The following is a 57671-nucleotide window of genomic DNA, read 5'->3' on the forward strand; positions in this document are numbered from 1 at the left end:
AAGTAACTCATTTTTCAACATAAGCTTATAATAATGTCGTTATAACTTTGCCAGTTGCAGCGAAGTGGTAGTTCAGTTGGTTAGCTGTTGCCTTAGAGAAAGCGGCATGTCACGCCGGGGGCTGCGGCGGTTCGACGCTTCGATTCGAGTCCCGTCCACTGGGCCAGTTTGCATTTTTCTTCTAAGCAGGCTTCCTTGACCCAAATCAAAAAGCTCATTTACGTTAGTCCTTCCCTTGTCATCACTATCAAGTCACTCATTTTTCAACATAAGCTTATAATAATGTCGTTATAACTTTGCCAGTTGCAGCGAAGTGGTAGTTCAGTTGGTTAGCTGTTGCCTTAGAGAAAGCGGCATGTCACGCCGGGGGCTGCGGCGGTTCGACGCTTCGATTCGAGTCCCGTCCACTGGGCCAGTTTGCATTTTTCTTCTAAGCAGGCTTCCTTGACCCAAATCAAAAAGCTCATTTACGTTAGTCCTTCCCTTGTCATCACTATCAAGTCACTTATTTTTCAACATAAGCTTATAATAATGTCGATATAATTTTGCTTGTTGTGGCAAAGTGGTAGTTCAGTTGGTTAGCTGTTGCTTAAGTGGATAGCATTCAGCTAGGTCAAAAGGCAATTATCTACGCGCCACACTCATTGTTTTACGTCTCAGTTCTTGTCGCCTTTTATACAAATACACTTTGTAGATCTCATTTCTTCTAAGCAAAACACGATTAACTTAAAGCGCAAACTATGGTTATTTTTAACTCGCCTCTTTTCTAGCGATCTACTTGCGATCTGCCTTCATTTAAATATACTGTATATAAAAACAGTATTTGGTGATGTATGGCGAATTATATAGATCTTCTTGAGCGTAAAAACCTGCTTTGGCGTGGACGTGGACAGACCGTGCAGCATGATGTCGTCAGTACTCGCTTTGCTGCACTTGACGATTTGCTGTGCGGTGGTTGGCCGCAACAAGGTGTGATTGGTGTGAAAACTGCAATGGGAATAGGAGAGTTAAGGTTGATATTGCCCCATTTTGTGGATGATAACCGTTTGAAGGTATTAATTAATCCTCTAGGGCAAATACATGCCGCGGCATTGCATTATTTATCGTTAGACCTGAGTGAATTTATGATATTGCAGCCACCAAGTGAAAAAGAAGCACTGTGGGCTGCGGAACAATGTGTAAAAAGTGGTGCGTGTAGTGCGCTTGTACTTTGGCACGAAGCGCTTTCTATTGCTGCTGTAAAGCGTTTGCAGTTAGGTGCACAGGCGGGAGGTTGTAGGTTATTTGCTTTGTACCAAGCGCAGTACGCCCAGACTTTACCATTTACACTTTCAGTGGTTTTACAAGCACAGCACAGCGGCTTGGATGTGATAGTAAAGAAGCACAAGGGGCACTTTGCACATCGCAGTCTTAAACTAGAGAATCCCCACTATTGGCCAGAGCTTGAAAAGCCGAACCTACCTCATGTTAGCGATAATATAGTTGCGTTTTCAGGCTATGAGCGGCGCTTAACGAGCTAGTTATGTGGTTATATCTCTATTTTCCTATGCTGCAATTAGAGGGAATGACAAAGCAAACGGTTTCCGGTGATTTTGTTACACCCGTTATTATTATTGATGGCCGCAAAAACCAGATAGTGCAGCTAAATGATGCAGCGCAGCAGCGAGGTATAAAAATAGGAATGGGCCTTGGGACTGCTTGTGCATTGTGTACACAGCTTCATGTTTTGCCCTACGACGACTTTCTAGAAAGACAACAGCTATTAGACATTGCCAATATGCTTTATCAAGTGAGTGCAGATATTGTAATCGATGAACCTAATGGTCTTGTGCTTAAAGTCGATTCTATGCTGTCGCTCTATCATGATTTGCCAAGTTACTGGCAAGTAATATCTGGACAATTAGCGCAACTTGGCAAGAGTTATTATTACGGCATGGGTGAGTCCACAATAATGGCTAAGCTCTTGGCGCGAGAGCACTGCAATGTGCTTGTGTTAACGCCTTGCCAAAAGCGTCATTACTTGGGGAAAATAGGACTAACACGTACAAGTCTAGACAGTCGGGTGGTTGAACTGCTTGCTCGCACCGGAGTTAAAAACGTGGCGCAGTTAGAGCAGTTTGCACTCAGTGAGCTGGCTAAACGTTTTGATACTGCGCTCGTACATTATGTAGGCTGCTTGTTTGGAAAACTAAAAGAAACCCTTAACTATTTCCAACCTGCGGAAGCCTTTGAACTTAACGCGCCTTTACTTTACGAAGTCGAAGAGATGGCTTGGTTAGAAAAGCCAATTGAGCATTTGCTATCGCGTTTAGCATTATTCCTACAGCAACGTAACTTAGTAACTCGAACGCTTTATTTTACCTTAGCACTTCGAGATAAAGAGGCTTTAGAGATCACATTAAACAGCGCGGAGCCTGAATATAAGGTAGAAAATTGGCAGCGCCTGTTAAACCTCAAGCTAGAATCCATAACCTTAGATGCACCCGTACAAAGTGTTTCACTCAAAGCTGATGCACTAGAAACGCAGCATGCCACAATAAAAGATCTCTTCTCAACGCAGCAAAGTGCGATGTCTGCGCAAGGACTGCGGGCTATTCTATGTGCTAAGCTCGGTGAGCAGGCTGTGCAATATCTACAACTTACAGGCGATCCTCGTCCTGAAAAGGCCAGCACTTATAGCCACGAGCCACATTTCACGACACTCAAGAGTAAATTAAGACCTACCATTCTATTTCCGAAGCCACAGCCTTTATGTGAAAAAGTCAATATTATTTCTGGTCCAGAGCGTATCGCTTCAGGGTGGTGGGACGGTGAGCCGGTCCAGCGAGACTATTTTATTGTACAAAATGAACAAGCGCAGCGGTTATGGGTATTTCGAGAGCAAAATAACCATTGGTATATTCATGGAGTATTTAGCTGATGTCTTATGCCGAGCTTTTTTGCCAGAGCAATTTTTCATTTTTGACTGGCGCATCGCGACCAGAAGAGTTGGTCAAACAAGCAGATTTTTTAGGTTATAGCGCAATAGCCATTACTGACGAATGCTCTTTGGCTGGCATTGTCCGTGCTCATGCTTATATTCGTGATCATAAGCTCAAGATAAAACTCATAGTTGGGAGTTTGCTGAAGTACAACAATATTGAATTGGTTGCTCTTTGCCCTTGCCAGCTCGCTTATACAGAGTTATGTCGAGTGATTAGTAATGCTCGCCAGCGAACGGAGAAGGGACAATATCAGCTTAGTGAGTGGGATATTATGTCGCTTAAGCATGTTTTATTGTTGTGGTTGCCAAAGGGGAACAGTCAAGATGTTCAATCATTGCAATGGCTGTGTAAATACCACCAAAATAGAATATGGATTGGCTACCGACGTAACTTGAGTGCAGAAGATGTACATTACTTTACCCATTGTGTAAAGCTGTCAAAAGCGTACCAAATACCTATTTGCGCTGTTGGTGGGGTGCTTATGCACTGTTCGTCTAGACTTGCGCTACAGCACACACTGACCGCCATTCGACAGAATCATGTGATAAGCGAGATCCCTGAGAAAATGATTTGCAATAGCGAGTCGGCACTTAGATCTATCTCTAAGCTTAATAAGTTGTTTTCACCTACCTTTCTTGAAGAAAGTACCAATATCGCGAAGCGGTGCGTATTTAATTTAGACTCATTGCATTATCAATATCCTCAGGAGCTAGTGCCTAGGGGCTTTACTCCAATGGCTTATTTACGTGCGTTGGTCGAAAAGGGTAAACAAGTTCGCTTTTCTGATGGCGTGCCGCCAGATATAGAAGCCATTATTGATAAAGAGCTAGCGCTTATTGAAGCGCTTGATTATCCGTTTTTCTTTATCACTATTCATGACATTGTGATGTATGCAAAACAGCATCAAATCTTATACCAAGGGCGAGGCTCAGCCGCTAATTCCGTGGTCTGCTACTGCTTAGAGATAACCGCGGTTGACCCTCGACAAGTGGGCGTATTGTTCGAGCGTTTTATTAGTAAAGAGCGTAATGAGCCACCCGATATAGATGTAGATTTTGAACACCAACGTCGTGAAGAGGTGATCCAATATATCTACAAAAAATATGGCCGTAAACGCGCAGCATTAGCAGCAACGGTGATCACGTATCGTTTAAAAAGTGCCATGCGTGATGTTGGCAAAGCCTTGGGCATTGAAATGGCGCAAATAGAGTACTTTATTAAGCATCTCAACCGCCGTGATAAAGGACTTAACTGGCAGGCCCAATTAGTGGAGCTAGGGTTAGAGCCAAACTCATTAAAAGGTCAGCACTTTATTCAGTTGGTTAATGACATTATGGGGTTTCCAAGGCATTTATCGCAGCATGTTGGTGGTTTTGTTATCTCAGAAAGTCCATTACATGAATTAGTGCCCGTAGAAAATGCAGCTATGCCAGAGCGCACCATTATTCAATGGGATAAAGATGACCTTGAAACCCTTAAGTTACTCAAAGTCGATATCTTGGCCTTGGGTATGCTAAGCGCTATCCGTAAGTGCTTTGGTTATATTGCAGCGCATACGAAGCGAAACCTGGATCTTGCCCAGTTGACTCGTATGCAAGACGACCCTTTGGTCTATAAGATGTTGCAAAAAGGGGATAGTGTTGGCGTGTTTCAAGTAGAGTCTCGCGCACAAATGAGTATGTTGCCAAGGCTGAAACCCGCGAATTACTACGACTTAGTGATCCAAATAGCAATTGTACGTCCCGGCCCTATTCAAGGGGATATGGTGCATCCATTTTTAAAGCGACGGGATGGTGAAGAGCAAGTGACTTATCCATCCGAAGCGGTTAAATCGGTATTAGTGAGGACCATGGGGGTTCCCATTTTCCAAGAACAAGTGATAAAACTGGCGATGGTTGCAGCTGGGTTCACTGGGGGAGAAGCGGATAGCCTACGCCGAGCCATGGCATCATGGAAGAAAACCGGAGAGCTGATGCAGTTTAAAGAAAAGCTCATTCGAGGCATGCTAGAGCGGGGCTATGAAGCACAGTTTGCTGAGCGGATTTTTGAGCAGATCTGCGGTTTTGGTGAATATGGCTTTCCTGAAAGCCACTCAGCTTCTTTTGCTGTGCTGGCTTATGCCTCTGCGTGGTTGAAATACTACTACCCCGCAATGTTTTATACCGCTCTACTTAATAGTTTACCAATGGGGTTTTATTCGGCTTCACAGCTGTTGCAAGATGCATCAAGGCATAAGGTTAGCATTTTACCTATCTGTGTTAACCAGTCCGATTACGAACATCAAGTCGTACAAGAGCCAAGACAAACAACGTTTGCGATCCGTTTAGGACTTCGGCTTATAAAAGGGTTAAGTGAAGAAGAAGCACTGCAATTATTACAATGCAGACCTCAAGAGGGGTTTGGTAAAATCGTGCAGTTACAACAAGCTGGTATTACCAACAGTACTATTGAAAAGTTGATTTCCGCAGATGCTTTACATCACTTTGTGGATAGCCGTTATGCTGCTAGGTGGTCGCTTGCAGATCACAGTAAAACCTTGCCACTATTCAGTGATATTGAAGAGAAAGAGTCGCAATATAGTCACTTTAGCGCCACAGAGTTCGAAAACTTACAGGAAGATTATAATAGCACTAAGGTCTCTTTACGCACTCACCTAATCAAGCAACTTGAGCAAGCAAAGCTTATAGACCGAACGGTTAAGGCTAATGAACTGCTTTATCGACCGCATAAATCGTTAGTAACAGTGATAGGGCTGGTAACAGGAAAGCAAGCCCCAGGTACCGCAAAAGGCGTGACCTTTTTTACTTTGGAAGACGAAACAGGCAACATCAATGTAATTGTGTGGTCTGGTACTGCTCGAGCACAAAAGCAAGCCTATATGGGTGCTCAGCTATTAGAAATAAAAGGCATAGTAGAGAAGGAAGGGGAAGTGGTACATGTTATTGCTGGTAGGTTAATCGATAGAAGTGAGTTACTAGCAGCGATGACAATTAAGGCTCGCGCTTTTCATTAGTTGCTTTTTAGTGATTTTTTGTGGCTTAAAGCTGAGGAATGTTGTCTTCGTAAATGCGCTCTATATTTCTATAAAGTTAAAGCCCCAATAAAGAGGCATTTTTGTCATGTCTCCACTTTAGCCTTGGAGCAGTTTCATCATGGCTGCTATAAAGCCTTCTTGCTTGATTATTTGATATTTTTGGCAGGTGTCTGGGTTTTTCAAATCGTGGCATAGGTATAGTGTATTGCGCTCAAGCGCTGGCTTTGGATGTAAATTTGAGTCAAATAGCACAGGATCAATACCAGGAAGACCCGGCCAATATATACTACTAGCCACAAGTCCTAATTTCTCATAAGTAATCAGTTGTGGTTTTGGCAAGACAACAAATAGTATTCCAATGACTGCAAGTGCTATCCACTTACCTTTTCCCTTAGGTCTATCATTATCTGTAGCAGTTTGTGCTTGCTGTGCTTGTGCGGTTTGCTGAGCCTTCATCGCTGCAATTTGTTGTGGCGATGGTCGACGGTTTTTTGTTGTACTAGTGCGTTTCTTTTGGTTGGACTGTACTTGACCTAAAAGCGATTGTTTTTTTGATGGTTTTGCCATGCTTTAAGTAGCCTTTTAGTTGCAGGTCTCTATAATGCTTCTATGCTAAGTATAATAGCTTATTTTTACACTACAGCCTACGGGAAAGGACTATGGATCAAAATATCTCTATTTTAATCGTCGATGATGTAGGGACAGTTCGCAGCTTTTTACATCAAACCTTAATGCACTTAGGCATTGATCATGTAAGAGAAGCCTCCACTGCAACGCAGTGTGTAAAGTCATGTGAAGAGCAACATTTTGATATTGTCTTTTTAGATATTGAGCTGCCCGATGGTGATGGTAAAGAGTTAATTGCAACCCTAAATGAAATAAACCCGAATATTAATGTCGTTATGGTGTCGGCACACTCAACGGTAGACAATGTTAAAGATGCTATTGAGCGCGGTGCTAAAGGTTTTGTTGTTAAGCCATTTTCGCCAAAGAAAATCGCGGCTATGCTGAAGAAGTTTTACCCAGATTTAGAATTGGTTTAAAACTGCACTGATTTTATCTTTTGATACCAAAGTATATAAATTACAGGCATAAAAAAACCGACATAATGTCGGTTTTTTCAATCCAGCAACAAATTAAAGTGCTTTGATCTTAGCAACTAAACGGCTCTTATGACGAGCAGCTTTGTTTTTGTGGATTAGACCTTTAGTTGCGTAACGGTCTAGGATAGGTGCAGCAACAGCGAATGCTTGAGTTGCAGCTTCTTTATCACCAGCTTCAATTGCAGCGATTACTTTTTTGAAGTATGTACGCATCATTGAACGACGGCTTGCGTTGTGCTTACGACGCTTTTCGCTAGTGATAGCGCGTTTTTTTGCAGACTTGATGTTAGCCAAGGTTTGCTCCTAACAATCTTAAAATAAGCTTAATTTAAAGGCCGAGGAATATGCCTGTTTTAATCGCAAAAGTCAATATAAATTAACAAGCGCGGCCTAATGTTCAACACCCAAGACTCGACTTGGGCTATTCTCAATTCTTAACCTGTACAAATCAAAACGTTGCTATGCGACATTTTTACTTCTATAGCAGGCAAGTAAACCCGTAATATCCCAAGTTGCACTAATAATTTGCAAAGCGTAGCTTCACAAAGTGCCTTGAAAATCTCAGGTCTGAACCAAAGTAAACAGTCAAATTTCACAAGGTGAAACAGGCCTACCAAGGTTAATGGCGCGTATTGTATCAAAGCTGACAGGGCACGCCTAGTGCTAAATGCACAACGACTGTGGCATAATCTGCCGCGATTCACTGAATTTAGGAGTTAAGGTGGCAAAAGGGTTATTTAAATCGGGTATGATTGTCAGTGCCATGACTATGATTTCGCGGGTTCTGGGCCTCGTTCGAGATGCCGTCGTGGCAAACCTATTGGGCGCAGGATTGGCCGCCGATGTCTTTTTATTCGCCAACCGGATCCCTAATTTTTTGCGTAGGTTATTTGCAGAAGGCGCGTTTGCTCAGGCGTTTGTTCCTGTACTTTCAGAAATTAAAGAAAAGCATGGAGACGATAGAGTAAGGTTATTCGTTGCACAAGCCGCTGGGACACTCGGGACTGTATTGCTTATTGTTACTATTTTAGGGGTGATAGGCTCTCCTGTGATCGCCGCATTATTTGGCACAAGCTGGTTTCTAGACTGGTGGCAAGGTGGTGCAGATGCCGAAAAATTTGTGCTTGCAAGCGCACTATTAAAGCTCACCTTTCCTTACTTATTTTTTGTTTCATTAGTTGCACTTAGTGGGGCGGTACTGAATGTTTATAATCGCTTTGCCGCAGCGGCCTTTACGCCAGTTTTACTCAACGTGTCGATTATTGGCTGCGCTATTTTTCTCCATGATAAATTTGCACAAGGTGCGTACGCTCTAGCACTCGGTGTATTTATTGGTGGTATTGTTCAACTATTATTCCAGATCCCATTCTTGTTGCGCTTAAAAGTCTTGAGTCGCCCTCAATTTGCATGGCGGAGCCCTGAAATAACCAAAGTAAGAACTCTGATGATCCCTGCATTATTTGGTGTTTCTGTTAGCCAAATTAACTTACTACTGGATACCGTCATTGCCTCTTTTCTCGTGACGGGATCGATTGCTTGGCTTTATTATTCAGACAGATTAATTGAATTTCCACTCGGCCTATTTGGTATCGGTATTGCGACCGTGATACTGCCTGCGCTTTCTAAATTACACGCAGGAGAAAAAAGTGAAGACTTTCAGAAAACACTAGATTGGGGTGTCCGTTTTGTCATCTTCTTGGGATTACCTGCGATGCTAGGGTTGATGGTGACAAGCCCACTTATTATTTCAGTATTATTTGGCCATGGTGAGTTTGTTTCTCAAAATGCAGACAATATAAACAAGGTAAGCTTAGGGGTAGCCGCATATTCCGTTGGCTTATTAAGCTTTATGTTGATTAAAGTACTGGCACCGGGCTTTTACGCTAGACAAGATACTAAAACGCCTGTTCGAATTGGTATTATTACTATGGCACTCAATATGGTTTTCAATCTTATCTTAGCGCCTTTTATTGGTTATTTAGGCCTTGCATTGGCAACTTCATTATCAGCGTCTTGTAATGCGTTTTTACTTTATCGTCAGCTGTCACATCAAGGTGTGTATCAGCTAAGCGCATTTTCTCTTGGTTTTACTGCCAAATGCTTTGTTGCAGCGGTCGTGATGGCTGTATGTGTATACTTTCTCGGTGCACGTTTTGAATGGCTAGAGTGGGGACTGATGGAGCAGGTGCTATTACTTTGCGGATTATTAGTAACTGCGATGGTGAGCTATTTTAGTTTACTATTTATACTAGGGGTAAGATTGAGCACAATCCGAGATGCTTGATTCGCATTTTTAAGCAACTTGGGTATAATCGGGCTCTTTGATATTTGCTGCACAAAGGCACGGCACTATGCAACTAATCCGAGGGATCCATAATATTCGACCACATCATTTTGGTTGTGTGTTGACGATTGGAAACTTTGACGGGGTTCATCTTGGACATGTAGAGGTTTTGAAGGGGCTGATTAGCGACGCAAAACACTATCAACTTCCAAGCACAGTGATGTTATTTGAGCCGCAGCCCTTGGAGTTTTTTGCCAAAGATAAAGCACCGGCTAGGCTGACGCGATTACGTGATAAACTAGTCCTGTTGCAAGAGCTTGGTATAGAGCGAGTCATTTGCGTCAACTTTAATCGCAAATTTGCCTCGCAAGATGCAGAGCAATTTATCAAAGAAGTCCTAGTGACAAAGCTTGGAACCAAGGCGCTCACGGTCGGCGATGACTTTCGTTTTGGCCGTGAACGTGCTGGTGATTTTGCAATGCTAAAACGAGTGGGCGAACCGCTAGGTATGCAAGTAAAAGACACGGCAAGTTTTCGCAAGCAAGATTGTCGTGTAAGTAGCACGTTGATCCGCACGGCACTTGCGGCTGGTGATTTGCGTCAAGCACATGATATGTTGGGCCATACCTATGCCATTTCAGGCCGTGTTATTCACGGTTGGAAGAAAGGCAGAGAGCTTGGTTTCCATACTGCAAATATTGCGTTAAAGCGCCAAGTGAGCCCTGTACGCGGTGTGTATGCGGTCAAAGCGACTGTGAATCACAAAACACATTATGGCGTAGCGAATGTTGGCACTAAGCCAACCCTAAACGGAACGAAAGCCCTTTTAGAGGTGCATCTGTTTAATTTTAATGAGACCATCTACGGTCAGTTTATGAAAGTGGAGCTAATTGAAAAGCTTCGCGATGAGCAAAAATTCGAAACATTGTCGCAGTTAACAGAACAAATCAGTCGTGATGTTAGCAATGCAAAACAGTGTTTTTCTTTAACGTAGCCGATACGGAAAGTAGGATAAATGAGCGACTACAAACATACTTTAAATCTACCGGAAACTGAGTTTCCGATGCGTGGTAATTTGGCGCAACGCGAACCAAAGATGCTGAAAAAATGGTATGAAGAAGACCTATACGGTCAAATTCGCATTGCGAAAAAAGGTAAAAAGCCATTTATTTTGCATGACGGTCCTCCGTATGCAAATGGTGATATTCACCTTGGTCACTCAGTAAACAAAATCCTAAAAGATATTATTATTAAGTCAAAAACACTTTCTGATTTTGATGCGCCTTATGTACCTGGTTGGGACTGTCATGGTCTTCCAATTGAGCTACAAGTGGAAAAGAAAGTAGGCAAACCAGGTAAGAAAGTATCGGCTGCTGAATTCCGTGAAAAGTGCCGCGACTATGCTAAAAAGCAAGTTGATGGTCAAAAAACAGATTTCAAACGCCTTGGTGTGTTAGGTGACTGGGATAAGCCATACTTAACCATGAACTTTGATTTTGAAGCCAATGCTATTCGTGTGCTTGGTCGTATTATCAAAAATGGTCACCTGCACAAAGGTGCAAAGCCAGTTCACTGGTGTACGGATTGTGGTTCAGCACTTGCAGAAGCAGAAGTTGAATACCAAGACAAACAATCGCCAGCAATCGACGTAAAGTTTGTGTTTGCTGATCAAGCGGCAATCATTGATGCGTTTGGCTTGGCCGAAGGCCATGAAGGCAAAGGCGAAGTAAGTACCGCAATTTGGACTACAACGCCTTGGACATTGCCTGCAAACCGCGCCGTGGCAGTACACGGTGCGCTAGAGTATGCACTGGTACAAATTGAAGATGAAGGTCAAGAGCAGCGTATTGTGCTTGGTTCTGAATTAGTCAAAGACGCGGTTGATCGTTTTGGATTCAAGCACTTCCACGTACTAGGTTACGCGAAAGGCGCTGCGCTTGAGAATCTGCGCGTTGCACACCCATTCTTAGATTTCGATGTGCCTGTTATTTTAGGTGAGCACGTAACAACAGACTCAGGTACTGGTATCGTTCACACAGCACCTGGTCATGGTCAAGAAGACTTTGCAGCGGGTCAGGCTTACGGTCTAGAAGTTGCAAACCCGGTTGGTGCAAATGGTGTTTATCTACCAGATACGCCGATTTTTGCAGGTCAGCACGTATTTAAAGCAAATGACAGCATCATTGAGTTATTAACTGAGAAAGGTGTGTTGTTCCGCCATAAGGCATTAACGCATAGTTATCCGCATTGCTGGCGTCACAAAACTCCTATTATTTTCCGTGCGACGCCACAATGGTTCGTCAGCATGGATCAGGCTAACCTACGTGCTGATTCACTGAATGAAATCAAAAAGACAGAATGGTTACCAGAGTGGGGTGAAAGCCGCATCGCAAACATGGTTGAAGGTCGCCCTGATTGGTGTATTTCACGTCAGCGTACTTGGGGTGTACCAATCGCGTTATTTGTAGATAAAGACACCGGCAGCCTACATCCTGAAACGGAAGCCCTTATTGAAGCCGTTGCTAAACTAGTGGAAGAAAAGGGTATTCAGGCGTGGTACGACTTAGAGCTTAGCGCGCTATTAAGTGAAGCAGATGCCCAACAGTACGTAAAAGTACAAGATACACTAGACGTATGGTTTGACTCAGGTGTAACACATGCGTGTGTTGTTGATGCGCGTGAAGAATTAACAGGTCCTGCAGATCTTTACCTTGAAGGCTCGGATCAGCACCGTGGTTGGTTTATGTCATCAATGATGACTTCAGTTGCTATCAACGGTCATGCACCTTATAAGCAAGTGTTAACGCACGGCTTCACGGTCGATGAAAAAGGCCATAAGATGTCTAAGTCATTAGGCAATGTGATCTCGCCGCAAGACATCATGAACAAGCTAGGTGCAGACATTTTACGCCTATGGGTAGCTTCTACTGATTATACGGCTGAAATGACCGTGTCTGATGAAATCTTTAAGCGCTCAGCTGACCGTTATCGTCGTATTCGTAACACAAGTCGTTACCTACTTGCGAACCTAAGCGGCTTTGATCCAAAAACGGATTTAGTAGCAATTGAAGATATGGTTGAGCTAGATCGCTGGATTGTTGCGCGTGCTGCGCAGCTACAAACTGAGATCAAAACAGCGTACGACAAGTACCAAATGCTTCAAGTAACACAAAAGCTTATGAATTTCTGTACTGGTGAATTGGGCTCGTTCTATTTAGACGTGATCAAAGACCGTCAGTACACCGCGAAAAGTGATAGCCATGCCCGTCGTTCTTGTCAATCAGCGCTTTATCATATCGCGGAAGCGATGACACGTTGGATGGCACCTATCATGAGCTTTACCGCACAAGAAATCTGGGAAGTATTACCAGGTGAGCGTGGCCAGTTTGTATTCACGGATACTTGGTATGATGCAATTGAAGGGGCGACAGAAGGCTCGTTGAATAACGAGTACTGGCAGAACTTACTCGCGGTACGTGATGAAGTAAACCGTGTGCTTGAGAATGCACGTAAAGAAGAAGTGATCGGTGCAACGCTACAGGCTGAAGTAACGCTATATACAGGCGGTGACTTAGCTGAGCAGCTCAATGCCATTGGTGACGAATTACGCTTCGTATTACTGACTTCAAAAGCAACGGTAGAAGTAGTTAACAGCAAACCAGAAAATGCAATTTCATCAGAAATTGATGGTTTATACATTAGTGTTGCGGCAACATCGGCTAAAAAGTGTGATCGTTGTTGGCACTATACCGACGACGTAGGTACGGATGAGCAACATGCAGACATCTGTGGCCGTTGTATTAGTAACGTTGAAGGTGACGGCGAGCAACGTCAATTCGCCTAGGAGTAAAACGTGACACAAACTACACAGAAAAGTGGTCTGGTGTGGTTGTGGCTTAGTCTACTGCTTTTTGCAGTAGACTATTTCACTAAAGCACTGGTTATGGCTAAAATGGAACTCTATGAGTCCATTGATATTTTGCCTATTTTCAATCTCACCTATATGCATAACTATGGTGCGGCTTTTAGCTTCCTAAGTGAAGCTGGTGGCTGGCAGCGTTACTTTTTAAGTGGCATTGCCGTGGCGATTAGCACTTTACTGATTTTTTGGCTACGTAAATTGCCCGCATCAAATTGGAAGTTGGGATTGGCCTACGCGCTGGTATTAGGTGGTGCTGTAGGAAATTTATACGACCGCATTATTCATGGTTATGTGATTGACTTCCTTCATTTCTATTATCAAGACTGGCATTATCCAGCGTTTAATGTGGCAGATATGGCGATTGTCGGCGGTGCTGCACTATTAATTTTCGATGCCTTTACCAGTGGAGATAAACCACAGGAGAAAAATGCGTGAGTGAGCAACTAATTGGAGCAAAGTCTGAAGTCTTGTTCCATTTTTCAATCAAGTTATCAGACGGTTCAGCAGCAGATTCTACCAAAGTTCATAATAAACCCGCTAAGTTGTTTATGGGTGATGGCAGCCTGACGGAAAATTTTGAAAAGTGTTTGCTTGGATTAAAAGCGGGCGATGAGAAATCTTTTGAGCTAGAGCCAGAAGACGCGTTTGGACAACCAAATCCTGATAACATCTATTATGTTGATAGAAGCAAATTTGGCGCAGAAACCCCCGCTCAAGTAGGTAGCATCATTGCATTTACGCAACCTGATGGTACTGACTTACCTGGATTGATCCGAGAAGTAGCCGGCGACTCGGTAACTGTCGATTTCAATCACCCGCTTGCAGGCCAAAAAGTAACGTTTGAAGTTGAAATTCTTGAGGTAAATAACTAATGGATATCTTGCTGGCAAACCCGAGAGGATTCTGTGCAGGTGTAGATAGAGCGATCAGCATTGTTGAGCGTGCACTCGATATTTTCGAAGCGCCTATTTACGTTCGCCATGAAGTTGTTCATAACAAATATGTTGTTGATGGTCTGAAGTCTCGTGGTGCGGTATTCGTTGAAGAGCTAAATGAAGTGCCAGACGACAGTATTGTTATTTTCAGCGCGCATGGTGTTTCTCAGCAAGTACGTAATGAAGCGAAGCGCCGAGAGTTAAAAGTCTTTGATGCTACCTGCCCGTTGGTAACAAAAGTACATATGGAAGTGACGCGTGCTAGTCGCAGAGGTACTGAGTGTATTTTGATTGGGCATCACGGCCACCCTGAAGTTGAGGGTACTATGGGTCAGTATGACAATCCGAATGGTGGTATTTATCTTGTTGAAAAACCAGAGGATGTAGCAGCACTCAAAGTGAAAGATGCTGACAATGTGTTCTATTGCAGTCAAACGACGTTATCGGTAGATGACACTGCGGATGTAATTGACGCACTGCGTAGCAAGTTTCCGAACATCAGTGGTCCTCGAAAAGATGATATCTGTTATGCCACGCAAAACCGCCAAGATGCGGTTCGCGACTTAGCGGACAAAGTTGAGTTATTGCTTGTGGTGGGTGCGAAAAATAGTTCTAACTCTAACCGCTTAAGAGAACTTGCGGATAAAATGGGCACCAAGGCGTTTCTTATCGATGATGCCTCTTCCATCGAAGAAATTTGGTTCGATGGGGTTGCAAAAGTAGGTGTAACTGCCGGCGCATCTGCACCTGAAGTGCTGGTTCAACAGGTTATCTCTCGACTTAAAGAACTTGGTGGGGAAACGGTAGTTGAGAACCCTGGGCAAGAAGAAAATGTCGTGTTTGCCGTACCTGTAGAACTCAGATAAGAGAGTTAGCACGATGACACCGCGTATCAGGTTGTTGTCTGCACTATTGAGTGAGCGAGGTGTGCTAGCATTGCTAGTTGCCTCGCAAATCCTAGCCTTTTTATATACGCTGATTTCCGCGACTGCGTTTTGGCAATCCCTTGGGTTAACTAGCTTATTTATTCATTTCACTGCCTTTTTATCACTTGCCGTGATAGCGATTGTGTGCCACGCTGTTGAGAAGCGCTCAGATTTAGTTGAAGCTGGAATTCTCATTTCTGTCTTCGTGCTTTGTACTGCTGTCACCAGTACGGTTTTTCCCTATGGCTTTACATTGCTCGGTTGGATTGATGAGGCAAAAATTGAATTGAGCTTATGGCGTAACATCGCAATATGTCTTTGCATTATCACGCTTTTCGCGCATTTCTTAGCTATCTTTACCGATAATATTCGTAAGGTGAAAGCGCTATCTCAAGCGGAACTTGAAGCGTTACATGCGAGAATTCGGCCGCACTTTTTATATAACTCACTCAATACCGTGGCCGAATTGACTCATATCGATCCAACTGCAGCAGAAAAGTCAGCATTAGCCCTTGCCGATTTATCTCGCGCTGCGATGTCCACACAAAATATTGTTCCGCTGGAAAGTGAAATATCTTTATGCAAAGCGTATTTAGAACTTGAGCAGTGGCGCTTTGCAGAGCGTTTGAGGGTAGAGTGGGAGTTAGACAATGTCTTGGGAGATGTTTTGATCCCTGCGTTGATATTGCAGCCATTGGTGGAGAACGCGGTTAGCCATGGGGTAGAGCCAAACCCAAATGGAGCGGATATTCGTATTCATATTCACTGTAGTAAACGCACCTTATCGGTGGTAATTTTTAACAGCTATGATGCAAAATTAAAGCCGACGCACCAAGGGCATGGCATTGGGATAAGTAACATCAGACGCCGCTTGGCTTTACACTATAATCAGCCCATTGATTTTAAAACCGAAGCCCGTCAAGATAGCTATACCGTCAGTTTTTCGCTACCGCTATGAAAACAGTAATATCTTACCTTATTTTGGATGATGAGCCGTTGGCAAGAGCTCGCGTTAAACGATTAATGCAAAAGCACGTAGGCTTTCGTTGTATCGGTGAAGTTGATTGCGCTGACAGTGTGGAAGCGTTACTAAAGCAGGAGCCTGTGCAGCTAATTTTTCTTGATATTTCGATGCCGGGTCAGTCAGGTATTGAGCTTGCAAGCCAACTACGCCTGCAATTTCCGAGGATGAAAATCGTGTTTCTAACGGCGCATCCGGAATATGCGTTAGAAGCATTTGAGCTGCACGCCAATGGCTATCTAGTGAAGCCACTAGATAGTGATAAGCTAGATGCTTTATTGACTACTATCTTTCCGAGTATGGAGACGCTAAGCTATTACGTTGGCAGTGAGTTGCGTTACGTTCAGGTTTCGGATGTTATGGTTGCCGAGGCGGATGAAAAATATACGCGAGTAACCTTGAATTCCGGCCTACAAGCATTAATTGACATGTCACTCAAGTCACTGTTAGATAAGTTTCCAACACATTTTATTCAAATCCACCGCAGTACATTAGTTAAGCGAACAGAAATTTCTGCTTTAGAACTACATGAACAAAAGCACTATGTTTGTCTCAAGTCGCTGCCCAATCGCTATGAAGTTAGCCGTAGAGCTTACACCCAACTAAAAACATTATTTTAAGTGTTAAGCGGTGAATAAACCGTTTATCGCCTCAATAGACCTTTCATACTATCCCGTATTGAGTTTCAAAGACGACTAATTACACTGAAGCTAGGACAATTGAATTCTGGTTGAGATATGCATATTTCGCTAAAGCAACATGGCTTCACACTGTTAGAAGTGCTTATTGCGTTTATGATTTTAAGCTTTGGACTGCTTGGCGCTGTGGCATTACAAGCAAAAGCTAAACAAGCAAGTTTTGATTCTATGCAGCGAGCCGCTGCGGTAGAGCTTGCCAGTGACATCATGCACAGAATAAGAACAAATGATGCGGCAAATATAACCACACTTTACGATGTTGACTTTAATAGCACCGAAGACGTACAGGCAAACACCACGTGTTATACACAGCGCTGTAATGCAGAAACGCTTGCGAAAACAGATATTGCTAATTGGCGTCAAGCGATAAGAGCAAGGGAAAATACAGGTTCGTTGGATAACGCGATTGTGTGTATTAATCCAACCGCAGGTGCCACTCCATCTGGGGTAAATGTGCAGGTTATTGTCACTTGGCGAGGGCGTCAGGCAATGACCGCATTGGAAAATAATCCAGCAGCCGGGTGTGGTGTTGAAGACGATAGACGGCGTGCAGTCGTAATGGAAACTTTTGTCTTGTTAAGGAGTCAGCCGTGAACAAAATCCGAGGTTTTACATTGTTAGAACTCATGATCGCCATGTTTATCGGCGTATTGTTGTTAGGCGGCGTCATTGCTACTTATGTCGGTATGAAAGCGACGACCAACGACACCATGAGTATTGGAGAGCTACAAGAAAAAGGACGTTTAGCGCTTTCCATTATGCGGCGGGATATCGAGCAAGTTGGCTTTTGGGGGACTTTTTACGATCAAGGTTTCACGGATGATAATCAAGCCGCTCCAGCTAACCCAGGAAGTGACTGCTCTGGTGGGATAAACAATGGTAGTTTTCCGAACAATGAGCCTGCTAATTTCAGGCCTATTTGGGCAACATTCACAACAAATGCAACGGCAATGGGATGCATAACTAAAGCTCGACCACAATCAGAAGTGTTACAGGTGAAGTTTCTGGAAGGGAGTCCTGTAGAGGTAACAGGTCTTGTGCCAGACGCAGGTGCTATCCAATCAACTAGGTATTATTTTATTGCACAACAAGAGCAAGCCGAATTTATTGCAGGTGGCAATGTTGGCAACATGCCAAGCGTGAATGCGACACTTTGGCCATATAGTCACCATGTATATTATGTGAGTGAAGAGCAGCAGGTTATTAATAATCGTACTATTACTATCCCCGTTCTAAGAAGGCAAAGACTACATGTAAACGGTGGTATGAAGGATGAATTAGTGATCGAAGGCGTTGAACAAATTCGTTTTGTTTTTGGTTTAGATACCAATTTTGACGGTCGAGTGGATAGATATAGAAATACAACAAATATGTCCGATGCTGACTGGGGCGCTACAAGAGGTATCTTATCCCTACAGCTGTTTGTATTGGTAAGGGTGCTAGAACCGGATGTTGACTTTGGGGTACAGTCGCGATCTTACGTATTAGGGAATGATCCTGATAAAAGGACGTTGACTTATAACGATGCCATTAGACGTACCGTATTTTCAACCACAATATCAATGTACAACATGGGAGGCTCAGCATGGGAAATGTAAAGCAACGGGGTGTAGTACTGATCATGGCGATGGTCATGGTAGTCGCCATAATGGCGGTTGCAGTAACGTTAATGAGTACCAGTACGTTGGATATAAAAATGACCCATGCCGTCATGGAACGAGAAGAAGCTGAAAGCTTACTCTTTGGTGAAATGCAAAGATTAATTCAGCAAGAGCAGCCGCGTTCGGACAATATTTTTCTGCGTTCAAGGCAGCAGTTAGCAGACGAAGGCACAACAGTACAAACGCCTAATGGCCTACAAGCCACTGTGACTAACCTAAATAATGGTGAGCTAGAGCTGTTTTGTCCACGTCAATATGACTATACAGAGGGATTTGTGTGCAACATGACGGAAGTCGAAGCCACTGTGGAATATGGTGATAGGGGACGTCACAACGTCACCATAGTGATGGGAATTGGTCAGGAAATTGTGAGCGTTTCAAATTAACAGCCTTTTTCGAGTAACTGATATGAATAAGTTAATATACACGATAGTTGCATTAATGGCGCTATTACAAACCGCTCAAGCGGAAGACATTGAGCTTTATGTTAAACATAATGTTTCTACTCGCGAACAACCTCGGGTACTGATGTTGTTCGATACATCAGGCAGCATGGCGTGGGACTCACAAAATGGTAAGGCGTGTTATGAGCGTTACTCATATCGCGTGTGGACTGGCTGGCGTTATGAAACACGTTATGGCTACCGAGAAACAGAGTGCTTTAACGGTAGTAACTGTTATCAAGCAAATCAGTACAATCAAGCCGTTCAGGGCTGCGCGGATAGCCGTCTAAAAGTAGCACAAAATGCAATGCGCAGTTTAGTTAGTGATAATGATGATATTAGATTTGGCCTGTCTCGACTTTATTCTTCGAGTGGGGGTTATATTCTTAATGGGATTGGCAGTAGCCGCAGCGATATTGTTGATAAGATCAACGCATTACCAGCAAGTGGTTCTACGCCGCTGTCAGAAACGCTTTGGGAGTTATATAACTACCTTAAAGGTGGTGACGTATATTGGGGGACCAATGGCGGAAACGACAGGGATAAGGGGATAGAACGTGGTAACGACTATATTTCTGCGTTTACCCCCGTGCGTGGCGAAGAAGAGCGGTGTGATACGTCAATCAACTTAATTTTAATGACGGATGGCGACCCTACCAGCGATACTGACTCTAACACAAGTATCGTTAATGAATATTATTCAGTGTATGGCGCCTACCCTAATTATTTCGACATTAATGAAGGCTCTGGTGTTACCAAAAACTATTTACCAGCTTTAGCCAAAACAATGCGCGGTACGTCTCAAGTTAAAGTTGACTTATATCCTTCTACTCCAGATGAACATGACTTTGCGCGAGTCTTTACGATCGGTTTTGGTAACGGTATGTCTAATACAGGTAAAGAGTTGCTTGCGGAAACTGCTAAGGAAGGGGGAGGGCAATACCTGCACGCTAATACCGCAAATGAACTGTCGGATGTACTCAAAACCACGATTACCAATATCAGAAATGTGAGCGCAAGTTTTAGTTCACCAACGGTGTCCGCCAATGCTGAAGATCAAACCCAAACAGGTGATGCACTTTATTACACTCAGTTTAAACCAGAGACACATACTCGCTGGCGTGGCAACCTGAAAAAGCTTAAGTTTGTGGGCACAGAGATAGTAGGTCAGGAACTGACTAAAGCGATAAATGATAAAGGTGCGATTGATAGCAATATCACAACATATTGGTCGCAAGCGGAATCAAAAGATGGCAACAATATTGAAAAAGGAGGAGTTAACTATGCGCTTGAAAATCAGGTTACTAGAAAAGTACTGTCTGATTTTGGTGGCGGTGATTTAGTTGATTTCACCTATAATAACGCCGAAAGTGCCTATGGTAATTTAACTAAACTTGCCACAGCAATGGAGTTAAGCGGTGCGAGTAAAAGTGAGATACAAAGTATTTTTAATTGGGCGATAGGTCAAGACGTCGACGATGATGATGGTGACGGTTTGAGATCTGAAAGAAGGCCAGACATATTCGCCGATCCCTTACATTCAAAGCCTGCAACGGTCGACTATGGCAATGGCGATATTCGCGTGCTCATTGGCACCAACGCCGGCATGCTCCATATGTTTAAAGATCAAGGAAATAGCGTAACTGAAAGCTGGGCATTTATTCCAGGTTCTTTATTACCTATCCTGAATCCAGTCAAAACACGTAAAGCAGAAACGAAATTGTATGGCCTAGATGGACCTATTACTGTGTACTTTCACGATGTGAATAAAAATCGCAAGGTGGAAGCGGGTGATAAGGTTTGGGCCTTTGTGGGAATGCGCCGCGGCGGCAATAAATACTATGGCTTTGATATTACCAATCCAGATTCACCCAAACTATTGTGGGGTGGGCCTATTTCCGGTGATTCAAACAAGTTTAAAAACTTGGGACAAACGTGGTCCAAGCCCGTGGTGACTTTCATTGAAAAGCAAAAGGATAGACCGGTATTGGTTTTTGCAGCAGGATACAATACCAATAAAGACAATGTTTCACGTAGCGATGATAATGATAAAGGCGTAGGGATTTACATGGTTGATATCATGTCAAACAATGCTGATATTGTTTGGTCGCTCACTGGAGATGCGTTTAAAGGTAAGCACAGTATTGTTGCGGAGCCAACGTTAACGGACTCAGACTATGATGGCTATATTGACAGAATTTATTTAGCGGATACCGCAGGGAGTATCTGGAGAATTGATATACCGGGTCCAAACCCATCTGATAGTACTGAGCCTTGGACTCATTTTGAGTTGGCGCGTTTGGGGAGTAGCTTTGCTGATGAGGATAGACGCTTTTTTTATCGTCCAAATATTGCTCGTACTTTTTATAGTAAGGTAACAGAGACTAGATATAACGGGAATTTGATTAAAGAGCGCAGAGATACGCCGTTTGATGCCATTGTTATTGGTAGTGGTAATCGCTCTAAGCCGACAGATTCAAGTGTGACTGACTACCTTTTCATGATTAGGGACATACATACGAAGACTCAGTCATTTGTAAATGATATTCCAGAACCGATATTAATTTCTGATTTAATGGAAATGAAGAGCGATCCGTTTGGGAATGCTGTGGATAATATTGACGACTTTATTGAACTAGAAGTAGAGCTGGCTAAGTTTAATGGCTGGAAGTACCAATTATCAGGGGGCGAAAAGTCGCTCTCTGGAGCTACTGTTATTGGAGGAGTGGCATACTTTACTTCATTTACACCAGCAGATCAGACAACCCAACAATGCACATTAACAGGTGGTAAAGGGCAGCTTTACATGTTCCATTTACATTATGGTACAGGTAAAACTTATGTTACTTCACAGGATTTACCGGATACGCCGACTCTAGTTGTACGCAAAGATGAAAATGGCAAAAGAGTTCCTTATATCGCAGGCCCTGGGATTATAGCTGATGGCAGCAATCCATTTGTACCGCCGGGAATACCAGGGGAACCAGTGCCAGTTGTGGGAGATGACGACAAGGTTATTATCTTTAAAAATAAAACTTCGGGTATCAGAACAAGACAACTTTACATTTATAAGAGGGAAGATAGCGATGAGAAGAAATAGTACCCTAGACAAAGCAATATCAGGTTTTACCTTGATAGAAGTAATGATAGTGGTGGTGATCATCGGTATTCTCTCTGCGATTGCGTACCCTAATTACACTGAGTATGTGAGAAGGGGGGCAAGGGCTGATGCCATGACTTTGTTACTTGACGCCGCGAATAAGCAAGAGCAATTCTTTGTTGATAACAGAGCTTACAGCGATAATCTAGCGGCAATCGGTGTAGCGACTGCAACGGAAAATGGTTATTTCAATGTAACACTTGAAAACGTCACTGCAGATACTTTTAGAATCGTCGCAACAGCCGCAGCAGGGCCGGTTCAAGGCGATGAACAGTGCCCAGCTTTAACCATTGATGAACTTGGGGTTCGAGGTGTTACTGGGACAACGGATCAAGACGCTATAGATAGGTGTTGGGAACGTTAATTTTCGGGGGGAGTAGCTAACTCCCCTTTGTATTCATACTAACTATCCCCGAGCTTAGGTTATTTACTTTTGACACTCATCAGTATCTTTTAGAGTGCTTCTCCCAGTGTAGCTAACTGACAACGACAATCCCATGGTAGAACTTGCGTTACAATAGACAAAAGTACCGTTATAGAGTCCCGCGAGATGACCAAAGCGGCGAAATATAATGGCGTTTCTTGGGTAGGTGAGCTTGTCACCTGAGTCTACTGAGTCCACAACCGCTAATTTATAATCATTGCCTGAAAACTCACCTTGAGGGTGGTAGTCGATAAAAACCGTTAACTGAGTGTGCCATTCTTTGTCGTCGCAGCGATTGTTTTTCAGTGGGCATAAAGTAACGGTTGCACCACTTGCAACGGCCTGAATGCGAGCAAAATTAATGGCTCGTCGCAACGCTTCTAGTTTTATTTTTGGTTTATCAAACTGAAATAAAGTCGTAAGACTGGGAAGAGAAAATAAACTGACGATGGTGATAATCGCCAAACACACTAAAGATTCCAATAGGGAAAATCCCATATGACGATGCATATCCTTTGCCTCGTTTTATATTTTCTTTAAGCCTAGTCGTTTATATATTAAAGGCAAGATTGGAACTTAGAGATATTTTGCGCATCAGTACTTTTGTGGTTATCCACAGGTATCTGTTGTATTTCCTCGATATAATGCTGTGCCAGCGGTTGAAACACTCAACTGCTGATTGTTGTCGTCACTACCAGGACAATAGGTAAAATTTCCGGCGTTTGAACCACTTAATAACCCACTCGAATCAAACCTTAGACGATTGTCACCAGAAAATACCATAGTGTCGTTATCGTCTACGACCTCCATCGTTCTATGGATAGTATCACCATTACTAAATGTGCCATTTTTATCACTATCAACAAACACGCTAATTCTGTTCGTTGCCCAATTATCTTGGCAAGTAAATGCAGTCCTAGCTTGAATATTGGCTGGGGGAGCTGGGCAAAGAATGACAATGTCGTCTGCGGCGGTTGCTTTTACACGGGCAAAAGCGATGTTACGTTGTAATTCTTGTAAGAAGGACTCTGCTCGGTTACGTTGCAGCAGGTTGCCATCAAAGCTAAATGAAATGGCCAACACGATAGCCAATATAGCGATGGTTATCATCAGTTCTAGTAGATTGAATCCTGCTGATTGTTTCATTACCGCCTCACAACCAAAAAGTAATAATTTATGATTAATATTATTGCGTGAAATCACTTCAACTTTCAATGTCTTTGTTTGCCTTGGGCAAGCGGATTGTCTAAAATCGACGCTATACCAAAGGAATCGAGATAATCATGAAGAAAATAGAAGCAATAATTAAACCGTTTAAACTTGATGATGTCCGAGAAGCGCTTTCGGATGTGGGGATCACAGGTATGACGGTATGTGAAGTAAAAGGTTTTGGTCGTCAGAAAGGTCATACTGAGTTATATCGCGGTGCTGAATATATGGTAGATTTCTTGCCTAAAGTAAAGCTTGATATTGTTACCGCAGATGAAGACGTTGACAGAGCCATTGAAGTTATCCTAAAAACTGCGCAAACGGGCAAAATTGGTGACGGTAAAATCTTTGTGACCGATGTTGAGCGTGTGGTTCGGATCCGTACAGGTGAAGAGGACGAAGAAGCGATTTAATACGCTGTTAAGTCAAATGCTTACCTTTTAAGGCTGCTTCCCTTCTATTATGGGCAGCCTAATTCCTTCCTTATTACAACTACAATCAAATAAAACACGCTGACGGCTGATGTCTATGTACAGGAAACAAGTATTTTTTACTGCTGTAGAATGCTTGAAGGCGAGTACTGCTGGGAGAGAAGTCACGACATCGGTGATATCGTGACTTAGCACTCTATTTATTTGTTACGTGCGTTAACCGATTTGGCTTTTTTCACGTTATCTGCAAGGTCTGGCAGGCCGAGTTTGCGGTAGCTTTTTTCCATAATGTCAAAAGCTTGGGTCAGATAACTACTTTGAGAGTAGTGTTCTACTACATATTTGCCACGGTTTGCTGCGGCAAGATATGCTTCACGCTCGAAGTAATATTCAGCGACTCTCAGTTCGTAACGAGCCATTTTGTTTAGTAACCATACTAAGCGTTTTTTCGCCTCTGGTGCATATGGACTGTTTGGATAGTTTTTAACTAACGTGGTTAAATCCTGAAAAGCAACGCGGGTACGATTGGCATCGCGGTCGGCTCTGTCTACACCAAAATATTCTTGGAATGCGTTTTCGTCGGCTTTAATACTTACCAGGCCTCGCATGTAGTACATGTAGTCTAGGTCTTTATGATTTGGATTTAAGCGAATAAAACGATCAATAGTGGCAAGTGCTTGGTCAGTGTTACCTGTTTGATAATATGCATAGACTAAGTCCATTTGAACTTGTCTTGCATAAGGGCCAAACGGGTAACGAGCATTAATCGCACCCAATAATTCAATGGCGCGGGCATATAAACCGGAATCTAATGTTTGTTTAGCATCTTCATAAAGTGCTTGGGCGGATTTGTTTGGTACGCGTTCAATATCTTCTTGTTCTGGTGCGGATGAACAGGCTGCCAAACCCAAAACAGACGCGGCTAACGCCAGCCTAAAGGCGTGTGTCCTTAAGTTTTTAATCATTTTATTTTACTACCTTTGTTTTCTTCGGCTAGGCCAACTCGGCAAAACCGAGTAAACTATGCATTAATACGATTCTAACCCAGTCGAGCACGGCTTGCACTGGTAAATTAGGTAAAGTTTCAGATGTCAGAGCAAATTTCCCTCCAAGCGGAGGTTCCAGTCGAACTCGGTGGTAAACGTCTAGACCAAATATTGGCGCAATTGTTCCCGGATTTTTCTCGTTCAAGAATAAAAACTTGGATCCTTGAAGATAAAGTCACCGTAGATGGTGAAGTATTCAACACCCCTCGTGAAAAGTTACTTGGTGGTGAAAGTGTCGCTATCGAGACGGTTATCGAAGCACAACGTGAATACGAAGCGCAAGATATAGAGTTAGACATTGTTTATGAAGATGATGACATTCTTGTGATAAACAAGCCGATGGGGCTGGTGGTTCACCCCGGTGCCGGTAACCCAGATGGCACTGTGTTAAATGCTCTGCTGCACCATCACCCAGAAATCATTAACGTGCCTCGTGCTGGTATCGTACACCGTCTAGACAAAGACACGACTGGTCTAATGGTCGTGGCGAAAACTATTCAAGCACAAACGCACTTGGTGAAGAATCTACAAGCGCGTGAAAACTTCACACGTGAATATGAAGCTGTCTGTAATGGCACGATGACGGCAGGTGGCATGATTGAAAAGCCAATCGGTCGTCACGCAACCAAGCGTACACATATGGCAGTCCATGAGATGGGTAAGCCAGCTATCACTCATTACCGTGTTGCTGAAAAGTTTCGAGCACACACGCGCTTGCGCCTACGCCTAGAAACCGGTAGAACGCACCAAATTCGTGTACATATGGCGTATTTGAATCACCCACTAATTGGCGATCAGCTCTATGGCGGCCGTCCTCGTCCACCAAGAAATGCGACTCAAGGATTAACCGAGCAATTAAGAGAGTTTAAACGTCAGGCATTGCATGCTATAAAACTGAGTATCGCTCACCCGATTACTGGCGAGAAGATGACGTGGGAAGCGCCTGTGCCTGAAGATATGATTAAACTGGTGGCAGCGCTCAGAGAAGACACCAAAGAAAACCCGGATTTAACGTTATAAGATGCAACTTGCTCAGTGGCCATTAACCCAATTCGTTGGGACATTATCAACAACGCGCAAGGGCGGTGTTTCAGCACCGCCGTATGATAGCTTTAACCTAGCCTTTCATGTTGGTGATAATGCTGAACATGTAGCCGAAAACCGTCGAATTTTACACGGCTATGTGGCCAACCCGATTGTATGGCTTGAGCAAGTACATGGCGCAGAAGTGGTGGTGGTCGACGAGCAGTTTGAAATCGCGCAGGTCCATCAAGCCGATGCCTTATACACTCGCTTGCGTCAAACACCACTGGCTATCATGACAGCAGACTGCTTACCCATTCTGCTTGCATCAAAAGATGGTGAAGAGGTGGCCGCTATCCATGGTGGTTGGAAGCCTCTTGCAGCTGGAATTATCTCGCAAACACTGGCTAAGTTTAACTGTGCACCTGAAGAGATCTGCGTATGGTTTGGCCCTGCGATTGGACCTAGTGCATTCGAGGTAGGTGAAGACGTAGTACAAGCTTTTGAGACGCAACGAAATACGGCATTTGATGCCAAAAAAGACGGTAAGTATCTTGCGGATATTTTTGAGCTTGCACAGTCGTTATTACGCGAGCAAGGTGTAAAGGATTTTTACGGCGATAAACACTGTACAGTAACTATGCCCGAGCAGTATTTTTCCTATCGTAGAGACAAAACAACGGGCCGTATGGCAACTTTGATTTGGCGCAAATAATCAGGGTAAATTATTACTTTTACGCTTGATCTTCGTTCAGTTAATACCCATAAATAAGGTAATTCGATATTTTATATGGGTAAATAAATCATGCGTTTAGATAGATTTACAAGCAAATTCCAAGCTGCGCTTTCCGATGCGCAGTCATTAGCGCTTGGGCGCGATCACCAATTTATTGAACCTGTTCATTTAATGTACGCTTTGCTCCAGCAGAGCGGCTCAAGTGTGCGCGCATTATTAGCACAAGCAGGTGTGAGCGCCGACGAGCTTAATACTAAGTTGTCACAAGCCATTGAAAAGCTATTTAAAGTAGAAGGTGTAGGTGGTGATGTACAGCTTTCAAATAACCTTATTTCACTGATCAATCTATGTGATAAATATGCACAAAAGCGTAAAGATAAATATATCTCCAGCGAGTTATTTGTTTTTGCTGCGTGCGAAGATAAAGGCCCATTAGGCGAGATTTTCAAAGCGCTTAACATCACTCAGCCAAAGATTGAGCAAGCCATTAAGGCTATTCGAGGGGGTCAAAAAGTGGATGACCCTAATGCCGAAGACACTCGCCAAGCTCTTGAGAAATTTACTATCGATCTCACTGAGCGTGCCGAGCAAGGTAAGCTTGATCCGGTTATTGGCCGTGATGACGAAATTCGCCGCACTATTCAAGTGCTACAGCGCCGTACTAAAAACAACCCTGTACTTATCGGTGAACCGGGCGTTGGTAAAACCGCCATCGTTGAGGGGCTCGCGCAGCGTATTATCAACGGTGAAGTTCCTGAAGGCTTGAAAAGTAAGCGTGTACTATCGCTAGATATGGGAGCATTGGTGGCAGGAGCCAAATACCGTGGTGAGTTTGAAGAGCGCCTGAAGTCGGTATTAAATGAACTGGCTAAAGAAGAAGGCCAAGTTATTCTCTTTATTGATGAAATCCATACTATGGTGGGGGCGGGCAAAACCGACGGTGCAATGGATGCTGGCAACATGCTAAAACCCGCACTCGCACGTGGTGAGCTTCACTGTGTGGGGGCGACCACGCTTGATGAATATCGTCAGTATATTGAAAAGGACGCGGCACTTGAGCGTCGTTTCCAAAAAGTATTTGTTGCAGAGCCAACCGTAGAGGACACCATCGCGATCCTACGTGGCTTAAAAGAGCGTTACGAATTGCACCACTCGGTGGATATTACCGATCCTGCGATTGTCGCTGCGGCTAATTTATCACATCGTTATATCTCAGATCGGCAGCTTCCAGATAAAGCTATCGATTTGATAGACGAAGCAGGGTCTTCAATTCGGCTGCAAATTGACTCAAAGCCGGAGCAATTAGACAGACTAGAGCGCCGTATTATCCAACTAAAATTGGAAGATAACGCGCTGGCAAAAGAGAAAGATGAAGCGAGTCAAAAGCGTCGTACTGAGATGCAAACACTCATTAATGAATTAGAAGCTGAGTATCGAGAGCTTGATGAAGTGTGGAATGCCGAAAAAGCCTCACTACAAGGCACGCAAGTGATTAAGGCTGAGCTTGAGCAAGCGCGTTTAGATCTAGAAGTCGCGCGTCGAGCAAGTGACTTGCAACGTATGTCCGAACTACAATATGGTCGGATCCCTGAGCTTGAGCGAAAACTAGACCTTGCTTCTCAGGCTGAAATGCAGGAAATGAGTCTTTTAAAAAATCAGGTTGGTGAAGATGAAATTGCAGAAATTTTATCGCGCTGGACTGGGATCCCAGTCGCAAAAATGCTTCAAGGTGAGCGTGAAAAGTTACTGCAAATGGAAGACGAGCTTCACAAAAAAGTGATTGGTCAAGACGAAGCCGTTAATGCGGTTGCCAACGCTATCCGTCGCTCACGAGCCGGGCTTGCAGACCCAAATCGCCCAATTGGTTCGTTCTTGTTCTTAGGTCCAACAGGGGTTGGTAAAACGGAGCTGACCAAAGCGTTAGCCAACTTTATGTTTGATACGGAAGATGCCATGGTGCGCATTGATATGTCCGAGTTTATGGAAAAACACTCAGTTGCGCGCTTGGTTGGCGCACCTCCTGGTTATGTTGGCTACGAAGAAGGCGGCTATTTGACAGAAGCGGTAAGGCGTCGCCCTTATTCTGTGATTTTACTTGATGAAGTGGAAAAAGCGCATCCAGATGTATTTAACATCTTATTGCAGGTCTTGGACGATGGTCGCTTGACCGATGGTCAAGGTCGCACGGTTGATTTTAAAAATGCGGTGATCATCATGACCTCGAACTTAGGGTCGGATGTCATTCAAGAGCAAGCAGGAAATAACGACTACGCAACACTCAAGGAGCGTGTTATGGGCGTGCTCGCTAGTCAGTTTAGACCTGAATTTATTAACCGCATTGATGAAACTGTGGTGTTCCACCCGCTTATCAATGAACATATTAAAGAAATTGCGAGTATCCAATTAGACAGATTGAGTAAACGCTTAACTGAAAAAGGCTTTGCGCTTGAGCTCAGTGACGCTGCGCTTGATAAAATCGCTGCGAGCGGGTTTGATCCTGTATATGGTGCCCGTCCTCTAAAACGAGCAGTGCAACAATACATTGAAAACCCGTTGGCGCAGGACTTGTTACAAGGTAAGTTTGTGACTGGCGATACCATTAAAGTCGAGGTTGTCGACGACCAGATAGTGTTCAATCACTAATATAGCTAAACGCTCTTACAGTCATACTGTAAGAGCGTTTTTCCTTCCCATACTGTAAATTTCTTCAAACTCCTTACCCTTTCGCGTATTCTACAAAGATAACAAACTGTCTTCTAAGAACGCCGCATATGATAAATAACTCAACCACTTACGGTATCTACGAATTTGGTGATAGCAATCAGCTGTGTAGTACCACCATTTCTTTGCCAGCACTTAGTTCAGGCCTAGTGCGCATAAAAGTAAACAGTACCAGCATAAATCCTATTGAAGTGAAAACCAGACAAGGCCTTGGTTATGTTGCAGCGCAAAAAAGCGCAGATGCCTTTTTGCCGCTCGGATATGATCTGTATGGTGAGGTGGTTGAGGTTTATGGCTCAGATAATCAATTTAAAGTAGGCGACCTTGTCATCGGTATGATTGGGTTTGCGAGTAACCCCGGAACCTATAGTGATTATGTAGTGGCGCTTGAGTCAGAGCTCATCAAGGTTTCTTTGCAAGAAAATCCAGATATTGCAGGTCTTTGTCTTGCGGGTCTTACTGCAAAACAAGCGCTAGATAAATTTTCGAATCATAATCGTCCACTATATGTATTGGCACCAACTGGTGGCGTGGGGCATTTAGCAATTCAACTAGCACAGCTCCAAGGGCGAAAAGTCATTGCTGTCTCGACCCGCCCTGAGCACGAATTGTTGTCGAAGCTCAAGGTAACGGCAATAAGTTATGACGAATTTTATCAGCACCAAGTTGAATGCGATTTACTGGACTTAATTGGTGGCGATATTGCATTACAGTGTGTCGATTCGATGAAGTCGAATTCGCACCTAGTGACTATTCCCAGCGTCACCAAAGAAATGGTCTGTGAGCGAGCCACGACAAGGGGTGTAAAGGCTGAAGGTATGCTGGTTGCGAGTAATTTAGACGATCTTAAATATTTGTATCAGGCGTACCAAGCTGGCAAAATCAGCATAAATGTAAGTCATTACTTTGCGATGGCGGATATTGCGCAGGCTCATCACTGTATGGAAAGTGGTAAGCATGTTGGCAAAGTTATTATTAAGGCCTAAGTGTACTAAAAGTAGCCATATTTAAATTGATTGCTCGGTTTAAATCACTCATTTAATGAATACACTTGGTATAATTTGGTTTCGACCCCATAAACTTGAAATTGGCCTGTAGGTTCGAGGAAGAATTTTTGAAACAATTAGACTTAAACACTAAGCTGGACTTATTGTCTGACGGCGCGCATCGCGGCGTTTTCAAAGGTATCAAAAGAGGTATCGAACGTGAGGCATTACGGATCCAAGGGTCGGGAAAAATAGCGAAAACACCGCATCCAGAAAAGACGGGCCATGCATTGACCAATGGTCATATCACCACTGATTTTTCTGAGTCACTACTCGAATTTATCACTCCAGTGAGTGAGGACCCACAAGAGACATTAGCGCAACTTTCTGATCTACAGAAGTTTACTTTGGCTAGCATGGGTGATGAGTTACTGTGGCCTTTGTCGATGCCGTGTTTTATTGAGGACGAAGAAGATATTGTCCTAGCACAGTTTGGTACTTCTAATATCGGCAAAATGAAAACGCTATATCGTGAGGGGCTAAAAAACCGTTACGGCAGCATGATGCAGGCCATTGCGGGTGTGCACTTCAATATTTCGTTTCCAGAGACTGTATGGCAAAGCCTGCAAGTGATGTCTGAAGATGATAACCCTCAACAATCGTTTATCTCCCAGCAGTATTTAGGCCTTATTCGTAATTTCAAGCGTGAAATGTGGCTGATAAGCTACCTGTTTGGTGCATCTCCTGCGCTTTGTCCGTCATTTTTGCAAGGTAAAAAGAGCGACTTGCCATTTAGTAAGCTAGAAAATGGCTCCATCTACCTTGAATATGGCACGGCGCTTAGACTGGGTGATTTAGGTTATACCAATAGCGCACAAAGCTCGCTTAAGGTGATGTACAACGATCTGGATGAGTATATTGCGGGCTTGCGACAAGCCATTCGTTGTCGCTCCGACTTATATCATGAAATTCCAGACTATCGAGCAGCAGAGCCAAAACAGCTGAATCGCAATATTTTACAAATTGAAAATGAGTTCTACTCGCCAATTAGACCAAAGCGCAATGCCAAGTCTGGTGAAACGCCGACTCAGGCACTTGAACGTGGTGGTATCGAATATATCGAAATTCGTGCGCTGGATGTTAACCCATTCGAGCATACTGGTGTCAGTCTTGAGCAAATCCACTTCCTCGATGTGTTCTTAACCTATTGTTTGTTAAAGCCAAGCCCTGAGCTTTCGTTTGAAGCGCAGAAGCTCGCTGGTAAGAATTTACATCAGGTGGTTAATCAAGGTCGCTGCACAGCACTTGAACTGAGTAAAGCGGGTGAGCCTGTGAGTGTGAAGCAGTGGGGCACAGAGATTTTTACAGACTTACTCAAAGTCGCAAAAATGTTAGATGCGAGTACCGAAAAATCAGTTTATGTGGCAACAGTGGAAAAATTAATGTTGTCAATTGAAACACCTGCACTTACTTTTTCTGGGCAGTTGCTATCTCAACTGAAGAGTCGTACCTTAGAACAAGGCTCAATGGGCATTGAACTTGCGAAAAAATATAAGCAACTTCATCAAGATATCAAATACGGCTATTACGATGAAGATACACTGAAGTCATTTGCACGTCAGTCTTTCGAAGATGAGGCTGCGGTTAGAGCTGCTGATACGGTGGACTTCACAGCTTTCCTTGACGATTATTTTTCAAGGGCATAGTGCACAAGGCATAAAAAAGCGCAGCCATAAGGCTGCGCAAATAAATTTCAGGGATGAAACAATGCTAAACTGCTGCATTCATAAGTTCAGACCAATGCAAATTGTAAAAGTTCATTAGGTTTCGAAAAAAATGCAAAAAAAATTAATTTTAATTAGCCTCATCGCTGTTTTATCCGGATGTGCTACTGCACCACCTAAACAACCTCATGATATTTGTAAGATTTTTGAGGAAAAAGAAGATTGGTATTATGACGCTCGTGATGCTCAAGAAAAGTGGGGTTCACCAAAGCATGTACTGATGAGCATGATGTATCAAGAAAGTTCTTTTCGGCATGATGCGGCTCCTCCGATGGAGTATTTCCTGTGGTTTATTCCTGTTGGCAGAGTGAGCTCTGCTTATGGCTACTCTCAAGCCAAAACTCCGACCTGGTCTGATTATATTCGTGAAACTGGAAACTCAGGTGCAGATCGCGATGACTTTGAAGATGCCATCGACTTTATGGCTTGGTTCGTATACAAGACTCACAAGGTAAACGGCGTGTCTAAATGGGACGCTTACGCACAATATCTCAATTATCATGAAGGCTGGGGCGGTTATCGTCGTGGTACTTATAAAAATAAGAAATGGTTAATGCAAGTCGCAAATAAGGTAAAGCATCGTGCTGCGCGCTATGCCGTTCAACTTAAACGCTGTGAAGATGATTTAGATAAGAATTGGTTCGAGAGAATTTTTTCTTGAGTAAATTGCAGTGTTACTTTCAACACTGCAATTGAGTTTAGTTTTACTTGCTTAAGAGTTATACCAATTAGTCATAATACTTGCTCAATTTGAAGGATAAAATCTGACGCTAACTGCGTTAAAAATTTCTCATTTAGAACAACTAAATAGTAAAATTTTTGCCTTGTTATCGACAAGATTTTCTTGCCTCAAAATAGACCACTTAATTAAGCTAATTGGTATTATAAGAAATTTTCACCATCTTGATCATGTTTTCTTTGATCTCAATGACTTCCATCTTATAACCAGAAATCGTTAAACCAAGAGGCGCATCTGGAATATCTTCAAGGTGTTCAACAATCAGGCCGCTGAGTGTTTTAGGACCTTCGGTAGGTAAGTCCCAACTCATTTCTTTATTTAAGTCACGCACGTTTACACTGCCGTCAACCATAACTGAGCCATCACGCTGCATGTTTACGTCTTCGCTCGGCGCACGCGTCTGCGTGGTCGTAAAGTCACCTACGACTTCTTCAAGAATATCTTCAAGCGTAACCAGACCTTGAATGTCACCATACTCATCAACAACAAGACCAATACGCTCTTTGGCTTCTTGGAATTTGATCAGCTGTGTATTGAGCGAGGTATTCTCTGGTACATAGTAAATCTCTCTTACCGCACGCAGTAGTGACGGCTTATCAAACTGCTCTTTTGTCAGTAGGCGTAGCGCATCACGAGCGTGAATAAAACCAACCGCATCATCAATTTGGTCACGGTAAAGTAGCACTCGGGTGTGCTGTGCATTCGTGAGCTGGCGAGCAATATCTTTCCATTCGTCATTGATATCTATCGCATTGATTTCACTGCGTGGGATCATAATGTCTTCTACGGTCACGTGATCCAGGTCTAAGATAGAAGTGAGCATGTTTTGGTGGTTTGAGGGCAACATAGCGCTTGACTCATTTACCACGGTTTTTAATTCTTCTTTACTTAGGCTGTGCTCCTCAATCTCTTGTGGTGTGATCCCGACCAAACGTAACATACCATTGGTGATCCAGTTGGTCGCAACTACCAAAGGAAACAAGACCTTCAACAACACTTTTAGGATAACTGAGCTTGGAAACGCGACTTTCTCAGGGTACAAAGCTGCGAGAGTCTTAGGTGTAACTTCAGCGAAGATAAGGACCACGAGAGTGAGGCCAAAAGTAGCTACTGCGATACCCATATCGCCATACAGGCGTAATCCAATGATGGTAGCAACTTGTGCAGCGGCAATATTGACGAGGTTATTTCCGATCAGGATCAGACCAATCAGTCTGTCAGGACGGTTAAGGAGGTTACTTACACGCTTCGCACCACGGTGATTCTCTTTTTCAAGATGGCGTAGACGAATACGGTTGATTGACATGATACCGGTTTCTGAACTAGAAAAATAAGCCGACATCAAAATGAGCACGCCGAGTATGATAAACAAGGCGCTGGTCGATATGTCTTCCAACAGTGGATCCCTTTTTTACTTACGAAAGAGTATTAAGCGTTAGTGAGTTACGATAGTCAAGTTAAAGTTTAAAACCTGCCTAAAATCACTTCTTGTATAAAGCGACTACCAAAGTAACCTAAAGTTACGATGCCAGAAGCCGCTATGATTGAAATCACCACAGACTTACCGCGCCAGCCGAACTGCTTATGCCCAAAGGCGACGACGACATAAATAAGCCATGCAACGATAGATAAAATGGTTTTGTGAATAGTCTCTTTGGCGAACATACCGTCTAAAAAGTAAAAACCGGATGCCAATGCCAGCGTTAATAAACCTGTGCCTACAAATAACAGTTGATAAAGCTGCCTTTCCACTTGCATAAGTGGCGGTAGATGGCTGGTCATAATCGCCAAATCCCGCTGTTTTAGACGTTTATCAATAAACATAAATTGAATGGCGTAGAGCGTGGCGATGATAAGTACGCAGTAAGCCAACAAAGAAAGTGAAATATGCAAAACGAGGCCAACATCTATGTTTATCGTATGCATAATAATATGGTGTGGAATAAATAGGCTTGCTAATAACAAAATAGCCGCGAAGCCATACACCACGGGCAGCAATAATGTTGCAGGGAAGCGTAAAGATACGGTCGTTACAGAAACAACGATAACCCAACAGGTTAACAAGGCAACGTTGACGGTACTGAGATCTTGTCCTTGGTGCGTAAACACTGAATTCACCAACACTAGCATATGAGTTAAAATGGCGACTGTGCTTAATATTAAGGTTTTCTTTTGATCTGGACCTTGTTTGTCAAATAAGCGCGATAAAACATGGCTGGTGGCCATGATGTAAAAGAGACAGGCGATTAATGACAAGCTAATAATCAACATAAAAATAAGTGCCTAATTTTTGCTTTCCTTTTTTAGCTATTGTATTTAAAGCCTCTGCGCTTGCATAGGGTTTTATTTCAATCCGTTAACTTATTCTTATTTTCGTTCAACGAAAGCGTAAAAAGCAGAACAATCGGCTTGAATACTGTATTAGTGGCTCGCATATCAGTATAATGCCCGACAATCTCGAGATTTTGGAACCGATACATGTTTGAAAACCTCCAAGAGCGTTTAGGAAAAACGCTTAAAAACATCAGTGGCCGTGGCCGACTAACTGAAGACAATATTAAAGAAACACTCCGTGAAGTACGCATGGCATTGCTTGAGGCTGACGTTGCCTTGCCAGTTGTGCGCGACTTTGTAAAACAAGTAAAAGAACGCGCGGTTGGTGTAGAAGTCACAAAGAGTCTGAGCCCAGGCCAGGTTTTCATCAAGATTGTTCGTGAAGAACTTGAAAAGTCGATGGGTGAGGCCAACGAAGAGCTTAACCTAAACGCGCAGCCGCCAGCTGTCGTGATGATGGCAGGTCTTCAAGGTGCGGGTAAAACCACCAGTGTTGGTAAGCTGGCTAAATTCCTTAAAGAGCGCAAAAAGAAATCTGTGTTGGTGGTGAGTGCTGACGTTTATCGTCCAGCGGCTATCAAACAGCTTGAAACGTTAGCAGCAGAAGTTGACGTCGAGTTCTTCCCCAGTGATATTTCACAAAAGCCGGTAGATATCGCAACGGGTGCTATTTCTCACGCGAAGAAAAAGTTCATTGATGTGGTACTTGTGGATACCGCAGGTCGTTTGCACGTAGATGCAGACATGATGGACGAAATCAAAGATTTACACGCGGCGATTAATCCGATTGAAACCTTATTTGTTGTTGACTCAATGACAGGTCAGGATGCTGCAAATACAGCAAAAGCGTTTGATGAAGCGCTGCCACTCAGCGGTGTTATCTTAACCAAGACGGATGGTGATGCGCGTGGCGGTGCGGCGTTGTCTATTCGTCATATTACCGGTAAACCCATTAAATTTATCGGTGTGGGTGAAAGAACGGATGCCTTAGAGCCATTCCACCCTGACCGTGTTGCATCTCGAATTCTAGGTATGGGCGACGTACTGTCGCTTATTGAAGAAGTCGAAATGAAAGTCGATAAAGACAAAGCCCAAAAAGTGGCTGAGAAAGTCTTTAAAGGCGATGGTTTTACACTGGAAGATTTTGCTGAGCAGCTTCGCCAGATGAAAAACATGGGCGGTATGATGTCAATGATGGAAAAGCTGCCTGGTATGTCAAACTTGCCGGATGCAGTAAAAGGTCAAGTAAATGATAAGACCTTTAACCAAATGGAAGCCATCATAAGCTCAATGACGCCAAAAGAGCGTGCACGTCCTGAAATCATCAAAGGCTCGCGTAAAAAGCGTATCGCTGCGGGTTCTGGTACGCAAGTACAAGACATTAATAAGTTGCTGAAGCAATTTACCCAAATGCAGAAGATGATGAAGAAGATGAAAGGCAAAGGCGGCATGATGAAAATGATGAAGAACATGAAAGGCATGATGCCGCCGGGCATGTTCGGTGGCGGTGGGCCTAAGTTCTAACACCGTTTTATAGTTTTTATAACGTGAAGGCAAGCCATGGGGCTTGCCTTTTTGTTTACTTAGTTATTCTTAAAATTGGGCACTATTGGCCTAAAGTTTTCTGCTTTTTTAGGGTCGCCTGTACCAATGTACTGGGCTTCTTGTGGATAGGGGTAAACAGGGCGAGTGAAAAGAATATTACCCTGCGGATCTTCTTTTTGCGTCATAAGCGCATCCGGTGCTATGCCTGTATCAAGCCAATGCGCTAGCGCTGCGATAGCATCAAAGGTTTCAGCGCCAGGTCCCTCGATACCACAATGCACCAATCCTGGTGGCAAGAATAGCCGAGCAAAGTCGTAGGTGTTGTCTTTACCCATATAGTTGATAACTGACTCATACCAATCAATAGTTGCATATGCGGGTATTGCAGCGTCTGACCATCCATGTAATACAATCATTTTGCCACCGCTATTTTTAAATCCAGTGAGATCAGGGTGATCGGCGTCCATAAAGCTTGAGATAGGTGAAAGCTCTCCAGCCTCATTGTTATAAGAAAAGTCTCTCCAGTTGCCTTGATTGTATCTTTCTCGAGGAAAAGCCAAGTACTTTAAATACTCGGTTGCAGCATAATAGTGATAAGGCTTGATAAACGGTGCTTCAGGGAACAACCAACCTGTCCATTCAGGTTCAGAGCCATAGGGTAGGCCGCCATAAATAACGTTACCTTGTTGGTCGTAGGATGGTGCATATATGTCCTTAATTGCGTTAACTTGGCGAGGTGTCAGGCATTTACCTGTGGTGTTGTCGCTGCACAGGAGCGTTTGCGGGTCAAAATCACAGCGTCTTGGGTCGCTTATTAATCCATCAACTAAGCCATCTTTATGGTCGCAAGCTTGCATGACGGCCTGTGAAATGAAGTCAGTGTAGCTTGCATCGAGCAGTGCGTTATCGTTTTCATCCAAAATAGCTTTTGCGTTATCCATGCAGTTAATTAGGTTGACTTTGGTGTAATTAATCGTCGGTCCTCTGGCAATCACGCCATCAAAATCATTTGGGTAACGCTTTGCGGCCATTATCCCTGCATGACCTCCCTTCGAACAACCCGATATAAATGAGTACTTAAGTTGTTTACTATAAAAACGCTCAATAACCGCTTTTGCTGCAACAGCAACCACATGGTTCGCTCTATAGGCGAAGTCTTCTCTTAACGGCACATTGTTTTTAGCCCACAAACCATCGAATCCAGCAGCGGTATGGCCGCCATCATGAGACATGGTCGCGTAATTGCGCATAACGCCAGCCATCGTTGGGTAGTTGGATACTTCGCCACAAAAGCCCATACAGGCATTGAGTAAGAAACGTTGGTTCCAAACTTGATTCAATGGCAACCTAAGCTGAAAACGTATCGTCGGTGCGGCATAGCCTTCAACCAAACAGTGCTCAGGTAAAGAGTTTGTTCCTTTTGGTATAGGTGCACCTAATAGGCGACTATACTTATATGTCCAGAGTTCTGTGTCGTCATCTAGGGTTTGGCTTGGTACATATTCTGCGTTGGTGATACTCATTGCTGCATTACCTTGCTCTAGCTGCGAGAAGTCACCAAAACGTAACAGTTTACAAGCCGTTATTTCTTCATTGTTTGCTGCAAGTGTTGAAGTAGCAACGAGCGCAAAAGAAAAGAGTGGTATACCTAGAAGTAGATGTTTAATTGAACGTTTTGCTTTGCGCATTTGGTTCATATGTGTGCTTTCCTTATAAATGAAACAACAGGGATTTTCGACTTTTCAGCAGTGTTGAAAAAGTCAATTTTTTGTACCACTATTGGGACGAATGTGCCGTGCGAAACTTCAGCGGTAATTTTTGTAGCAGGGCTTAATAAAGCATCAACTTTGGAATTAACTTGCATTGCGCGTGAAAATGCGTAAAATGCCCGAGCTTCCCGTAATGGGAAGTACAAACTTATTAATGAAAACAGTCAATCTATGTAGAGGACGGTATGGTAACTATTCGTTTGCAACGTGGCGGCGCTAAAAAGCGTCCATTCTATCAAATCGTGGTTGCGGATAGCCGTTTCTCGCGTGACGGTCGTTTCATCGAGAAGGTAGGTTTCTTTAACCCTATCGCTGCAGGTCAGGAAGAAAAAGTACGTTTAGATTTATCTCGTGTTGATCACTGGGTAGGTCAAGGTGCAGCTCTTTCAGATCGTGTTGCGAAACTGGTTAAAGACGCTCGTAAAGCGGCTTAATAGGCGTAAGTGTAACCATGAGTCAAAGTAAAACCTCGACAATCGTTGTTGGTAAGCTTGGTGCTCCTTATGGCATCAAGGGTTGGCTTAAGGTGCATTCATTTACTGACGATCCCCAAGGGATCTTCGATTTCAGCCCATGGTTGATAGGGCAACAAGGTAAATGGCAAAACCTTGAAGTGAGCGACTGGCGTCGTCACAACAAGGGATATATCGCTAAATTTGCACAGGTAAATGACAGAGATGAAGCAGTGGCTTATACCAATGCTGAAATCGCTGTTTATGCTGAGCAGCTTCCTGAATTACCTGAAGGGGAGTTTTATTGGCGAGATCTCATCGGCATGTCAGTAGTAACCGATAAAGGCTACGACTTAGGCATAGTTGATGACTTGATGGAGACTGGTTCAAATGACGTTTTGGTTGTGAAAGCAAACAAAAAAGATGCATTTGGCCAATCGGAAAGATTAATTCCATTCTTAACAGACTCTGTTATTTCGGATATTAATCATGACGAGAGAAAGATTACGGTAGATTGGGATCCAGCGTTTTAATGAGCGATCAGCAAAAGCTATGGGTTGGAGTGGTTTCACTTTTTCCTGACATGTTTGATGCGATAACTCAGCAAGGCGTAACGGGTCGAGCTGTGAAAAACGGCTTGATTGAGTTTAATTGTTGGAACCCGAGAGACTACGCCACTGATAAACATAGAACCGTGGATGACCGCCCTTATGGTGGTGGCCCGGGAATGTTGATGATGGTTGAGCCTCTTAAAAAAGCTATTCTTGATGCCAAAGCGGCAGCAGGAGCAGGCGCTAAAGTAATTTATATGTCCCCTCAAGGGCGAAAGCTAGATCAACAAGGTGCGACCGAATTGGCGCAATCCGAAAAGTTGATTTTAGTAGCGGGTCGTTATGAAGGTATTGATGAGCGGATCATCGAGTCTTATATAGACGAAGAGTGGTCCATCGGCGATTTTATACTGAGTGGTGGTGAGTTACCGGCCATGACATTAATCGATGCAGTTGCACGATTAGTGCCTGGCGTACTAGGTCACAACCAATCAGCTGAACAAGATTCATTTTCGGATGGCTTGTTAGATTGTCCTCATTATACCCGGCCGGAAACATTGGATGATAAACAGGTGCCTGCTGTATTACTCAGCGGAAACCACCAAGAAATAGCCAAATGGCGCTTAAAGCAGTCTTTGGGTAGAACTTGGCAACGTCGTCCTGACTTGTTGCGTAACCTAGCTCTGACTGAGGAGCAGGCGGCATTACTTGCTGAATTTCAGCAAGAGAATGGCCAAGCTTGTGGCTAGAAGACAGTTACACCTAGGAATGTGAGAAATAAAATGGCAAAAGTAAACCAAAATATTATTAAAGAGCTTGAAGCTGAACAGCTTAAGCAAGACGTACCTGCGTTCGGCGCTGGTGATACAGTAGTTGTACAGGTACGCGTAAAAGAAGGTAACAAAGAGCGTCTACAGGCCTTTGAAGGTGTTGTAATCGCTAAGCGTAACCGTGGTCTACACTCATCTTTCACTGTTCGTAAGATTTCAAGCGGTGAAGGTGTTGAGCGTGTATTCCAAACGCACAGCCCTCTTATCAGCAGCGTAGCAGTTAAGCGTCGTGGTGCGGTTCGTCGCGCTAAGCTTTACTACCTACGTGAGCGTTCTGGTAAATCTGCACGTATTAAAGAGAAACTTAACTAATACGTCGCATTTATCAAATGCAGATAAAACAGGCCGCTTTATGCGGCCTGTTTTGGTTTTATCCCTCTCATTATTTCCATTCTGTGAATACTCACTGACATATCAGGCGTCTTGTCACGATATTTTCATGGTTGCTTACTTTTAAAGCGGCGCACTTCTTGTTAGACTCGGTGTATTATTTAATTTACTACTGTATATATAAGTTTACATCATGAATGGGGCTAACGATTTAGAAGCAATACGCGTTGCAATAGATGATTGCGATAGCGAGCTTGTCGCGCTACTTGCAAAGCGCAAAGCATTGACCGAACAAGTTGGAAAAATAAAACAGCAAAAGGGCGCACCGCTACACGTGCCGAAGCGCGAAGCTGAGTTGATCAAAGCCCGGCGTGCAGAAGCTGATGCCAAAGGGGTAAACCCTGATTTAGTCGAAGATATTCTGCGTCGTATGATGCGAGAAGCCTACGAAAACCAGCAAAGTGAACTCGCCTGTGCCGCACCAAAAATGTCTCCGGTTGTTATTGTCGGTGGTCAAGGCGCCATGGGTAAACTGTTTGCGAAACAGTTTAGGCGCTCAGGCTACGAGGTACGCATTTTAGACAAAGACAATCAATCACAGGCTACTGAGCTACTGAGTGATGCTAAGTTAGTATTGGTGAGCGTTCCTATCAATGCCTTTGAGCAGGTTGTTAATGCGCTACCAACGCTGCCTGATGACTGTATTCTTGCTGATATTACCTCTGTGAAGCAAGCCCCGCTCAAAGTACTAATGAACAAGCACAACGGCCCTGTGGTCGGTCTACACCCTATGTTTGGTCCAGATATATCTCATTGGGTTAAGCAAACTGTCGTGGTGTGCGAAGGACGTATGCCAAAGCAATGTGAAGGATTAATCAAGCAACTAAAGATCTGGGGCAGCCAGTTGGTACCCATGGACGCTAAAAAACACGACCAGTCCATGCAGATCATCCAGGTAATGCGCCACTTAACCACGTTTGTGTATGGGCAGTTTTTATCTAAGCAGTGCCATTCATTAAAAGAGCTAAGAAGCTGCTCATCGCCTATCTACCAATTAGAGCTGATGATGGTTGGGCGACTATTTGCGCAATCCCCTGAACTTTATTCAGATATTATGCTCGCGCAATTTAATGATGTAGAAGGGTTATTGGCAAGCTATCAAGATACCTTTGAGCAGACATTGACCAAGCTACAACAAGGCGATAAAGAAGGCCTAATGCAATCTTTCTCACAAGCCAAACATTATTTCTCAGAAAGCGCGAAACACTTCCTATCACAAAGCCGAGGCCTGCTTAACAAAGCCAATGACGCTAAAGTGTTGGATTATGAGGAAAGTATTTAGCGTCTAGATATACCTCCTACATCACAGCGTAAATAGTGTTGTGGGAGTGGCTTTACGCCACGATTTTATGTAGGTCGCCATTTATGGCGACAAATAACTTCGATGCTGATACAAAAGAAATTTGTTCTTAGCCCTAGCCTAACGAAGCGAAGTATCAGTAACAAGATTTCCAAATTTGAGGTGGGGGTCAGAGACTTCTTCGATTTTCAAGCTTGTGCCCAAACTACGTGAAAGCATTCCCTCTTAGTACAGACAACCTACACTTACTGATTAAAATCTATCCCATTGTCAGTCATCACAAAATATCGTTTAATAAGGGCATTCAGCCCCAATCATGATGTTTACGGGGTTAAGCAGTTTAAAAGGAATATTGATGTTAGAACAGAACCCCGAATTAACCCCAGAGACTCAAGCACTGATTGAAAAAGCTCAGAGAGGAGATGCAGATGCTCAGTGCAACCTGGGTCTTATGTATATAAATGGTTAAGGCGTAGCGCAAAGTGATGAGAAAGCGGTTGAGTATTACCAGTTGGCCGCAAAGCAGGGTAATGCGCGCGCTCAGTGCAACCTAGGTGTTATGTATGAGCAAGGAAAAGGCGTAGCGCAAAGTGATGAGAAAGCGGTTGAGTATTACCAGTTGGCTGCAGAGCAGGGAGATTCGCGCGGTCAGTGCTACTTGGGTCTCATGTATGAATATGGTCAAGGCGTAGCGCTAAGTGATGAGAAAGCGGTTAAGTATTACCAGTTGGCGACGGAGCAGGGAGATGCGCGCGGTCAGTGCAACTTGGGTGTTATGTATGATCAAGGAAAAGGCGTAGCGCAAAGTGATGAGAAAGCGATTAAGTATTACCAGTTGGCATCGGAGCAGGGTAATGCGCACGCTCAGTGCAACCTAGGTGTTATGTATGAGCAAGGAATAGGCGTAGCGCAAAGTGATGAGAAAGCGGTTGAGTATTACCAGTTGGCTGCAGAGCAGGGATATGTAGATGCTCAGTTCAACTTGGGTGTTATGTATGATCAAGGAAAAGGCGTAGCGCAAAGTGATAAGAAAGCGGTTGAGTATTACCAGTTGGCCGCAGAGCAGGGAGATGCAGATGCTCAGTTCAACTTGGGTCTTATGTATAGTCAAGGAAAAGGCGTCGCGCAAAGTGATGAGAAAGCGGTTAAGTATTACCAGTTGGCCGCAGAGCAGGGAGATGCAAATGCTCAGTGCAACTTGGGTGTTATGTATGATCAAGGAAAAGGCGTAGCGCAAAGTGATAAGAAAGCGGTTAAGTATTACCAGTTGGCCGCAGAGCAGGGAGATGCAAATGCTCAGTGCAACCTAGGCTATATGTACGATTTTGGCAGAGGCGTGAAAAAAAACCACACAGAAGCCAATAAATATTATCTCCTCGCCGTAAAGAAAGGAAATAACCGCGCCCAGCTCAATCTGGCCTACATCTATTTTTCCGGTGAAGGTGTAAAGAAAAGCTACATTCGAACCAAAAAACTGTGTGAGCGGGTTCTCAAAGACCCAGAACTAAGCTTTGAAGCTTATGAGTTGGTGGATAGAGCGGAGCGTTTTGCGCTTTCAGAGCTTATAAGCAAATTAAGAGAACAGATCTTAGATATACTTAAGGTCGATCATAAAACCTCAATGACCCACTACACCTCCTTTGATGTCGGACAAGCAATTTTATTGGAAAAAAGCCCTTTTAGGCTGGGTCACATTAATGCAGTAAATGATCCTAATGAGGGAAAATTACTCTGGCAGGAATTAGGTTACGAGCCGGAAGAGGGTAACCCTGTGTTTATTGGTTGTTTTTTGCCCGACAGCGACAGCCTGAACATGTGGCGCTTTTACAGTAAAAACCACTTAAATGACGATGCCTGCGGCTGCGCCATTACCTATAATACAGAGCGCTTTTTTGATTATCGTTTAATGAAAGATCAGAGCAACCACACTGAGCAAGAGCCACGAGTGCCCTCATTTGCCAATACCGGGCAGTCTCCTCAGGAAAGTGCAGCTTTTTACCGGGTTGTTTATCTAAAGGATAATTTTAAGATACTGGGTCAGGGTGCCAAAAAGCTGCAAGCTGACTTTAAAAAGCTTAAAAAAGAAGCTGATAAATTTGTTGGTAATAAACCCACATCTGAAAAGTTACAAACACTTGCCTGGCTACTCGGCCCGCTGCCTTATCTCCTAAAAGATGCCAACTACAAGGATGAGCAGGAACACAGGGTGATAGTCACGCATCTGGACTATGGCGCAAAAGAAATAAAGAGTGAAGATCCCGACTTTGCAAATGGCAAAGCACCGCGCTTATATCTGGAGCTGCACAGAGACGATCATCTGACTCCGATTGAGTACGTTACGCTTGGCCCCAAAGCGCCGAACAAAGAGATGATGGCACCGTACTGGAGACACCAGTTGGCCAGCAAGTTTGAATCGCAGCTGAAAAGACGCAAGGATAAACCTCTGAATATTAACCCCTCGCGCTGCGCTTATAAGTAGTGCGAGGCATCCTCTAGGCTTATAGTCGGGCGTTTAGCGCGCTCGACCACCAGCTGGCGCGATTAAATAGTAAAATAAGTGACACCCCTCGCTATTTCCATCTTTGTGGATGGATATTTCCTCATTCTCTCTTACATCGAGCAATTTCAATCAAGTATCTTGCTTTTGATATGATTAAGCTTGTCTGCAGTTCTACTAACACATAGGCGCTTTATGCAAAGCAATCTTTTACAGCAGCGTATTTCGCTCGTTTGCGATTATATCAATCAACATTTAGATGATGAATTAACGGTGAGTTTGCTTAGTGATGTTGCTGCTTTATCTAAATTTCATTTTCATCGTGTATTTGTGGCTTTTTTGGGCGTGAATGTGGGTAAGTATATTTTGCTGGCGCGATTAAAGCGGGCGTCTTTTCGCCTAGCATTTGAGCGCGATATTAAAATTATTGATATTGCACTCGAAGCAAAGTTTGATAGTGCTGAGGCCTTCTCTCGAGCTTTTAAACGTACTTTTGAACAAAGCCCTTCACAGTTTAGACAAGCTGCAAATTGGCCTAGTTGGTATGACGTTTTTAATTTTTCACCACAAAATTTAGGAGTGCAGACAATGCAGGTCGATATTATTAACTTTGAACAGACTCAAATTGCTTTTTTAGAGCACAAAGGGTCAGCAAAACAGATATTTGAAAGTGCAGGCAAGTTTATCGCTTGGCGACAAAATAGCGGACTTTCACCAATTAATACGAGTCGAACATTTGGCATGCCAAATGGCGACCCAGAAACTATGGCTGAAGACGCATTTCGTTTTAAATTGTGTGGCTCAGTAAACACTGAAGTACCAGATAACGCGTTTGGCGTCGAAAATGGTGTTATTCCACAAATGCGTTGCGCCAAGGTAAGGCATTTAGGGAGTCACGACAATATGGAGCAAACTATACGCTGGTTGTATCAAAACTGGCTAGCAGACAGTGGCGAATTGCCAAATGCGCATTGCTGCTTTTTTGAATATCATAATTTTGTGCATCAAGTGGATGAGTGCGACTTGATCACCGATATTTACCTGCCATTGCAAAATTGATGATAACGTTACTTGGTTTGCATTTATGGCTAATGTATCTGCCTATACGCAAGTTACTAATATTTGTTTGCTTTGCTATAGCAATCATTGTTGCTCTAGCGAAGCAAGTTCTCAGCGCTGCAAGCCGAGTCTGAGCATTTATTATCAAGACTAACCAACCTTCCGTTTAGCTTTGACACTTTACGCAGTAATCTTACGTAGGTCGCCATTTATGGCGACAAATAACCTTGCGACATATGAAGTTGAGCATGTTTTAATGCGATAACTAAACACTATGTGTACTTAACGAGCCAACAGAAGACCCGGATAGATCACCCTTCGCATATAGCAAGTGATTTGTGTGTTGAAATTGTAACCTTTGACTGATAAGTTACTAAAATTATTAAATAAAGCTAGTTTGATAATTGTCGTTTTTTACTTAAAAATAAGTGAGATACTCGAGCGTTCAAGCTAATGGGCTGTTATTTTCCTAAGGAAGTTCATTATCAGCAAACTACTAGAGAGAGTATTAATTCCGTTTGTTGGGGTTCTACTTTTGTTTTGCTTTAGTTGGTTTTTATTATATGAAAAGCCACTTTATGCATTAGGTTTTGGTGGCGTATTTGTATTGTTTTGTGCCGAACATGTTTTCAATTTTTTTAGTCGAATAAAGGTACATGGTATTCAAAAACTATCAGGTACAGTATTTCAAAGGCCTATATCGCTATTGCTGTCAGTTTCTATTTTGCTTTGCTTATATTTTGTATTCGGTAAATAACAAGCTGTTTATGAAGTGGACGTCTAAAGCTTGGCTAGCGCTCATTCTTCGCTAGTGTAGTCAAGCTTAACCCGTCACATAATAGGGCGTTTACCATTTCCCACTCTCGCATCATTCAACAGTCAAGTTCGATCGAGCCCCCGCGATCAAACCTGACAGCGATAATTAACTATTTCGGATAAACATATTCCCGCTTGTTATTCACTCAGTATCTTATCTAAATTCGCTTTTGAGCGGGCGACGCTTTCTAGTGGTGTTAGGCCACTTGGGTATTCTTCTTGTTCGATTACCAGCCACTGTGTGCCGCCGTGTTGCTGCATGGTTTGGATGAGTGCTTTCCAAGGGTAGTGGTTTTCGCCAATGATTGGGCTTTTGTCATCTCCTTGGTGAGTACGTATTTTGATATGTGTCGATACGGTTCTTCCTGCATATCGCTTAACATAATCGCTGGGTGATTTACCTGCGTAAATCACCCAGCCGACATCGAGCTGCAGTGGGAAGTCGCTAGGGGTGTTGGAGGCGATATAATCCCAAAACGTGCTATTAGCGTATGGGTTAAATTCCTTTTCATGATTATGAAATCCGATCTTCATATCATAACGTTTGGCAATTTGGTGCACTTGGTTAAGCTGTTTTACAAATGCTTTCACTTGGCTTTTATCCCATGCTCTTTCATCCCAAGGAATAAAGAGCGTGGATACGCCTAAGGTTTTGTAAAAGAGTAGGGTGCTTGCTAGTTTTTCTTCGGCCAATGCGTCAAAGCCGATGTGGGCGCTGCTCGCAACTAAGCCGAGCTCTGCTAGTCTTTGTTTTAATTTGCTTGGGTTTTTGGCATAGTTGCCAAAGTTTCCCGCAAATTCAACGCCATCAAATCCCATGTTGGCGAGCGCTTGCAAGGTGCCATCAAAGTCTCTTGCTAATTCATCTTTTACCGACCACAGTTGAACGCTAATTGGTAACGACTGATAAGATGCCTGCGCGTATAGCGGCAGCGCGATAATAAAAGCAATGAACAGCATTACTTGTTTAAACAATACGATTTTTTTAAACATCATTTCTTCCTAAAACTAAAAAAGCAGAGTCTAACTCTGCTTCGCTTGGGATTAGTCATAACAAAATGACTCAAGGGTTAGTCGCGGTACGCATACTGGCTTAGCCCAAGCTCTTCGAGTACGCCATCTAGATGCGCCTTGGCTTCGGCAGTAGGCCCTGGATAATCACCTGCAATTGGCACATTGCCCAGATAACCTATGTCTTGACAGCCCTCAGGTGTGCAGAAGTAAGCGCCGAGAACGAGATCTTTAAAGCGCAAGAATGCTTTACCTATACGCTGAAATTGCTCTGGTGTTTGTGCATTAAAATAAGCAATATCATCCATAATCTTACTTTGCTGCGTTGCGCTAAGTTGTATAAATGGCTTTTTAAAGCGCAAAGTCGACTCATCGTCAATCCAAGCAAGCGCATGGAGTATTGTCACTCTGTCTTTTTGTTGTCCGTGATACGGTGCGCTTACCCATTCATCGATCACACTCGGTACTTGTACTTCAGAAGCCGATGGATGATTTCCTTCCTTTGGCACAATAAAATCAGCTAGTACTGCAACTAACGTGAGCTGCGCTTCGGTGAGGGTGAGCGGCCAAGGTGATTCTGGCGGCATGATCATGTTTGGATCGGTGCCATACCCTTGAGCGCTTACTGGCTTTATTTCAATATCTGGCCAGTGCCCAGCTGCAGCCGTTTCACCTTCAATGGCCTTACTGCAACCAGCGGTGAGTGTCACCGCAGATCCCGCAGCAAGCAAGCCTAACCACTTTAATGACTCGCGACGTGTCATGCCTGAAATATATTTATAAGAATCAACGCGATCAGGTGTATTCATCACAGCGCTCCTTTATCAATTTGTGCTGCCAACCAGGTGGAGTTTCGCATCGCTAAGGTCATAATGGTTAAGGTGCAATTTTTATGGGGGTTAGACGCAAAGACGCCGGCATCCATCACAAATAGATTGTCACAGTCCCATGTTTGGCCCCACTGATTCGTTACCGATTCTTTTGCTGAGCTGCCCATTCTCGTCGTGCCGACCTCATGAATGATCTCACCGCCTTTTGAAATGGCTTTTTCCGCAGGCGGTAGCTCGCCGACTTTGGCACCCATGTTCTCAAGGATCTGCTTAGCGGTTTTGAGACCATGCTCGATTTGCTTGAGCTCTCTGTCAGACCATTTGAAATGGAACTTAGCAACTGGGATCCCCCATTTATCTTTGACGTTTTCGTCAATTTCCATGTAAGAATTTTTGTTCGGTAGCATTTCTCCACGCAGTGCAAATCCAACATAGGAGCCATAAGCGTCACGCACTTGTTGTTTTAACTTAGGACCATAACCTTGTTTATTGCCAGACACGCCAGAGCCCGGTTGATTAAAGCCGCTGCTAATTTCAAAGTGATAGCCGCGTGGGAAATTAAGCTCACCTTTCTCATGGGCTTTGTGTCCCCACCAAGGGATAAAAAGGTGGTTTCCGGTATGGCCGTCCTCGTTATAACGTGGGCGACCTTTTAACGCAGGGATTTGTGCACCAAGCCAAGCACCGGTAGAGTCCATTAGATTACGACCTACCTGACCACTTGAGTTTGCAAGTCCCTTGGGATGCTTTGCATGTTTAGAATTAAGCAAAATACGGGCAGATTCACAGGCGCTGGCCGCCAAAATCACCACATCAGCATTGACTGCATGTTCTTGTGCAGACTTTTTATCGACGTAAGTCACACCAGTTACTTTGCCATCTTCATTCACCGCGACCGACTTCACCATGGCATCGGTGATCACTTCAAGGTTTCCTGTCGCTTTGGCCATCGGAATAAGCGAAGTTGTGGTTTGGAATGCCGCACCAATTGAGCAACCATGACCACAAGGTGTGGCGTAAAAACAGGCTAAGCGGTCGTCTTTATTACGAGTCAACACCGCTCTGTGCATAGGAACCGCTGGGATCCCCATTTTCTTTGCGGCAGCAGCAACCAATAACTCGGGTACTCTTGGTGTTGGTGGTGGCTGTAACACGCCAGGTGCAGAAGGGGGCATGTCATCCAAGCCGGTATTGGTACCACAGATCCCGACTATTTCTTCTGTTTTGTCATACCAAGGCGCAATGTCTTGATATTCAAACGGCCAATCAGCGCCATGTCCATCGCGGCTTTTGCCCTTAAAGTCGTGCTCACTAAAACGCAGCGAGTAGCGACCCCAGTGATTGGTTCGGCCACCGAGCATACGTGCACGCCACCAATAAAAATCGGTGTTTTCAGCGCGCGTGTATGGTTCATCTGGTACTTGCCAACCGCCATCAATTGTCGCGTCGTAAAAACCAAAGTTCTTATCCTTATTGCCAGCGCCCATGAGTGGGGCTTCGCTATTACGGCGGAACATTGGGCTTTCTGTTTTTGGGTCGTAATTTCTGCCAGCTTCTAACAATAAAACTTTATGACCTAGCTTAGTGAGTGTATAAGCGGCCATTGCGCCACCGGCACCTGAGCCAACGACCAATACTTTATGATCAAATGTTGCCATAGTTATAGCTCCTTGATCTTAATGTTTTTGAACCAGACTTTGTCGCCGTGATCTTGCAGGCCGATGTGGCCTTTTTTACTTTCAGCAAACCCTTGCCATGTCGCAAATTTACTATTCTTAACCAAAGCATTCCAAGTGGTGCTGCCAATCACGATACTCGTCGTGCTTACCCCATTTTGCCAAACTTGTAGGTGGCTATCTTGTAGCTTAATGCGAACTTGGTTCCAAACTTCAGCAGGTTTATGTGCCGTACTTGGCGCTGCGAACAGGTCATAAATAGAACCTGCAAGGTGAGAGTCTATTTTATTGTCTGGGTGTTCTTTGTTATCTAGAATTTGGATTTCTGGGGCGTGGGAGTATATAGCTCCACCTTTTTCATCCGCCAATACAAAAATCCCACTGTTGCCTTTTTTAGAAATCTTCCAATCGAGCTGGAGCTCAAAATTCTGATACTGTTTTTTGGTCAGAATATCGCCGCCACCACCTTGGGTAAGTGTCATCGCGCCGTCCTCAACTTGCCACTGGCTATTTAGGCCGTCACTTTTAAAGTTGCGCCATTGCGACATATCTTTGCCATCGAATAGCAGTTGCCATCCAGCTTGTTGTTCTTGCTGGCTCAATTGGTTGTCAGTTGTACTAGCGCAAGCCGCACAACTAACGGCTAATGCCAGCGTTAGTATTTTTATAGAGTTGAGCATATTGGAACCTCGTCTGTTCACTTTTTACTTGTTGCTACTTAATACAAAGGGTATTACGCGTATTTCTCAACGCGTTTATTTTTATTGATATAAAGGTAAAGGCCGATAAAAGCGGCAATGAGAATGGCCGGGAATAACAGAATATTTTCAAGCACCGCTTGACCTGCAACTAGTTCTGATTGCTGCGCGGTTAAGTTTGCTGCTTGGGCTTCGAGTCGCGCCGAATCAATCCAACTACCAATTACTGGATTCCACATGCTGACAGCGAACATCCCCGCACCGCCCATTAAAGACATACCAAGTGCGCCTGTTTTTGGGGTGTATTCAGCAACGCAGCCCAGCATGGTTGGCCAAAAATAAGTGACACCCAAGGCAAATAATATTGCAGCCAAGTAGATTGCTGACCCTTGTGCTTGGCTCATCATGAAAATCCCCGCGGTTGCTAATACTGCAGAGCCGAGTAACACGCCTGTTGGGTTAAAGCGATGGACTATGGGGCCGGCAAAGAAGCGACCTAATGCCATCAAGCCTGTGATCAGTGCGAGGATCATCATAGGAGAGGCGCCTGACGCTCCCAGTATGCGTTCAATCCACTGCTGTGTACCAAGTTCAGTTGTTGCTGTTAAGGTCATACAGCAAATTAAAAATAGGTAGAGCGGAGAAAACAGGTGCTTGAGATTGCTGGTGGTAGAATGATCTGCGCGGTCAAATTCAGGAAACTGTGACTTAACCATCATCGCTCCATAAATCAGCGTTGGAATTAATATCAAAGCAACTTGCCATTGCCAATTAAAGCCCGATGCAGTCATGGCATTCGATGCCAGAGCACCAATCACAATGCCGCCTGGAAACCAGACATGGAATCGGTTGAGCATGGTCGTGGTGTTTTTCGGATACATTTCGGCAATCAGTGGATTACAGCCAGCTTCCACTGAACCATTCGCAAAGCCGATTAAAAACGTCGAGATCAGCAGTAACCAAAAACCGTCAGCGGTAATGGTTAAAACCAACCCTGCAAAGTGGCAAATAAAGGCGAGGGCAACTAACTTTTTGGCGCCAATGGCGTTGTAGATTGCGCCACCTAACATGGTTGCGACGGGAAAGCCCAGAAATGCCATGGCGTTAACCCAACCAAGTTCTGTATCTGAGAGTCCAAACTGCTCACCTAATTGCCCCAAAATTCCTGCGCGAATAGCGAACGTCATTGATGTGACGACCAGTGCAAGGCAACAGAGCTGAAACACGGTCCGATTATGATTATTATTATTCATGGTCGTAGTCCTGTTTATTTTATGCCGAGGATTTGATTATTGCGTTCGGTATCGGTGCTACTTCCTGCAAAATCATCGAAGGCTTTTTCGGTTGGTCTTATCAAGTGCTGTTTGATAAATTCAGCACCTTCTTTGGCCCCATCTTCAGGGTGCTTAATACAGCATTCCCATTCCAATACAGCCCAACCATCAAAACCGTACTGTGTTAACTTACTAAATATTTTCTTAAAGTCGACCTGTCCGTCACCTAATGAACGGAACCGTCCTGGCCGTTGTTGCCATCCTTGGTATCCGCCGTAAACACCGCAGCGGCCATTGGGGATAAATTCGGCATCTTTTACATGGAACGCTTTGATACGTTCATGATAGATGTCGATAAACGCTAAGTAGTCCAATTGCTGTAAAACAAAGTGACTTGGATCGTAAAGAATATTGGCTCGCGGGTGATTATTCGTCGCCGCTAAAAAGCGTTCAAAAGTCACGCCATCATGTAGATCTTCACCTGGATGAAGCTCATAGCACACATCCACGCCAACCTCGTCAAAGCAGTTTAAAATAGGCAACCAGCGTTTTGCGAGCTCCTCAAATCCTTGTTCCACTAAGCCATTTGGGCGTTGTGGCCACGGATAAAAAGTATGCCAGAGCAAGGCGCCAGAAAAGCTTGCGTGACTGGTAAGCCCAAGCTTAGCACTGGCACTGGCCGCTAGCATTAGCTGCTCTGTTGCCCACTCCATACGAGCCTGAGGAGAGCCATGCACTTTTGCTGGTGCAAAGCCGTCAAACATTTGGTCATAAGCTGGATGCACCGCCACTAATTGACCTTGCAAATGGGTTGATAGCTCTGAAATAGTAAGGCCATGCTCTGCGGCAATACCAGTGATCTCGTCGCAATAATCTTGGCTTTCAGCGGCTTTTTGCAGATCAAACAGTCGTTGTTCCCAACTTGGTAGCTGAATACCTTCATAACCTAGGCTACTTGCCCACTGGCAAATACTATTAAAATTGTTAAATGGCGCCTCGTCCGAGACAAACTGCGCGAGAAAAATAGCGGGTCCTTTAATTTGCTTCATTCTTATTTTATCCAATGGTAAAGGGGTGCCACTTAGTGTCTTTTGCACTAGCTGCGACCGCGTTTTCAATAAATGCCATGCCACGGACTGCAGCGTTAATACTTGGCACGTCAAATTCTTCGTGTTGCACATTGGCTTGCTGCTGGTGTGCACGAATAAGGTTGGCGAAGTTAAGGTAGATATTTGCAAATGCTTCCAGATATCCCTCAGGGTGACCGGCTGGCACACGGGTTGCGCTAATGGCTGCTTGGCTAAGTGAGCCCACTCCTGTGCGGATCAACTGAGCTGGAGCATTTGCCGCACGTAACCACAAACTATTAGGCTCCATTTGCGACCATTCGATACTGGCTTTGTCACCATAGATTTTTAAGGTGAGATTATTTTCTTCGCCTAGTGCTATTTGGCTTGCCATCAACACGCCCTTGGCACCGTTGCCAAAGCGCAGTAACACTGTGCCGTCATCGTCGAGCTGTCGGCCGGACACAACCGTGTTTAAATCTGCACAAAGCGCCTCTATCTCCAAGCCACTCACATATTCGGCAAGGTTCGCTGCGTGCACACCGATATCGCCCATACAACAACTCACGCCAGACTTGCTTGCATCTAGTCGCCAGCTGGCCTGCTTGCTATTTTCGTCATCAGCACTTGCAAGCCACCCTTGACTGTATTCAACGACGACTTTGCGTACTTTGCCAAGTTCGCCGTTTGCGATGCGGTGGCGTGCTTCTTTCACCATCGGGTAGCCGGTATAGGTGTGTGTTAATCCGTACAAGCAATTGCTCTTTTGAAGCTGTGTTTGTAGACGTAGAGCCTCAGATAAATTGAGTGTTGCAGGTTTATCACTCAAGACGTGAAAGCCGTGTTCGATAGCGGCTGTGGCAATCGGAAAATGCAAATGGTTTGGGGTCACGATGGCAACAAAGTGGATGCGCTTCGACTCTGGTAGTTCCGCTTCTTGTTGTAAGAGTGCTTGGTAGCTGGCATAGCAACGTGCTGGGTTAAGCCCGAGTTGCTGGCCCATTGCGAGGCTTTTGTTTGGATCGGCGCTAAATGCGCCTGCAACAAGTTCAATTTGACCATCTAAACGCGCAGCTATGCGGTGCACTGCACCTATGAAAGCGCCTTCTCCACCACCGATCATGGCCATGCGGATTTTGTTATTATCCATCGTTTAGCTCCGTCGAGTTATCGAGGTAAGTTAATCTGATGTTATTGATAATAGGTAACAGTGGCGTCAAAGTGATAATAAAAATTCGGTTGACAATGCAACAAAATCGGCGTTTAAAATAAATTATTATAATTATAAAAAGGCGGTAAATAGGGCAATGGAAGAGCAAACAATATTGAATAAAGCTGGCGTAAATCAATTGATTGCAGCATTTGATCTGATCCCGGACATCCTCTTTTGGGTCAAAGACACAAAAAGTAGAATAGTGCATGCGAACCAACACTTTGTTGAACATCAGGGCTATAAAACCCTAGATCAAATCTTACTGAAAACCGATTTTGACTTTTCACCGCAACACTTGGCATTCCAATACGTTAACGATGATAAACGAGTGATGGAAGGCTTTATCGTGACGGATAGATTAGAACTCAACCAAACCGAAAATGGGGAATTGGCATGGTTTTCCACGTCAAAAAAAGTGTTACTTGACGGCGAAAATGCGATTATGGGCACTTATGGTGTTACGCGACATCTAGCGAAAACGTCAAAGGCGTTGTCTCACGTAAGAGCTATTGAAGCGCCCGTTGAATTTATTCGGGCACATTACCATCGTCATATTTGTATCGAAGAATTGGCGGAACTTGCTCACCTGTCGGTAAGCGCACTGGAACGCAGATTTAAAAAGCATTTAGCCAAAACCCCGAATCAATTTATCAACGAAGTGAGATTGGAAAATGCCCGTAAATTATTGGTCGAAACACGCTTACCAGTATCACAAGTCGCTTATCAGTGTGGCTTTTCAGAGCCAAGTTATTTTAGCAAGCAGTTTCGTCGTTTATTTGGTGAAATCCCGTCGCAATTACGTAAAGAGTTAACGTCGAGCGAGCGTTAACGCTGCGACTTCTGGTGATAATGCTGGTGTTACCAGCGCATTTTCGTATTCGGCAGCTAACCATGGACGTATAGGCATAGCAATGCCCCCAACTAGCGCGACTTTCTGTGCCCCTAAGCTCTGCAAATGACGGACATAGCGCTCAATAAACCGTGCCGCGCTACTTAAGATCTGCTCGGCATAGGGATCGTTTGGCGTAGCAAAAACATGTTGAGCAAACTGGGCAAAATACTGGGGAGTGGCGTTTAGCGTGAGTTTGACTAGCTGTTCGGTACTGTGGCAATTCATGGCAGCCAAAAACGACTCAATCATCAGACTGCTAGGGGAAAGTGTATCAAGCACCTCGATGGCATGCTTCACTAAACTCAAACCGATCCAACTGCCACTTGCACCATCACTGAGTAATAACCCGTGACCACCGAACTCCCTAAATTGTCCATGCGTCACCAGACCCGCGCAAAATCCGGTGCCAAGAATGATTACACCGCCATCTTGGTGTTGATGCGCACCAAGGCAAGCAATGTGTGCATCGGTTGAAAATTGAAAACGGGCAAAAGGGGAACGCCATTGCTGCATCGCCTCACAAGCCGTCGTGACGTTCGCGCCGGCAAGTCCTGCAAAGGCACTGATGTTAGCAATATCGTGATGGGGGATTTTTGCATTTGTCAGCGCTGTCATTGTTGCGCTCAACATTGACTCTTGGGCCTGATGTATTGATGTTGCTATGTTTGCAGGGCCGCTGGTGGCCTCGGCAAGGAGCTGTCCATGTTGATCCTCGAGGCGGACTTTACATTTCGTCCCGCCACCATCAATCCCTAAAAATAGCTTCGATGCTGTCATTGTATTGCCTTTTCTGATCCGGTGAGTATTGCATTAACTAGCCTTGGGCAAACTTCATCGCCATGATGCACGCCAGAGTGAGTATGTAGAGAGAGTGGACCAAATTCACTTAAAAGCCAAAGATCCGCTGCGTTTATCGTGTTGACCCCTCCACCAATCACAACTTCGATTTCAGCATTGAGTTTTTTCAGTAAGGCAATAAGCTGACTGGTACCAAACGCTGCGCCTTTGCCACTTTGCCATGTATTGCCGGCGGTTAAGACCCGCTCAACGCCTAACTCTAGCAGCGTCTCGGCTGCCTGCTGCCAGTTTGCAGCGGCGTCAAAGGCGCGATGAAAGGTGACAGAAAGGCCTAAGGATTTTGCCGTGGCAATGAGTGCTCGACAATGGTCAGTCGCTATCTCTTGATTGTCGTCGATAAAACCAAGCGCAATACCAGTTGCGCCAGCGCAAGCAATGCCATCTATCCCTTTTTGTAACTGATATAGCATGGCGTCATCAATAAAAAAATGCGGTGCTTGGCGTAACATCACAATACATTCGCCAAAGCTTGGTAAATACTGGGCAACTGCCGCTATCGCCGTCGGGTTTGGGGTCAAGCCACCGCAACTCAGTACACCACAGAGTTCTATCCTTGTTGCCCCAGATGCAAAAGCAATTTGTGCATTTCGCTGCAACAAATGAGGATTATCGCTGCTGAGGCATATTTCCAAGTTTTTACCTGAATAGTTTGCCAAATTCATATTTCACTCTTGAAGTTGAATAATTTTAAAGTTTAAAATGCTTGGTTTTGAATATTTAATTAGTTCAATAAAAACATTTGGTTACACATGTTTGGAACGTTTTTAAATTGCCTAATATAGAAACTAATAATGAGTTTTTATGTTAATCAGACTATAAACCAAGGAAATTGAAATTGGATCTTTTTTTGACCTAAACGCCGATTTTGTCTTAGTGCAAACCGAAATTCTATTATCACTTTTTGTAGAGCGCTCCTATTCTGAACGAGTGTTTCACAAACCATTAACCCCTATAGGGAAACAAAAAAGGGTCGTCACAAAGTCATGCGTCATGGAGCAGCAAGGGACGTCGTGGCTTTACAAATTATAAAAAACTTGGAGATAGGAATGGCCAATAATAATAACAGACGCCATGTGACAGGAAGGTCACGGCAATTTAGCAAGTCTGCACTGGTCCTCGCTATGTTATCAGCTACTAACTGGGCAATGGCTGAAGAAACCGAAAAAGAGGAAGCGCAGGAAATCGAAACAATTGAGGTGCGTGGGATCCGCGCATCTATGGCCGAAAACTTGGCGATTAAGCGTTTATCAAACGCGATTGTGGATGCCATTACAGCAGAAGACATCGGCAAGTTTCCCGATAAAAATGTGGCGGATTCACTGCAACGCGTACCCGGTGT

General features: G+C 44.0%; 51 protein-coding genes and 1 pseudogene (1 of these 52 running past the window's edge). 35 read left to right on the top strand and 17 right to left on the bottom strand.

What is annotated here, in order from left to right; translation table 11 throughout:
* Positions 1-833: 833 nt before the first annotated feature.
* From EXT48_RS04585 to EXT48_RS04595, 3 genes are read left to right on the top strand one after another with little or no spacing between them, the layout of a single operon-like run.
* On the top strand, positions 834-1520 hold the full coding sequence (locus EXT48_RS04585; protein ID WP_130163716.1) for a hypothetical protein: 687 nt from the start codon (positions 834-836) through the stop codon (positions 1518-1520).
* Positions 1521-1522: 2 nt separating this feature from the next.
* Entirely contained in the window at positions 1523-2920 is a 1398-nt protein-coding gene (locus EXT48_RS04590) for a DNA polymerase Y family protein (RefSeq protein ID WP_130163717.1), read from the top strand.
* Positions 2920-5997: an error-prone DNA polymerase gene (locus EXT48_RS04595; protein WP_130163718.1), complete on the top strand. Its 3078-nt coding sequence runs from the start codon at positions 2920-2922 to the stop codon at positions 5995-5997. The genes EXT48_RS04590 and EXT48_RS04595 overlap by 1 nt, the downstream gene beginning before the upstream one ends.
* Positions 5998-6114: 117 nt before the next feature.
* Here the strand turns inward: EXT48_RS04595 and EXT48_RS04600 are convergent, their stop codons facing one another.
* Complete coding sequence (locus tag EXT48_RS04600; protein WP_130163719.1) at positions 6115-6585, bottom strand: hypothetical protein; 471 nt, start codon at positions 6583-6585, stop codon at positions 6115-6117.
* Positions 6586-6677: 92 nt separating this feature from the next.
* On the opposite strand from EXT48_RS04600, the gene EXT48_RS04605 reads away from it, so the two are divergent.
* Positions 6678-7061 (top strand): response regulator, encoded by a 384-nt coding sequence (locus tag EXT48_RS04605; RefSeq protein WP_010370975.1) that lies wholly within the window; start codon positions 6678-6680, stop codon positions 7059-7061.
* A 93-nt stretch (positions 7062-7154) separates the two neighbouring features.
* On the opposite strand, the gene rpsT is transcribed toward EXT48_RS04605, so the two are convergent.
* On the bottom strand, positions 7155-7415 hold the full coding sequence (gene rpsT, locus EXT48_RS04610; protein ID WP_010370978.1) for a 30S ribosomal protein S20: 261 nt from the start codon (positions 7413-7415) through the stop codon (positions 7155-7157).
* A 427-nt stretch (positions 7416-7842) separates the two neighbouring features.
* Here rpsT and murJ point away from each other — a divergent pair, with 427 nt between their 5' ends.
* The 13 genes from murJ to EXT48_RS04675 all read left to right on the top strand — a co-directional run bounded on the left by murJ (position 7843) and on the right by EXT48_RS04675 (position 22535).
* Complete coding sequence (gene murJ, locus EXT48_RS04615) at positions 7843-9405, top strand: murein biosynthesis integral membrane protein MurJ (protein WP_130163720.1); 1563 nt, start codon at positions 7843-7845, stop codon at positions 9403-9405.
* A gap of 67 nt (positions 9406-9472) precedes the next feature.
* Positions 9473-10399, top strand: a complete 927-nt coding sequence (gene ribF, locus EXT48_RS04620; protein WP_010370985.1) for a bifunctional riboflavin kinase/FAD synthetase — start codon at positions 9473-9475, stop codon at positions 10397-10399.
* 21 nt (positions 10400-10420) lie between these two features.
* Entirely contained in the window at positions 10421-13249 is a 2829-nt protein-coding gene (gene ileS / locus EXT48_RS04625; protein ID WP_130163721.1) for an isoleucine--tRNA ligase, read from the top strand.
* A 9-nt stretch (positions 13250-13258) separates the two neighbouring features.
* Positions 13259-13762 carry a signal peptidase II gene (gene lspA, locus EXT48_RS04630; RefSeq protein ID WP_130163722.1) on the top strand — a complete coding sequence of 168 codons (504 nt, stop codon included), beginning with the start codon at positions 13259-13261 and terminating at the stop codon, positions 13760-13762.
* Positions 13759-14199 carry an FKBP-type peptidyl-prolyl cis-trans isomerase gene (gene fkpB / locus EXT48_RS04635; protein WP_010370993.1) on the top strand — a complete coding sequence of 147 codons (441 nt, stop codon included), beginning with the start codon at positions 13759-13761 and terminating at the stop codon, positions 14197-14199. Before lspA ends, fkpB begins: the two co-directional genes overlap by 4 nt.
* Positions 14199-15128, top strand: a complete 930-nt coding sequence (gene ispH / locus EXT48_RS04640; RefSeq protein ID WP_130163723.1) for a 4-hydroxy-3-methylbut-2-enyl diphosphate reductase — start codon at positions 14199-14201, stop codon at positions 15126-15128. Before fkpB ends, ispH begins: the two co-directional genes overlap by 1 nt.
* 13 nt (positions 15129-15141) lie before the next feature.
* On the top strand, positions 15142-16146 hold the full coding sequence (locus tag EXT48_RS04645; protein WP_130163724.1) for a sensor histidine kinase: 1005 nt from the start codon (positions 15142-15144) through the stop codon (positions 16144-16146).
* The gene (locus tag EXT48_RS04650; protein WP_130163725.1) at positions 16143-16829 is read left to right on the top strand and encodes a LytTR family DNA-binding domain-containing protein; all 687 of its coding nucleotides are present in this window, start codon (positions 16143-16145) and stop codon (positions 16827-16829) included. The genes EXT48_RS04645 and EXT48_RS04650 overlap by 4 nt, the downstream gene beginning before the upstream one ends.
* Positions 16830-16946: 117 nt before the next feature.
* Complete coding sequence (pilV, locus tag EXT48_RS04655) at positions 16947-17501, top strand: type IV pilus modification protein PilV (RefSeq protein WP_045990204.1); 555 nt, start codon at positions 16947-16949, stop codon at positions 17499-17501.
* Positions 17498-18505, top strand: coding sequence for a PilW family protein (locus EXT48_RS04660; RefSeq protein ID WP_099029363.1), 1008 nt, complete (start codon positions 17498-17500; stop codon positions 18503-18505). Before pilV ends, EXT48_RS04660 begins: the two co-directional genes overlap by 4 nt.
* Positions 18493-18954, top strand: a complete 462-nt coding sequence (locus tag EXT48_RS04665; protein ID WP_130163726.1) for a pilus assembly protein PilX — start codon at positions 18493-18495, stop codon at positions 18952-18954. The genes EXT48_RS04660 and EXT48_RS04665 overlap by 13 nt, the downstream gene beginning before the upstream one ends.
* Before the next feature lie 22 nt (positions 18955-18976).
* On the top strand, positions 18977-22111 hold the full coding sequence (locus EXT48_RS04670; RefSeq protein ID WP_130163727.1) for a pilus assembly protein: 3135 nt from the start codon (positions 18977-18979) through the stop codon (positions 22109-22111).
* Positions 22098-22535, top strand: coding sequence for a type IV pilin protein (locus EXT48_RS04675; RefSeq protein WP_130163728.1), 438 nt, complete (start codon positions 22098-22100; stop codon positions 22533-22535). Before EXT48_RS04670 ends, EXT48_RS04675 begins: the two co-directional genes overlap by 14 nt.
* Before the next feature lie 63 nt (positions 22536-22598).
* Here the strand turns inward: EXT48_RS04675 and EXT48_RS04680 are convergent, their stop codons facing one another.
* Positions 22599-23105 (bottom strand): GspH/FimT family pseudopilin, encoded by a 507-nt coding sequence (locus tag EXT48_RS04680; protein WP_223193558.1) that lies wholly within the window; start codon positions 23103-23105, stop codon positions 22599-22601.
* A 99-nt stretch (positions 23106-23204) separates the two neighbouring features.
* Entirely contained in the window at positions 23205-23741 is a 537-nt protein-coding gene (locus EXT48_RS04685) for a GspH/FimT family pseudopilin (RefSeq protein WP_240703345.1), read from the bottom strand.
* 137 nt (positions 23742-23878) lie between these two features.
* Here EXT48_RS04685 and glnB point away from each other — a divergent pair, with 137 nt between their 5' ends.
* Complete coding sequence (glnB, locus tag EXT48_RS04690) at positions 23879-24217, top strand: nitrogen regulatory protein P-II (protein WP_010371023.1); 339 nt, start codon at positions 23879-23881, stop codon at positions 24215-24217.
* Positions 24218-24435: 218 nt separating this feature from the next.
* On the opposite strand, the gene EXT48_RS04695 is transcribed toward glnB, so the two are convergent.
* Positions 24436-25200, bottom strand: a complete 765-nt coding sequence (locus EXT48_RS04695) for an outer membrane protein assembly factor BamD (RefSeq protein ID WP_010371025.1) — start codon at positions 25198-25200, stop codon at positions 24436-24438.
* Between the two features lie 123 nt (positions 25201-25323).
* Here EXT48_RS04695 and rluD point away from each other — a divergent pair, with 123 nt between their 5' ends.
* The 6 genes from rluD (at position 25324) to EXT48_RS04725 (ending at position 33192) form a co-directional block, all read left to right on the top strand.
* Complete coding sequence (gene rluD / locus EXT48_RS04700) at positions 25324-26301, top strand: 23S rRNA pseudouridine(1911/1915/1917) synthase RluD (RefSeq protein WP_010371027.1); 978 nt, start codon at positions 25324-25326, stop codon at positions 26299-26301.
* 1 nt (position 26302) lies between these two features.
* Positions 26303-27019, top strand: coding sequence for a peptidoglycan editing factor PgeF (pgeF, locus tag EXT48_RS04705; RefSeq protein ID WP_130163730.1), 717 nt, complete (start codon positions 26303-26305; stop codon positions 27017-27019).
* A 90-nt stretch (positions 27020-27109) separates the two neighbouring features.
* Entirely contained in the window at positions 27110-29683 is a 2574-nt protein-coding gene (clpB, locus tag EXT48_RS04710; RefSeq protein WP_130163731.1) for an ATP-dependent chaperone ClpB, read from the top strand.
* A 128-nt stretch (positions 29684-29811) separates the two neighbouring features.
* On the top strand, positions 29812-30747 hold the full coding sequence (locus EXT48_RS04715; protein WP_130163732.1) for an NADP-dependent oxidoreductase: 936 nt from the start codon (positions 29812-29814) through the stop codon (positions 30745-30747).
* Positions 30748-30875: 128 nt separating this feature from the next.
* Complete coding sequence (gene gshA / locus EXT48_RS04720; protein ID WP_130163733.1) at positions 30876-32453, top strand: glutamate--cysteine ligase; 1578 nt, start codon at positions 30876-30878, stop codon at positions 32451-32453.
* 130 nt (positions 32454-32583) lie between these two features.
* On the top strand, positions 32584-33192 hold the full coding sequence (locus EXT48_RS04725) for a transglycosylase SLT domain-containing protein (protein WP_045989962.1): 609 nt from the start codon (positions 32584-32586) through the stop codon (positions 33190-33192).
* A gap of 211 nt (positions 33193-33403) precedes the next feature.
* On the opposite strand, the gene EXT48_RS04730 is transcribed toward EXT48_RS04725, so the two are convergent.
* Together EXT48_RS04730 and EXT48_RS04735 are read right to left on the bottom strand one after the other, a co-directional pair.
* Positions 33404-34666, bottom strand: a complete 1263-nt coding sequence (locus tag EXT48_RS04730) for an HlyC/CorC family transporter (protein WP_039496984.1) — start codon at positions 34664-34666, stop codon at positions 33404-33406.
* 68 nt (positions 34667-34734) lie between these two features.
* A complete protein-coding gene (locus EXT48_RS04735; RefSeq protein WP_017216167.1) occupies positions 34735-35541 on the bottom strand; it encodes an inner membrane protein YpjD in 807 nt (268 codons plus the stop codon).
* A 207-nt stretch (positions 35542-35748) separates the two neighbouring features.
* Here EXT48_RS04735 and ffh point away from each other — a divergent pair, with 207 nt between their 5' ends.
* Entirely contained in the window at positions 35749-37128 is a 1380-nt protein-coding gene (gene ffh, locus EXT48_RS04740) for a signal recognition particle protein (protein ID WP_010371045.1), read from the top strand.
* A gap of 59 nt (positions 37129-37187) precedes the next feature.
* Here ffh and EXT48_RS04745 read toward each other — a convergent pair whose 3' ends face one another.
* A complete protein-coding gene (locus EXT48_RS04745) occupies positions 37188-38846 on the bottom strand; it encodes a tannase/feruloyl esterase family alpha/beta hydrolase (protein ID WP_130163734.1) in 1659 nt (552 codons plus the stop codon).
* 257 nt (positions 38847-39103) lie between these two features.
* Here EXT48_RS04745 and rpsP point away from each other — a divergent pair, with 257 nt between their 5' ends.
* The 8 genes and pseudogenes from rpsP to EXT48_RS04780 all read left to right on the top strand — a co-directional run bounded on the left by rpsP (position 39104) and on the right by EXT48_RS04780 (position 45997).
* Positions 39104-39352: a 30S ribosomal protein S16 gene (gene rpsP / locus EXT48_RS04750; protein ID WP_010371051.1), complete on the top strand. Its 249-nt coding sequence runs from the start codon at positions 39104-39106 to the stop codon at positions 39350-39352.
* Positions 39353-39369: 17 nt separating this feature from the next.
* Positions 39370-39903, top strand: a complete 534-nt coding sequence (gene rimM, locus EXT48_RS04755) for a ribosome maturation factor RimM (RefSeq protein ID WP_010371053.1) — start codon at positions 39370-39372, stop codon at positions 39901-39903.
* Entirely contained in the window at positions 39903-40670 is a 768-nt protein-coding gene (gene trmD / locus EXT48_RS04760; RefSeq protein ID WP_130163735.1) for a tRNA (guanosine(37)-N1)-methyltransferase TrmD, read from the top strand. Before rimM ends, trmD begins: the two co-directional genes overlap by 1 nt.
* Before the next feature lie 33 nt (positions 40671-40703).
* Positions 40704-41063: a 50S ribosomal protein L19 gene (gene rplS, locus EXT48_RS04765; protein ID WP_017216162.1), complete on the top strand. Its 360-nt coding sequence runs from the start codon at positions 40704-40706 to the stop codon at positions 41061-41063.
* Between the two features lie 211 nt (positions 41064-41274).
* A complete protein-coding gene (gene tyrA / locus EXT48_RS04770; RefSeq protein ID WP_045989966.1) occupies positions 41275-42423 on the top strand; it encodes a bifunctional chorismate mutase/prephenate dehydrogenase in 1149 nt (382 codons plus the stop codon).
* A gap of 490 nt (positions 42424-42913) precedes the next feature.
* Positions 42914-43393: pseudogene (locus EXT48_RS24025) on the top strand (tetratricopeptide repeat protein); the annotation flags it as partial.
* Entirely contained in the window at positions 43385-44920 is a 1536-nt protein-coding gene (locus EXT48_RS04775) for a tetratricopeptide repeat protein (protein WP_346654655.1), read from the top strand. The pseudogene EXT48_RS24025 and the gene EXT48_RS04775, both read left to right, overlap by 9 nt.
* Before the next feature lie 213 nt (positions 44921-45133).
* Complete coding sequence (locus tag EXT48_RS04780; protein ID WP_130163737.1) at positions 45134-45997, top strand: GyrI-like domain-containing protein; 864 nt, start codon at positions 45134-45136, stop codon at positions 45995-45997.
* A 954-nt stretch (positions 45998-46951) separates the two neighbouring features.
* Here the strand turns inward: EXT48_RS04780 and EXT48_RS04785 are convergent.
* The 7 genes from EXT48_RS04785 to EXT48_RS04815 all read right to left on the bottom strand — a co-directional run bounded on the left by EXT48_RS04785 (position 46952) and on the right by EXT48_RS04815 (position 54519).
* Complete coding sequence (locus EXT48_RS04785) at positions 46952-47809, bottom strand: sugar phosphate isomerase/epimerase (protein ID WP_130163738.1); 858 nt, start codon at positions 47807-47809, stop codon at positions 46952-46954.
* A gap of 74 nt (positions 47810-47883) precedes the next feature.
* Positions 47884-48633 (bottom strand): gluconate 2-dehydrogenase subunit 3 family protein, encoded by a 750-nt coding sequence (locus tag EXT48_RS04790; protein WP_130163739.1) that lies wholly within the window; start codon positions 48631-48633, stop codon positions 47884-47886.
* Complete coding sequence (locus EXT48_RS04795; RefSeq protein WP_010606697.1) at positions 48633-50312, bottom strand: GMC family oxidoreductase; 1680 nt, start codon at positions 50310-50312, stop codon at positions 48633-48635. Before EXT48_RS04795 ends, EXT48_RS04790 begins: the two co-directional genes overlap by 1 nt.
* A gap of 2 nt (positions 50313-50314) precedes the next feature.
* Positions 50315-51010, bottom strand: a complete 696-nt coding sequence (locus EXT48_RS04800) for a DUF1080 domain-containing protein (protein WP_130163740.1) — start codon at positions 51008-51010, stop codon at positions 50315-50317.
* 53 nt (positions 51011-51063) lie between these two features.
* Complete coding sequence (locus tag EXT48_RS04805) at positions 51064-52281, bottom strand: sugar MFS transporter (protein ID WP_130163741.1); 1218 nt, start codon at positions 52279-52281, stop codon at positions 51064-51066.
* 14 nt (positions 52282-52295) lie between these two features.
* A complete protein-coding gene (locus EXT48_RS04810; RefSeq protein WP_130163742.1) occupies positions 52296-53351 on the bottom strand; it encodes a sugar phosphate isomerase/epimerase in 1056 nt (351 codons plus the stop codon).
* Positions 53352-53358: 7 nt separating this feature from the next.
* A complete protein-coding gene (locus EXT48_RS04815) occupies positions 53359-54519 on the bottom strand; it encodes a Gfo/Idh/MocA family protein (RefSeq protein ID WP_130163743.1) in 1161 nt (386 codons plus the stop codon).
* Positions 54520-54676: 157 nt separating this feature from the next.
* Between EXT48_RS04815 and EXT48_RS04820 the strand changes: the two genes are divergently transcribed.
* Positions 54677-55411 (top strand): AraC family transcriptional regulator, encoded by a 735-nt coding sequence (locus tag EXT48_RS04820; protein ID WP_069018568.1) that lies wholly within the window; start codon positions 54677-54679, stop codon positions 55409-55411.
* On the opposite strand, the gene EXT48_RS04825 is transcribed toward EXT48_RS04820, so the two are convergent.
* Both EXT48_RS04825 and EXT48_RS04830 read right to left on the bottom strand, forming a co-directional pair.
* Positions 55391-56251: a BadF/BadG/BcrA/BcrD ATPase family protein gene (locus EXT48_RS04825; RefSeq protein WP_130163744.1), complete on the bottom strand. Its 861-nt coding sequence runs from the start codon at positions 56249-56251 to the stop codon at positions 55391-55393. The genes EXT48_RS04820 and EXT48_RS04825 overlap by 21 nt on opposite strands.
* Positions 56248-56994 (bottom strand): copper homeostasis protein CutC, encoded by a 747-nt coding sequence (locus EXT48_RS04830; RefSeq protein WP_130163745.1) that lies wholly within the window; start codon positions 56992-56994, stop codon positions 56248-56250. Before EXT48_RS04830 ends, EXT48_RS04825 begins: the two co-directional genes overlap by 4 nt.
* Positions 56995-57378: 384 nt before the next feature.
* Between EXT48_RS04830 and EXT48_RS04835 the strand changes: the two genes are divergently transcribed.
* Positions 57379-57671 carry the 5' portion of a TonB-dependent receptor gene (locus EXT48_RS04835; protein ID WP_130163746.1) on the top strand. It continues 2692 nt past the right edge of the window, so 293 of the gene's 2985 nt are visible here — the first part of the coding sequence; the start codon lies at positions 57379-57381; its stop codon lies off the right edge, out of view.

Source organism: Pseudoalteromonas sp. CO348 (genome assembly GCF_004208845.1).
Lineage (GTDB): Bacteria > Pseudomonadota > Gammaproteobacteria > Enterobacterales > Alteromonadaceae > Pseudoalteromonas > Pseudoalteromonas maricaloris.

Bases quoted from the DNA above. Each gene is read 5' to 3' on its own strand.
- EXT48_RS04685 (WP_240703345.1), bottom strand. From the start codon at position 23,741: ATGAAACAATCAGCAGGATTCAATCTACTAGAACTGATGATAACCATC.
- EXT48_RS04810 (WP_130163742.1), bottom strand. From the start codon at position 53,351: ATGAAGCAAATTAAAGGACCCGCTATTTTTCTCGCGCAGTTTGTCTCG.
- EXT48_RS04650 (WP_130163725.1), top strand. From the start codon at position 16,143: ATGAAAACAGTAATATCTTACCTTATTTTGGATGATGAGCCGTTGGCA.
- EXT48_RS04735 (WP_017216167.1), bottom strand. From the start codon at position 35,541: ATGTTGATTATTAGCTTGTCATTAATCGCCTGTCTCTTTTACATCATG.
- EXT48_RS04670 (WP_130163727.1), top strand. From the start codon at position 18,977: ATGAATAAGTTAATATACACGATAGTTGCATTAATGGCGCTATTACAA.
- EXT48_RS04585 (WP_130163716.1), top strand. From the start codon at position 834: ATGGCGAATTATATAGATCTTCTTGAGCGTAAAAACCTGCTTTGGCGT.
- EXT48_RS04830 (WP_130163745.1), bottom strand. From the start codon at position 56,994: ATGAATTTGGCAAACTATTCAGGTAAAAACTTGGAAATATGCCTCAGC.
- EXT48_RS04780 (WP_130163737.1), top strand. From the start codon at position 45,134: ATGCAAAGCAATCTTTTACAGCAGCGTATTTCGCTCGTTTGCGATTAT.
- ffh (WP_010371045.1), top strand. From the start codon at position 35,749: ATGTTTGAAAACCTCCAAGAGCGTTTAGGAAAAACGCTTAAAAACATC.
- rplS (WP_017216162.1), top strand. From the start codon at position 40,704: ATGGCAAAAGTAAACCAAAATATTATTAAAGAGCTTGAAGCTGAACAG.
- EXT48_RS04605 (WP_010370975.1), top strand. From the start codon at position 6,678: ATGGATCAAAATATCTCTATTTTAATCGTCGATGATGTAGGGACAGTT.
- EXT48_RS04800 (WP_130163740.1), bottom strand. From the start codon at position 51,010: ATGCTCAACTCTATAAAAATACTAACGCTGGCATTAGCCGTTAGTTGT.
- EXT48_RS04745 (WP_130163734.1), bottom strand. From the start codon at position 38,846: ATGAACCAAATGCGCAAAGCAAAACGTTCAATTAAACATCTACTTCTA.
- rluD (WP_010371027.1), top strand. From the start codon at position 25,324: ATGTCAGAGCAAATTTCCCTCCAAGCGGAGGTTCCAGTCGAACTCGGT.
- trmD (WP_130163735.1), top strand. From the start codon at position 39,903: ATGAGCGATCAGCAAAAGCTATGGGTTGGAGTGGTTTCACTTTTTCCT.
- EXT48_RS04675 (WP_130163728.1), top strand. From the start codon at position 22,098: ATGAGAAGAAATAGTACCCTAGACAAAGCAATATCAGGTTTTACCTTG.
- EXT48_RS04825 (WP_130163744.1), bottom strand. From the start codon at position 56,251: ATGACAGCATCGAAGCTATTTTTAGGGATTGATGGTGGCGGGACGAAA.
- EXT48_RS04805 (WP_130163741.1), bottom strand. From the start codon at position 52,281: ATGAATAATAATAATCATAATCGGACCGTGTTTCAGCTCTGTTGCCTT.
- tyrA (WP_045989966.1), top strand. From the start codon at position 41,275: ATGAATGGGGCTAACGATTTAGAAGCAATACGCGTTGCAATAGATGAT.
- glnB (WP_010371023.1), top strand. From the start codon at position 23,879: ATGAAGAAAATAGAAGCAATAATTAAACCGTTTAAACTTGATGATGTC.
- EXT48_RS04785 (WP_130163738.1), bottom strand. From the start codon at position 47,809: ATGATGTTTAAAAAAATCGTATTGTTTAAACAAGTAATGCTGTTCATT.
- clpB (WP_130163731.1), top strand. From the start codon at position 27,110: ATGCGTTTAGATAGATTTACAAGCAAATTCCAAGCTGCGCTTTCCGAT.
- EXT48_RS04795 (WP_010606697.1), bottom strand. From the start codon at position 50,312: ATGGCAACATTTGATCATAAAGTATTGGTCGTTGGCTCAGGTGCCGGT.
- ribF (WP_010370985.1), top strand. From the start codon at position 9,473: ATGCAACTAATCCGAGGGATCCATAATATTCGACCACATCATTTTGGT.
- EXT48_RS04815 (WP_130163743.1), bottom strand. From the start codon at position 54,519: ATGGATAATAACAAAATCCGCATGGCCATGATCGGTGGTGGAGAAGGC.
- EXT48_RS04645 (WP_130163724.1), top strand. From the start codon at position 15,142: ATGACACCGCGTATCAGGTTGTTGTCTGCACTATTGAGTGAGCGAGGT.
- EXT48_RS04790 (WP_130163739.1), bottom strand. From the start codon at position 48,633: ATGAATACACCTGATCGCGTTGATTCTTATAAATATATTTCAGGCATG.
- EXT48_RS04665 (WP_130163726.1), top strand. From the start codon at position 18,493: ATGGGAAATGTAAAGCAACGGGGTGTAGTACTGATCATGGCGATGGTC.
- EXT48_RS04715 (WP_130163732.1), top strand. From the start codon at position 29,812: ATGATAAATAACTCAACCACTTACGGTATCTACGAATTTGGTGATAGC.
- EXT48_RS04600 (WP_130163719.1), bottom strand. From the start codon at position 6,585: ATGGCAAAACCATCAAAAAAACAATCGCTTTTAGGTCAAGTACAGTCC.
- EXT48_RS04820 (WP_069018568.1), top strand. From the start codon at position 54,677: ATGGAAGAGCAAACAATATTGAATAAAGCTGGCGTAAATCAATTGATT.
- ispH (WP_130163723.1), top strand. From the start codon at position 14,199: ATGGATATCTTGCTGGCAAACCCGAGAGGATTCTGTGCAGGTGTAGAT.
- pilV (WP_045990204.1), top strand. From the start codon at position 16,947: ATGCATATTTCGCTAAAGCAACATGGCTTCACACTGTTAGAAGTGCTT.
- EXT48_RS04680 (WP_223193558.1), bottom strand. From the start codon at position 23,105: ATGCATCGTCATATGGGATTTTCCCTATTGGAATCTTTAGTGTGTTTG.
- rimM (WP_010371053.1), top strand. From the start codon at position 39,370: ATGAGTCAAAGTAAAACCTCGACAATCGTTGTTGGTAAGCTTGGTGCT.
- EXT48_RS04725 (WP_045989962.1), top strand. From the start codon at position 32,584: ATGCAAAAAAAATTAATTTTAATTAGCCTCATCGCTGTTTTATCCGGA.
- EXT48_RS04695 (WP_010371025.1), bottom strand. From the start codon at position 25,200: ATGATTAAAAACTTAAGGACACACGCCTTTAGGCTGGCGTTAGCCGCG.
- EXT48_RS04595 (WP_130163718.1), top strand. From the start codon at position 2,920: ATGTCTTATGCCGAGCTTTTTTGCCAGAGCAATTTTTCATTTTTGACT.
- EXT48_RS04590 (WP_130163717.1), top strand. From the start codon at position 1,523: ATGTGGTTATATCTCTATTTTCCTATGCTGCAATTAGAGGGAATGACA.
- ileS (WP_130163721.1), top strand. From the start codon at position 10,421: ATGAGCGACTACAAACATACTTTAAATCTACCGGAAACTGAGTTTCCG.
- rpsP (WP_010371051.1), top strand. From the start codon at position 39,104: ATGGTAACTATTCGTTTGCAACGTGGCGGCGCTAAAAAGCGTCCATTC.
- pgeF (WP_130163730.1), top strand. From the start codon at position 26,303: ATGCAACTTGCTCAGTGGCCATTAACCCAATTCGTTGGGACATTATCA.